The organism is Streptococcus infantis, assembly GCF_015546995.1.
GTDB classification, from domain to species: Bacteria; Bacillota; Bacilli; order Lactobacillales; family Streptococcaceae; genus Streptococcus; species Streptococcus infantis_J.
The window spans coordinates 1-56,648 of record NZ_JADMUH010000009.1 but is presented as its reverse complement, the minus strand read 5'-3'; the positions used below and the strand labels follow the sequence as shown (position 1 = coordinate 56,648).

The 56,648-nt window shown below is 41.4% G+C and carries 60 protein-coding genes and 2 other annotated features (1 of these 62 running past the window's edge); of the genes, 50 read left to right on the top strand and 10 right to left on the bottom strand.

Annotated features, from left to right (window positions below; translation table 11 throughout):
• A protein-coding gene (locus I1J71_RS04740) for a TetR/AcrR family transcriptional regulator (RefSeq protein WP_195183912.1) crosses the window boundary here: on the bottom strand, positions 1 to 45 show its start. The gene continues 495 nt to the left of window position 1, outside the view; only the first 45 of its 540 coding nucleotides appear in the window; its start codon is at positions 43 to 45; its stop codon lies beyond the left edge, outside the window.
• 132 nt (positions 46 to 177) lie between these two features.
• Here I1J71_RS04740 and I1J71_RS04735 point away from each other — a divergent pair, with 132 nt between their 5' ends.
• Positions 178 to 1,080: a cation diffusion facilitator family transporter gene (locus I1J71_RS04735; protein ID WP_195183911.1), complete on the top strand. Its 903-nt coding sequence runs from the start codon at positions 178 to 180 to the stop codon at positions 1,078 to 1,080.
• Positions 1,081 to 1,156: 76 nt separating this feature from the next.
• Positions 1,157 to 2,194, top strand: coding sequence for a zinc-binding dehydrogenase (locus I1J71_RS04730; RefSeq protein WP_195183910.1), 1,038 nt, complete (start codon positions 1,157 to 1,159; stop codon positions 2,192 to 2,194).
• A gap of 215 nt (positions 2,195 to 2,409) precedes the next feature.
• On the opposite strand, the gene I1J71_RS04725 is transcribed toward I1J71_RS04730, so the two are convergent.
• Positions 2,410 to 3,411, bottom strand: coding sequence for a LacI family DNA-binding transcriptional regulator (locus I1J71_RS04725; RefSeq protein ID WP_195183909.1), 1,002 nt, complete (start codon positions 3,409 to 3,411; stop codon positions 2,410 to 2,412).
• Positions 3,412 to 3,579: 168 nt separating this feature from the next.
• On the opposite strand from I1J71_RS04725, the gene I1J71_RS04720 reads away from it, so the two are divergent.
• The 3 genes from I1J71_RS04720 to I1J71_RS04710 all read left to right on the top strand — a co-directional run bounded on the left by I1J71_RS04720 (position 3,580) and on the right by I1J71_RS04710 (position 6,732).
• Positions 3,580 to 4,758, top strand: coding sequence for a galactokinase (locus I1J71_RS04720; RefSeq protein ID WP_195183908.1), 1,179 nt, complete (start codon positions 3,580 to 3,582; stop codon positions 4,756 to 4,758).
• 18 nt (positions 4,759 to 4,776) lie between these two features.
• Positions 4,777 to 6,258, top strand: a complete 1,482-nt coding sequence (locus I1J71_RS04715; RefSeq protein WP_195183907.1) for a UDP-glucose--hexose-1-phosphate uridylyltransferase — start codon at positions 4,777 to 4,779, stop codon at positions 6,256 to 6,258.
• Between the two features lie 69 nt (positions 6,259 to 6,327).
• Complete coding sequence (locus I1J71_RS04710) at positions 6,328 to 6,732, top strand: PaaI family thioesterase (RefSeq protein WP_195183906.1); 405 nt, start codon at positions 6,328 to 6,330, stop codon at positions 6,730 to 6,732.
• A 106-nt stretch (positions 6,733 to 6,838) separates the two neighbouring features.
• Here I1J71_RS04710 and I1J71_RS04705 read toward each other — a convergent pair whose 3' ends face one another.
• From I1J71_RS04705 to I1J71_RS04695, 3 genes are all read right to left on the bottom strand, one after another.
• Positions 6,839 to 7,432: a helix-turn-helix domain-containing protein gene (locus I1J71_RS04705; RefSeq protein ID WP_195183905.1), complete on the bottom strand. Its 594-nt coding sequence runs from the start codon at positions 7,430 to 7,432 to the stop codon at positions 6,839 to 6,841.
• A 170-nt stretch (positions 7,433 to 7,602) separates the two neighbouring features.
• Entirely contained in the window at positions 7,603 to 7,989 is a 387-nt protein-coding gene (locus tag I1J71_RS04700; protein WP_195183904.1) for a bleomycin resistance protein, read from the bottom strand.
• 11 nt (positions 7,990 to 8,000) lie between these two features.
• Entirely contained in the window at positions 8,001 to 8,828 is an 828-nt protein-coding gene (locus I1J71_RS04695) for an exodeoxyribonuclease III (protein WP_195183903.1), read from the bottom strand.
• 262 nt (positions 8,829 to 9,090) lie between these two features.
• On the opposite strand from I1J71_RS04695, the gene I1J71_RS04690 reads away from it, so the two are divergent.
• From I1J71_RS04690 to trpA, 12 genes are all read left to right on the top strand, one after another.
• Positions 9,091 to 10,836, top strand: a complete 1,746-nt coding sequence (locus I1J71_RS04690) for an ABC transporter ATP-binding protein (RefSeq protein ID WP_195183902.1) — start codon at positions 9,091 to 9,093, stop codon at positions 10,834 to 10,836.
• Positions 10,826 to 12,568 carry an ABC transporter ATP-binding protein gene (locus I1J71_RS04685; RefSeq protein WP_195183901.1) on the top strand — a complete coding sequence of 581 codons (1,743 nt, stop codon included), beginning with the start codon at positions 10,826 to 10,828 and terminating at the stop codon, positions 12,566 to 12,568. Before I1J71_RS04690 ends, I1J71_RS04685 begins: the two co-directional genes overlap by 11 nt.
• Positions 12,569 to 12,674: 106 nt before the next feature.
• Positions 12,675 to 13,367, top strand: a complete 693-nt coding sequence (locus tag I1J71_RS04680) for a sugar transferase (RefSeq protein ID WP_195183900.1) — start codon at positions 12,675 to 12,677, stop codon at positions 13,365 to 13,367.
• Between the two features lie 39 nt (positions 13,368 to 13,406).
• Positions 13,407 to 14,633, top strand: coding sequence for a DegT/DnrJ/EryC1/StrS family aminotransferase (locus tag I1J71_RS04675; RefSeq protein WP_195183899.1), 1,227 nt, complete (start codon positions 13,407 to 13,409; stop codon positions 14,631 to 14,633).
• A 60-nt stretch (positions 14,634 to 14,693) separates the two neighbouring features.
• Positions 14,694 to 14,925: a binding site (T-box leader), on the top strand.
• A 185-nt stretch (positions 14,926 to 15,110) separates the two neighbouring features.
• Positions 15,111 to 16,289, top strand: a complete 1,179-nt coding sequence (gene trpB / locus I1J71_RS04670) for a tryptophan synthase subunit beta (RefSeq protein ID WP_004251478.1) — start codon at positions 15,111 to 15,113, stop codon at positions 16,287 to 16,289.
• Positions 16,280 to 16,511: a binding site (T-box leader), on the top strand. It overlaps the preceding gene by 10 nt.
• Positions 16,512 to 16,865: 354 nt before the next feature.
• A complete protein-coding gene (gene trpE / locus I1J71_RS04665; protein ID WP_070677735.1) occupies positions 16,866 to 18,227 on the top strand; it encodes an anthranilate synthase component I in 1,362 nt (453 codons plus the stop codon).
• Positions 18,224 to 18,790: an aminodeoxychorismate/anthranilate synthase component II gene (locus tag I1J71_RS04660; RefSeq protein WP_195183898.1), complete on the top strand. Its 567-nt coding sequence runs from the start codon at positions 18,224 to 18,226 to the stop codon at positions 18,788 to 18,790. The genes trpE and I1J71_RS04660 overlap by 4 nt, the downstream gene beginning before the upstream one ends.
• Before the next feature lie 10 nt (positions 18,791 to 18,800).
• Positions 18,801 to 19,805, top strand: coding sequence for an anthranilate phosphoribosyltransferase (gene trpD, locus I1J71_RS04655; protein WP_195183897.1), 1,005 nt, complete (start codon positions 18,801 to 18,803; stop codon positions 19,803 to 19,805).
• On the top strand, positions 19,802 to 20,569 hold the full coding sequence (gene trpC / locus I1J71_RS04650; protein WP_195183896.1) for an indole-3-glycerol phosphate synthase TrpC: 768 nt from the start codon (positions 19,802 to 19,804) through the stop codon (positions 20,567 to 20,569). Before trpD ends, trpC begins: the two co-directional genes overlap by 4 nt.
• Positions 20,556 to 21,155: a phosphoribosylanthranilate isomerase gene (locus tag I1J71_RS04645; protein ID WP_195183895.1), complete on the top strand. Its 600-nt coding sequence runs from the start codon at positions 20,556 to 20,558 to the stop codon at positions 21,153 to 21,155. Before trpC ends, I1J71_RS04645 begins: the two co-directional genes overlap by 14 nt.
• A complete protein-coding gene (trpB, locus tag I1J71_RS04640; RefSeq protein ID WP_195183894.1) occupies positions 21,133 to 22,356 on the top strand; it encodes a tryptophan synthase subunit beta in 1,224 nt (407 codons plus the stop codon). Before I1J71_RS04645 ends, trpB (I1J71_RS04640) begins: the two co-directional genes overlap by 23 nt.
• Positions 22,349 to 23,131: a tryptophan synthase subunit alpha gene (trpA, locus tag I1J71_RS04635; protein ID WP_049494322.1), complete on the top strand. Its 783-nt coding sequence runs from the start codon at positions 22,349 to 22,351 to the stop codon at positions 23,129 to 23,131. Before trpB (I1J71_RS04640) ends, trpA begins: the two co-directional genes overlap by 8 nt.
• On the opposite strand, the gene I1J71_RS04630 is transcribed toward trpA, so the two are convergent.
• Positions 23,100 to 23,762, bottom strand: a complete 663-nt coding sequence (locus I1J71_RS04630) for a prepilin peptidase (protein WP_195183893.1) — start codon at positions 23,760 to 23,762, stop codon at positions 23,100 to 23,102. The genes trpA and I1J71_RS04630 overlap by 32 nt on opposite strands.
• Before the next feature lie 70 nt (positions 23,763 to 23,832).
• Between I1J71_RS04630 and I1J71_RS04625 the strand changes: the two genes are divergently transcribed.
• From I1J71_RS04625 to I1J71_RS04585, 9 genes are all read left to right on the top strand, one after another.
• Positions 23,833 to 24,288 carry a GNAT family N-acetyltransferase gene (locus tag I1J71_RS04625; RefSeq protein WP_195183920.1) on the top strand — a complete coding sequence of 152 codons (456 nt, stop codon included), beginning with the start codon at positions 23,833 to 23,835 and terminating at the stop codon, positions 24,286 to 24,288.
• 85 nt (positions 24,289 to 24,373) lie between these two features.
• Positions 24,374 to 25,123 carry a tRNA pseudouridine(38-40) synthase TruA gene (truA, locus tag I1J71_RS04620; protein WP_195183892.1) on the top strand — a complete coding sequence of 250 codons (750 nt, stop codon included), beginning with the start codon at positions 24,374 to 24,376 and terminating at the stop codon, positions 25,121 to 25,123.
• The gene (locus I1J71_RS04615) at positions 25,113 to 25,886 is read left to right on the top strand and encodes a bifunctional hydroxymethylpyrimidine kinase/phosphomethylpyrimidine kinase (protein ID WP_195183891.1); all 774 of its coding nucleotides are present in this window, start codon (positions 25,113 to 25,115) and stop codon (positions 25,884 to 25,886) included. The genes truA and I1J71_RS04615 overlap by 11 nt, the downstream gene beginning before the upstream one ends.
• On the top strand, positions 25,864 to 26,331 hold the full coding sequence (locus tag I1J71_RS04610; RefSeq protein WP_195183890.1) for an ECF transporter S component: 468 nt from the start codon (positions 25,864 to 25,866) through the stop codon (positions 26,329 to 26,331). Before I1J71_RS04615 ends, I1J71_RS04610 begins: the two co-directional genes overlap by 23 nt.
• A gap of 51 nt (positions 26,332 to 26,382) precedes the next feature.
• Entirely contained in the window at positions 26,383 to 26,607 is a 225-nt protein-coding gene (locus I1J71_RS04605) for a YqgQ family protein (protein WP_006148960.1), read from the top strand.
• A gap of 5 nt (positions 26,608 to 26,612) precedes the next feature.
• Positions 26,613 to 26,993, top strand: coding sequence for a rhodanese-like domain-containing protein (locus I1J71_RS04600; protein ID WP_004251440.1), 381 nt, complete (start codon positions 26,613 to 26,615; stop codon positions 26,991 to 26,993).
• Between the two features lie 92 nt (positions 26,994 to 27,085).
• On the top strand, positions 27,086 to 27,313 hold the full coding sequence (locus tag I1J71_RS04595) for a DUF4190 domain-containing protein (RefSeq protein WP_195183889.1): 228 nt from the start codon (positions 27,086 to 27,088) through the stop codon (positions 27,311 to 27,313).
• 190 nt (positions 27,314 to 27,503) lie between these two features.
• On the top strand, positions 27,504 to 27,749 hold the full coding sequence (locus I1J71_RS04590) for a hypothetical protein (RefSeq protein ID WP_195183888.1): 246 nt from the start codon (positions 27,504 to 27,506) through the stop codon (positions 27,747 to 27,749).
• Positions 27,750 to 27,933: 184 nt separating this feature from the next.
• Positions 27,934 to 28,167, top strand: coding sequence for a DUF4190 domain-containing protein (locus tag I1J71_RS04585; protein WP_195183887.1), 234 nt, complete (start codon positions 27,934 to 27,936; stop codon positions 28,165 to 28,167).
• 40 nt (positions 28,168 to 28,207) lie between these two features.
• Here I1J71_RS04585 and I1J71_RS04580 read toward each other — a convergent pair whose 3' ends face one another.
• A complete protein-coding gene (locus I1J71_RS04580) occupies positions 28,208 to 28,933 on the bottom strand; it encodes a pseudouridine synthase (RefSeq protein ID WP_195183886.1) in 726 nt (241 codons plus the stop codon).
• 161 nt (positions 28,934 to 29,094) lie between these two features.
• Between I1J71_RS04580 and typA the strand changes: the two genes are divergently transcribed.
• Positions 29,095 to 30,936 (top strand): translational GTPase TypA, encoded by a 1,842-nt coding sequence (typA, locus tag I1J71_RS04575; RefSeq protein ID WP_195183885.1) that lies wholly within the window; start codon positions 29,095 to 29,097, stop codon positions 30,934 to 30,936.
• 19 nt (positions 30,937 to 30,955) lie between these two features.
• The gene (locus tag I1J71_RS04570) at positions 30,956 to 31,204 is read left to right on the top strand and encodes a DUF3165 family protein (RefSeq protein WP_195183884.1); all 249 of its coding nucleotides are present in this window, start codon (positions 30,956 to 30,958) and stop codon (positions 31,202 to 31,204) included.
• A 64-nt stretch (positions 31,205 to 31,268) separates the two neighbouring features.
• Here I1J71_RS04570 and I1J71_RS04565 read toward each other — a convergent pair whose 3' ends face one another.
• Positions 31,269 to 32,237 carry an aromatic acid exporter family protein gene (locus I1J71_RS04565; protein WP_195183883.1) on the bottom strand — a complete coding sequence of 323 codons (969 nt, stop codon included), beginning with the start codon at positions 32,235 to 32,237 and terminating at the stop codon, positions 31,269 to 31,271.
• 229 nt (positions 32,238 to 32,466) lie between these two features.
• Between I1J71_RS04565 and I1J71_RS04560 the strand changes: the two genes are divergently transcribed.
• From I1J71_RS04560 to I1J71_RS04455, 22 genes are all read left to right on the top strand, one after another.
• Entirely contained in the window at positions 32,467 to 33,027 is a 561-nt protein-coding gene (locus tag I1J71_RS04560) for a mechanosensitive ion channel family protein (RefSeq protein ID WP_195183882.1), read from the top strand.
• Between the two features lie 57 nt (positions 33,028 to 33,084).
• Entirely contained in the window at positions 33,085 to 33,990 is a 906-nt protein-coding gene (locus I1J71_RS04555) for a magnesium transporter CorA family protein (protein WP_195183881.1), read from the top strand.
• 16 nt (positions 33,991 to 34,006) lie between these two features.
• Complete coding sequence (locus I1J71_RS04550) at positions 34,007 to 34,534, top strand: YqeG family HAD IIIA-type phosphatase (protein WP_195183880.1); 528 nt, start codon at positions 34,007 to 34,009, stop codon at positions 34,532 to 34,534.
• Positions 34,535 to 34,536: 2 nt separating this feature from the next.
• Positions 34,537 to 35,643: a ribosome biogenesis GTPase YqeH gene (gene yqeH / locus I1J71_RS04545; RefSeq protein WP_195183879.1), complete on the top strand. Its 1,107-nt coding sequence runs from the start codon at positions 34,537 to 34,539 to the stop codon at positions 35,641 to 35,643.
• 213 nt (positions 35,644 to 35,856) lie between these two features.
• Positions 35,857 to 36,168: a ribosome assembly RNA-binding protein YhbY gene (gene yhbY, locus I1J71_RS04540; protein ID WP_195183878.1), complete on the top strand. Its 312-nt coding sequence runs from the start codon at positions 35,857 to 35,859 to the stop codon at positions 36,166 to 36,168.
• Between the two features lie 48 nt (positions 36,169 to 36,216).
• A complete protein-coding gene (locus tag I1J71_RS04535; RefSeq protein WP_000963691.1) occupies positions 36,217 to 36,846 on the top strand; it encodes a nicotinate-nucleotide adenylyltransferase in 630 nt (209 codons plus the stop codon).
• Positions 36,846 to 37,439: a bis(5'-nucleosyl)-tetraphosphatase (symmetrical) YqeK gene (gene yqeK, locus I1J71_RS04530; protein WP_195183877.1), complete on the top strand. Its 594-nt coding sequence runs from the start codon at positions 36,846 to 36,848 to the stop codon at positions 37,437 to 37,439. The genes I1J71_RS04535 and yqeK overlap by 1 nt, the downstream gene beginning before the upstream one ends.
• The gene (gene rsfS, locus I1J71_RS04525; RefSeq protein WP_195183876.1) at positions 37,440 to 37,793 is read left to right on the top strand and encodes a ribosome silencing factor; all 354 of its coding nucleotides are present in this window, start codon (positions 37,440 to 37,442) and stop codon (positions 37,791 to 37,793) included. It abuts the gene before it with no gap.
• 110 nt (positions 37,794 to 37,903) lie between these two features.
• The gene (locus I1J71_RS04520; protein WP_195183875.1) at positions 37,904 to 38,644 is read left to right on the top strand and encodes a class I SAM-dependent DNA methyltransferase; all 741 of its coding nucleotides are present in this window, start codon (positions 37,904 to 37,906) and stop codon (positions 38,642 to 38,644) included.
• 9 nt (positions 38,645 to 38,653) lie between these two features.
• Positions 38,654 to 39,751 carry a nucleotidyltransferase gene (locus I1J71_RS04515; protein WP_195183874.1) on the top strand — a complete coding sequence of 366 codons (1,098 nt, stop codon included), beginning with the start codon at positions 38,654 to 38,656 and terminating at the stop codon, positions 39,749 to 39,751.
• A 217-nt stretch (positions 39,752 to 39,968) separates the two neighbouring features.
• The gene (locus tag I1J71_RS04510; protein WP_195183873.1) at positions 39,969 to 41,582 is read left to right on the top strand and encodes a ribonuclease Y; all 1,614 of its coding nucleotides are present in this window, start codon (positions 39,969 to 39,971) and stop codon (positions 41,580 to 41,582) included.
• Between the two features lie 136 nt (positions 41,583 to 41,718).
• Positions 41,719 to 42,345 carry a guanylate kinase gene (gene gmk / locus I1J71_RS04505; protein WP_000775049.1) on the top strand — a complete coding sequence of 209 codons (627 nt, stop codon included), beginning with the start codon at positions 41,719 to 41,721 and terminating at the stop codon, positions 42,343 to 42,345.
• Between the two features lie 24 nt (positions 42,346 to 42,369).
• Positions 42,370 to 42,684 (top strand): DNA-directed RNA polymerase subunit omega, encoded by a 315-nt coding sequence (rpoZ, locus tag I1J71_RS04500; protein WP_004251389.1) that lies wholly within the window; start codon positions 42,370 to 42,372, stop codon positions 42,682 to 42,684.
• A gap of 84 nt (positions 42,685 to 42,768) precedes the next feature.
• Positions 42,769 to 45,165 (top strand): primosomal protein N', encoded by a 2,397-nt coding sequence (locus I1J71_RS04495; RefSeq protein WP_195183872.1) that lies wholly within the window; start codon positions 42,769 to 42,771, stop codon positions 45,163 to 45,165.
• An 11-nt stretch (positions 45,166 to 45,176) separates the two neighbouring features.
• Positions 45,177 to 46,112 (top strand): methionyl-tRNA formyltransferase, encoded by a 936-nt coding sequence (fmt, locus tag I1J71_RS04490; RefSeq protein WP_195183871.1) that lies wholly within the window; start codon positions 45,177 to 45,179, stop codon positions 46,110 to 46,112.
• Positions 46,105 to 47,418, top strand: a complete 1,314-nt coding sequence (gene rsmB / locus I1J71_RS04485; protein ID WP_195183870.1) for a 16S rRNA (cytosine(967)-C(5))-methyltransferase RsmB — start codon at positions 46,105 to 46,107, stop codon at positions 47,416 to 47,418. The genes fmt and rsmB overlap by 8 nt, the downstream gene beginning before the upstream one ends.
• Before the next feature lie 15 nt (positions 47,419 to 47,433).
• On the top strand, positions 47,434 to 48,171 hold the full coding sequence (locus tag I1J71_RS04480; protein ID WP_036759242.1) for a Stp1/IreP family PP2C-type Ser/Thr phosphatase: 738 nt from the start codon (positions 47,434 to 47,436) through the stop codon (positions 48,169 to 48,171).
• Entirely contained in the window at positions 48,168 to 50,033 is a 1,866-nt protein-coding gene (gene pknB / locus I1J71_RS04475; protein ID WP_195183869.1) for a Stk1 family PASTA domain-containing Ser/Thr kinase, read from the top strand. Before I1J71_RS04480 ends, pknB begins: the two co-directional genes overlap by 4 nt.
• 86 nt (positions 50,034 to 50,119) lie before the next feature.
• A complete protein-coding gene (locus I1J71_RS04470) occupies positions 50,120 to 50,878 on the top strand; it encodes a threonine/serine exporter family protein (protein ID WP_195183868.1) in 759 nt (252 codons plus the stop codon).
• 1 nt (position 50,879) lies between these two features.
• A complete protein-coding gene (locus tag I1J71_RS04465) occupies positions 50,880 to 51,329 on the top strand; it encodes a threonine/serine exporter family protein (protein ID WP_195183867.1) in 450 nt (149 codons plus the stop codon).
• Positions 51,330 to 51,491: 162 nt separating this feature from the next.
• Complete coding sequence (locus I1J71_RS04460; RefSeq protein ID WP_195183866.1) at positions 51,492 to 52,664, top strand: hydroxymethylglutaryl-CoA synthase; 1,173 nt, start codon at positions 51,492 to 51,494, stop codon at positions 52,662 to 52,664.
• Positions 52,664 to 53,938 (top strand): hydroxymethylglutaryl-CoA reductase, degradative, encoded by a 1,275-nt coding sequence (locus tag I1J71_RS04455; RefSeq protein ID WP_195183865.1) that lies wholly within the window; start codon positions 52,664 to 52,666, stop codon positions 53,936 to 53,938. The genes I1J71_RS04460 and I1J71_RS04455 overlap by 1 nt, the downstream gene beginning before the upstream one ends.
• A gap of 36 nt (positions 53,939 to 53,974) precedes the next feature.
• Here the strand turns inward: I1J71_RS04455 and I1J71_RS04450 are convergent, their stop codons facing one another.
• Positions 53,975 to 54,940 (bottom strand): LacI family DNA-binding transcriptional regulator, encoded by a 966-nt coding sequence (locus I1J71_RS04450; RefSeq protein ID WP_195183864.1) that lies wholly within the window; start codon positions 54,938 to 54,940, stop codon positions 53,975 to 53,977.
• Positions 54,921 to 56,375 (bottom strand): sucrose-6-phosphate hydrolase, encoded by a 1,455-nt coding sequence (locus tag I1J71_RS04445; protein ID WP_195183863.1) that lies wholly within the window; start codon positions 56,373 to 56,375, stop codon positions 54,921 to 54,923. The genes I1J71_RS04450 and I1J71_RS04445 overlap by 20 nt, the downstream gene beginning before the upstream one ends.
• Positions 56,376 to 56,648 lie beyond the last annotated feature (273 nt).

Here is a 56,648-nt window from a genome sequence, read left to right as displayed (position 1 = left end):
AATAGCTTTTCGAGTCTTGCTAATACGACGATCTTGAGTAGTCATATGGACACTTTGAACAAACTGTTCAGTATCTTATAAAGTAAACAGTTTGCTCCTATCCTTTCTGTAATGAATGTTAGATAATGATAATGAACAGGATGTTCATGAATCTATTATATCAGAGGAAACAGGATTATGAAGACAAAACATGCAGTTTGGTTAGCTTTTTTCTTGAATTTGAGTTATGCTATTGTCGAGTTTATCGCTGGAGGAGTATTTGGTTCGAGTGCAGTTCTTGCTGATTCCGTTCATGACATGGGAGATGCAATCGCAATTGGGGTATCAGCCTTTCTTGAAACAATCTCCAATCGTGAAGAAGATAGTCATTACACCTTGGGTTACAAACGATTTAGCCTTTTGGGGGCTATGGTAACGGCTGTGATTCTGATGACAGGATCTGTTCTGGTTATCTTGGGAAATATAACGAAACTCTTTCATCAACAACCTGTCAATGATGAGGGTATCCTCTGGCTAGGAATCATAGCAGTCAGCATTAATGTGCTGGCAAGTCTAGTAGTTCGAAAGGGAAAAACTAAGAATGAGTCTATTTTGAGCCTGCACTTTCTGGAGGATACTCTGGGTTGGGTGGCTGTTATCCTAATGGCCATTGTTCTGCGATTTACCGACTGGTATATTCTGGATCCGCTCTTATCTCTTGTCATCTCTATCTTTATTCTGTCAAAAGCTATTCCACGTTTTTGGTCCACGCTTAAGATTTTCCTCGATGCCGTGCCAGAAGGAGTGGATATCAAGCAAGTAAAGAGTGATTTGGAGCAACTGGACCATGTGGCTAGTATCAATCAGCTAAACCTCTGGACCATGGATGGTTTGGAGAAAAATGCCATTGTCCATGTTTGTCTAGAGCATGTCAACCACATGGAGGTTTGTAAAGAATCCATTCGAAGCAAACTTAAAGATTGTGGTTTTCAAAACGTCACCATTGAGGTTGATGCAGACCTAGAAACACACCAAACTCACAAGAGAAATATGGAAGAGCTGGAAGCTAGTCAAAGTCATGGGCATGATCATCACCATTAATGTGCTATAGTATAATTGAGCGAAAGCTTGATAAAAAGTGTATACTTAAGGTAGTTACATACAGAGAGGAAATTTTATGAAATCAGCAGTATATACAAAAGCAGGTCAGGTAGGTATTGAGGAAATCAAGCGTCCAAGTATTCAAGAGGCAGATGATGTTATTATCCGTGTGGTTCGTGCTTGTGTATGTGGTTCAGACCTTTGGAGCTATCGTAATCCAGATATTAAAGCGGGTCACAAAAATAGTGGACATGAAGCAATTGGCATCGTTGAAGAAACTGGAGAGGCCATTACAACAGTCAAGCCCGGTGATTTTGTGATTGTACCATTTACTCATGGCTGTGGGGAATGCGACGCTTGTCGTGCTGGATTTGATGGTTCTTGTGACAATCATATTAGAAATAATCTAGGAGGAAATTTCCAAGCTGAATATCTCCGTTTCCACTACGCTAATTGGGCACTTGTGAAAATTCCTGGTCAACCTTCAGATTATAGCGAAGGCATGCTCAAGTCACTTTTGACACTTGCTGACGTCATGCCGACCGGTTACCATGCAGCGCGTGTGGCTAATGTGCAAAAAGGTGACAAGGTGGTCGTTATCGGGGATGGTGCTGTGGGTCAATGTGCGGTTATCGCAGCCAAAATGCGTGGCGCATCCCAAATTGTCCTTATGAGTCGCCACGAAGACCGTCAACAAATGGCCTTGGAGTCAGGCGCGACAGCAGTCGTAGCTGAGCGAGGAGAAGAAGGAATTGCCAAGGTACGTGAAATTCTTGGCGGTGGAGCAGATGCAGCACTTGAGTGTGTTGGTACTGAGGCTGCTGTTGAGCAAGCACTGGGTGTCCTTCATAATGGCGGTCGCATGGGATTTGTAGGAGTTCCACATTATAAGAATCGTGCACTTGGTTCAACCTTTATGCAAAATATCTCTGTTGCAGGTGGAGCAGCTTCTGCGACAACATACGATAAACAATTCTTGCTCAAAGCTGTCCTTGACGGTGATATCAATCCAGGACGTGTCTTTACTAATAGTTACAGCTTGGATGATATTAATCAGGCTTATAAAGATATGGATGAGCGCAAGACTATCAAGTCTATGATTGTGATGGATTAATACTCTTCGAAAATCTCTTCAAACCACGTCAGCTTCACCTTGCCGTAGATATAGGTAACTGACATCGTCAGTCTTATCTACAACCTCAAAGCAGTGCTTTGAGCAACCTGTGGCTAGCTTCCTAGTTTGCTCTTTGATTTTCATTGAGGATAAAAAGAAAAACCTAATAGGATTTGAGAATCTCTATTAGGTTTTTTTATGTTCAGTTGTTGTACTTAATGCAAGGTACTTTCTCTGAGAGTTAGTTTGGTTCCTAGCATGGTCAGACTTGGGATTTTACGGCCGTGAAGGACTTCTCTGTTCAGGATATCCATTCCTGTGCGTCCCATTTCTTCGGTGTAAACTGTGATACTAGAAAGTGGTGGGAACACTTGCTTGGTTAGAATGGTATCATTAAAGGAAATAATACTGACGCGCTCTGGTATGCTGATGCTGGCTTCTTGAAGGGCGCGAAGGGCACCAATGGCCAAGCTATCACTGGCTGCAAAAAAGGCTTGTGGAAGTTTATCTCCTAATTTCTCGATAGCCTCTTTCATTAAGTCGTATCCAGATTGGGCAGTAAATAGACCTTGAAAAATGAATTTCTCGTTATAAATTCCTTTTTCTTGTGTATAGGATTTAAAGTAACCTAAGCGTTTGTCTGCGATGACTTCTTCTTGGTCAGTAGTCGTTTCAAGACCGGATAAGATACCAATCTTCTTAATCCCGTGGTCTGTAAAGTAATCGACTACCTGTCTAACAGCATTATTAAAATCTGTAATGACACAGGTGTGTCCCAAGGCTATGGTGTCACTATCTAGAAAAACTAGAGGTTTTTGATATTCTTCAAATGATGCAATCTGTGCTTGGCTAAATTTTCCAATACAAAGAATTCCAATGACTTCTTCGCTAAGCGTAAAAGGTTGATCATTGAAATAGCGTAAGATTTCGTAATCTAATTCTTGTGCCCTATTTTCGATTCCTAGTCGAATCTGGTAGTAGTAGAGGTCTTCCAACTCACCTTGTTCGCTGACCCACTGGATAATGGCAATCTTTTGTTTCAGTTTGTGACTTTCGCCTGTTTTGAGATGTTTGGTATAACCTAGTTCTTCGGCGACAGTTAAAATACGATGTCGGGTTTCTTCTGTGACAGATAGACTCTGATCGCGATTGAGGACACGGGATACAGTTGCGATTGAGACAGAGGCTAACTGAGCAATATCTTTGAGTGTAGCCATAATTCCCCTCCTTTTTAGGTTATTATATCATATTTTTCTATCTTTTTACTCATAGTTTAGTAAAATATCGGTAAAAATGTTGACCAAAGCAAAACCCTTGGGTACAATAGAAGAAAACGATTACAAGGTAAACTTTTTTACCTAACAAATTGTCAAAGGAGAATTCATATGACACAACATCTTACTGCTGATGCACTTCGCAAGGACTTTCTTGATGTTTTTGGTCAAGAAGCAGATCAAACCTTCTTCTCACCAGGCCGTATCAACTTGATTGGGGAACATACTGACTACAACGGTGGCCATGTTTTCCCAGCTGCTATTTCACTAGGAACTTATGGAGCAGCACGCAAGCGTGATGACCAAGTTTTGCGTTTCTACTCCGCAAACTTTGAGGACAAAGGCATTATCGAAGTTCCTCTGGCTGACCTTAAGTTTGAGAAGGAGCACAACTGGACTAACTATCCAAAAGGTGTCCTTCATTTCTTGCAAGAAGCTGGGCATGTGATTGATAAAGGTTTTGATTTCTATGTCTATGGGAATATCCCGAATGGTGCTGGTTTGTCATCTTCAGCTTCTTTGGAGCTTTTGACAGGTGTCGTGGCAGAATACCTCTTTGACCTAAAATTGGATCGTCTAGATTTGGTTAAAATCGGAAAATTGACAGAGAATAACTTTATTGGTGTTAACTCTGGTATCATGGACCAATTTGCTATTGGTATGGGGGCAGACCAACGTGCTATTTATCTGGATACAAATAGTTTAGAATATGACTTGGTTCCCCTTGATTTGAAGGACAATGTTGTTGTTATCATGAACACTAACAAACGCCGTGAACTTGCGGATTCTAAGTACAATGAACGTCGTGCTGAATGTGAAAAAGCAGTAGAAGAACTCCAAGTGGCCTTAAATATTCAAACCTTGGGTGAATTGGATGAATGGGCTTTTGATGAATATAGCTACCTCATCAAAGACGAAAATCGCTTGAAACGTGCGCGCCATGCCGTTCTTGAGAATCAACGTACGCTTAAAGCGCAAGCGGCTCTTCAAGCGGGAGATTTGTACAAGTTTGGTCATTTGATGAATGCTTCTCATGTTTCACTTGAGCATGATTACGAAGTAACTGGTTTGGAATTAGATACCCTTGTTCATACAGCTTGGGCTCAAGAAGGTGTTCTTGGTGCTCGTATGACAGGAGCAGGTTTTGGTGGCTGTGCCATTGCCTTGGTTCAAAAGGATGCTGTTGAGTCCTTTAAAGAAGCTGTAGGCAAGCACTATGAAGAAGTAGTTGGCTACGCTCCAAGCTTCTATATCGCTGAAGTGGCAGGTGGAACTCGCATCCTTGAATAGTCAGAAGGAGGTTTTCTAGTGACCTTAGTAGAAAATTTTGTGACCAAAGTCATTGCAGAAAGTACCTTTGAAGAGTTGGATCGTATCTATCTGACCAATCGTGTTTTAGCACTGGTGGGAGATGGGGTTCTTGAAGTTAAGACTGACCAAGATGGCTTGATTGATCTTAAAGATCAGCTTGTCGAGGAAGCCGTTCGCTTGGAATCGATTGAAGATAGTCTGGCTACGCGTGAAATTCTCGGTGCCGACCTCATGGACTTGGTAACGCCGTGTCCGAGCCAGGTTAATCGTGATTTTTGGAATACCTATGCCCAGTCTCCAGAGCAGGCGATTGCAGACTTCTACCAACTCAGTCAGAAGAATGACTACATCAAACTAAAGGCTATTGCAAAAAATATTGCTTATCGTGTACCGTCTGACTATGGTGAACTGGAGATTACCATCAATCTGTCTAAGCCTGAAAAGGATCCAAAGGAGATCGCGGTTGCTAAGTTGGTTAAGTCTAGTAACTATCCTCAATGTCAGCTTTGTATGGAAAATGAAGGCTACCATGGTCGTGTCAACCATCCAGCTAGAAGCAATCATCGTATTATTCGTTTTGACATTTCTGGGCAGGAGTGGGGCTTCCAATATTCGCCTTACGCTTACTTTAATGAGCACTGTATTTTCCTAGACAGCCAACATCGTCCCATGGCCATCAGTCGCCAAAGCTTCGAGCGTTTGTTAGCAATTGTGGAGCAGTTCCCAGGCTATTTTGCAGGCTCGAATGCGGACCTACCAATTGTTGGTGGTTCAATCTTGACCCATGATCATTATCAAGGTGGTCGTCATGTCTTCCCAATGGAAGCGGCTCCTTTACAGAAAAACTTTACCTTTGAAGGTTTTGAATCTGTCAAAGCAGGGATTGTTCAGTGGCCCATGTCAGTCATTCGATTGACCTCAGATTCAAAAGACGATTTAACCAATCTTGCTGAGAAAATCTTACTGGCTTGGCGTCAATACTCCGATCCAAGTATGCAGGTCTTAGCGGAAAGCAATGGAACACCGCATCATACCATCACACCGATAGCCCGTAAACGAGATGGGCAGTTTGAGTTGGATTTGGTCTTGCGGGATAATCAAACCTCTCCAGAGCATCCAGATGGTATCTATCATCCCCACAAGGATGTCCAACATATCAAGAAGGAAAATATCGGCTTGATTGAGGTTATGGGCTTAGCCATCTTGCCACCACGCTTGAAGGAAGAAGTGGAGCAGGTAGCAGCTTATCTAGTCGGAGAAGAAGTATCAGTCGCAACTTATCACCAAGAATGGGCAGATGAGTTGAAAGAAAGTCATCCTGGATTGACTGATAAAGACCAAGCTCTCGAAATTGTCCAAGAATCTGTTGGTAAAATCTTTGCTCGGGTATTGGAAGATGCAGGGGTTTACAAGCAAACAGAAGAAGGACAGGCAGCCTTTATGCGCTTTGTCGAGCAGGTTGGAGTTTTACCTGAATAAGTGCTTCTCCCTTGCACAGAGTCTTGAAAAGTAGTATCATAGTGTCGTTTGAAATATCAGGAGGAAAGTATGAAAGATTTTCACTTTGACGCTATATCTGCCTTTGAAAACTATGAAATTGAGAAAATGAGAGATGGTCACGTTGTAGTGACGACAAAAGTAGTGGACTCTTCACTCAACTACTATGGGAATGCTCATGGAGGCTATCTATTTACCCTTTGTGACCAAATCAGTGGTCTTGTGGTGATTTCGCTTGGCTTAGATGGGGTGACGCTCCAGTCTTCTATCAATTATCTGAAAGCTGGAAATCTAGGGGATATTCTCACCATCAAGGGGGAATGTGTCCATCAAGGACGTACCACTTGTGTCGTCGATGTTGATATCACCAACCAAGATGGCCGAAATGTCTGCAAGGCAACCTTTACCATGTTTGTCACAGGACAACGATCTGAAGATAGACAGGTGAGGATATAAATTAAAATGAGTAGATAGCTACGCCCTAAAAAACCAGAGTGTGTTCACTATCCACAACTCTATAAATTTTAATACATTTAAAAAGCGAGGTCTGATGACTTCGCTTTTATTTGATAGTGAAGAAAGTAAGTAAGAGCCAATAAAATAGCAGAGCAATAACGCCAATTCCAAGGCCAAATAGAATGGGAAGGATGATTCTTTGGTAGGGAGCCTTACCCCTTTCTTCAGCTTCTTCAATCTCGCTAAGGTTACGTCCTTGAACATAGGCGACAATCTGTCGATAGGTGCGAAGATTATGCTGTTTCTTGAATTTTTCAATGCGTAGGGCGTAGAACATAGCGATAGCAAAAATCAAGCAACTAAAAGCGATACCATACCAATCCAAATAAAGAATTAAGGGTATGCTGATGATAGGAAAACCTAATAGCAGTATGCTAAAGATTATTCCATCTTTTTTATAACGTATAAATTCTTGATCGTGAATAATTTGTTTCATAGTTTCCAAATCTCCTTTTACTAGTTTGTCTAATGACACTTCAAAGACCTTGCTCAGCAAGAGTAGGTTTTGAATATCAGGGTAGGTCGCGCCGCGTTCCCAGTTGGAAATGGATTGGCGACTGACAAAAATTATTTCAGCTAAATCATCTTGAGATAAATTTTTCTCTTTACGATAGCGCTGGATTTGTTTTCCGACTTGCATAAAATTTCCTCGCTTTCTGATTTCATTCTACTCAATTATACAAAAAAAGGCTATCAAAGTTCTTTGACATGCTGATTTCATAGGCTTTAGCAAAGGTTTTGGTCACTGGATTTACAGGTCTGTCAATTCATGTTCACCTACTGAAAAAGAGGCTATCAGCCTCCTTTTTCCTATTCACTAAATCTTAAAAAATAGCCATCTGGGTCTAAAACTGCAAATTCATGAGGATAGATATATTGTTCACCAACTCGAAATTCTCTTTTGGTCAATGGACGATGAATAGGATAGTTAGACTTGATTACTTTCTGATAGAGTCGAGGGACATCCTCTATGCCAAAGGAAATGTTGACTCCACGACCAAAGGGGTAGGTCAGTTCAACTAATTCATCCTTTGTTCCCTCCTCTAACATTAGCTGGCAATCTTCAAGCGATAAGAAGAGGAAGTTTTCTTCTGGTCGCTCGTATTGGACAGAGAATCCCAATAAGTCGCAGTAGAAGTGACGCGATTTCTCGATATCCGATACGACAAATTCAGGGATGACAGTTTGATAGTCCATTCGTTTTCTCCTTAGAAATCAATCTCCAAGACAATCGGTGTATGGTCTTGGCGTGCGCCTGAGTCAATCATGTCTGACTTGGTAACCTTGTCTGCTACACGGTTACTTGTGAGCCAGTAGTCGATTCTCCAGCCTGTATTGTTGATTTTTGAAGTTTTGCTACGTTGTGCCCACCAAGTATAGCGTTCTGGCACATCGCCATGGATATGGCGGAAGGTATCTGTAAATCCTTTGGATAAAAGGTTTGTAAATCCTTCACGTTCTTCGTCTGTGAAACCTGGTGAACGACGGTTGCTGGCTGGGTTGGCAAGGTCAATTTCCTTGTGGGCAACGTTATAGTCACCTGTAGCAAGGACAGGTTTTTGCTTGTCTAGTTGAGCCAAGTACTCTGCATATTTGACATCCCAGACTTGACGTTCTTCCAAGCGTTTGAGGCCATCACCAGCGTTTGGTGTGTAAACTTGAGTCACGAAAAATGTATCAAATTCTAGGGTAATGATGCGCCCTTCCGAGTCCATAGTAGAAGGGGCACCGATTTCTGGAAAGCTGATAGTTGGAGTGAGTTCTTTCTTATAGAGGAACATAGTTCCAGCATAGCCTTTACGAGCAGGCTCTTGAGAGGAGCGCCAAGTGTTTTCGTAACCTGGGAAGAGTTCTTCCAGCACCTCGAGGTGTTTTTTAGTAGGCCCTGTAGCTGAAAGCTTGGTTTCTTGGATGGCGATGATATCAGCGTCTTCGGCTACCAAGGTTTGGAGGACGTCTTGTGATAATTTCGCACGCGCAGAGTCACTCGTGAGTGCAGCATTGAGGGAATCAATATTCCATGAGATCAATTTCATAATGTTTACCTTTTCATTCAGATTATAGACAATATTATACCAGAAAAAGAAGCAATTCCCCAGCGTATAGTTTGAAAAATCCAGGTCATTCCTATATAATAAAGAATGATTTATGTAAAAGATTGAAAATAAATGAAATGTTACTCCTTTGAGTATCTTTATCGCTGAATATGACAAAGTTTAAGTTAGTGTCATCACCTATGAATAGGAAAAACCTGAGGTAGTCGCCTCAGGTTTCCATTTGTCATTAGAAAGGAATTTTATGTCCATCATCCAAAAACTCTGGTGGTTTTTTAAATTAGAAAAACGCCGTTACCTAGTTGGAATTGTAGCTTTGGTTTTAGTCTCTGTACTAAACCTTATCCCACCGATGGTCATGGGGCGCGTGATTGATGCCATCACTTCGGGACGATTAACACAGGATGAGCTCCTGCTTCATCTCTTTTATCTCCTGCTGGCAGCTTTCGGGATGTACTACCTGCGTTATGTTTGGCGCATGTATATCCTAGGAACCTCATATCGACTTGGACAAATCATGCGTTCAAGACTATTTGAGCATTTTACAAGAATGTCGCCTGCTTTTTATCAGAATTATCGAACTGGGGATTTGATGGCTCACGCCACCAATGATATCAATGCTCTGACTCGTTTAGCAGGTGGTGGTGTCATGTCCGCGGTGGATGCCTCTATCACGGCCTTGGTGACTCTGCTGACTATGCTCTTTAGTATTTCTTGGCAGATGACCTTGGTTGCCATTCTACCTTTGCCATTTATGGCCTATGCGACTAGTCGTCTGGGGAGAAAGACCCATAAGGCTTTCGGAGAATCACAAGCAGCCTTTTCTGAACTCAACAATAAAGTTCAAGAATCTGTATCAGGTATCAAGGTAACCAAGTCCTTTGGCTATCAGTCTGATGAATTGGCATCTTTCCAGGAAGTCAATAATTTGACCTTCCAAAAGAATCTGCAAACCATGAAATATGATAGTCTCTTTGATCCCATGGTTATACTCTTTGTAGGTTCTTCTTATGCCTTAACTCTCTTAGTCGGTGCCTTTATGGTGCAAGCAGGACAAGTAACCGTTGGTAATCTTGTCACCTTTATCTCTTACTTGGATATGTTGGTCTGGCCCTTGATGGCGATTGGTTTCCTCTTTAATATTACTCAAAGAGGGAAGGTTTCTTATCAACGAATTGAGAGTCTTTTGTCCCAAAAATCACCTGTCAAAGATCCAGAATCTCCACTTGACGGGATTGAAAATGGGCGCTTAGACTACGCTATTGATCGTTTTGCCTTTGAAGACGAAGAGACGCTGAGAGATATCCACTTTAGTCTCGAAAAAGGGCAAACCTTGGGTTTGGTTGGGCAAACTGGTTCAGGGAAAACTGCTTTGATTAAATTGCTCCTACGTGAGTATGATGTTGACCAAGGAGCTATTTATCTAAATGGTCATGATATTCGTGACTATCGACTAGCTGACTTACGTAGTTTGATGGGATACGTTCCACAGGACCAATTTCTCTTTGCTAGTTCAATCTTAGAGAATATTTGTTTTGGAAATCCCGACCTACCTTTCTCAGCAGTAGAAGAAGCGACTCAGTTGGCTCAAGTCTATCAAGACATTCAAGCCATGCCTGAGGGATTTGATACAGTTATCGGTGAAAAGGGAGTTAGTTTGTCTGGTGGTCAAAAGCAACGTCTTGCCATGGCCCGTGCCATGATCTTAAACCCTGATATCTTGATTTTAGATGATTCCTTGTCAGCAGTGGATGCTAAGACAGAGTTCGCAATCATCGATAATCTCAAGGAAACTCGCAAAGATAAAACGACTATCATCACTGCCCATCGTCTCAGTGCAGTTGTTCATGCAGATTTGATTTTGGTCATGCAGGATGGTCGCATCATTGAACGAGGTAGGCATGAAGACTTACTAGCCTTGGATGGTTGGTATGCCCAAACCTACCAGTCTCAACAGTTAGAAATGAAAGGAGAAGAAGATGCGGAATAAACAAGAACAATGGGCTGTATTGAAACGCTTGTTGTCTTATCTTAAGCCTTATGGGCTCCTCACCTTTTTAGCACTTGCTTTTCTCCTTGCGACGACTGTTGTTAAGAGCATTATCCCCTTGGTAGCTTCGCACTTTATCGACCAGTATCTAAACAACCTTAATCAGCTTGCTGTTACAGTTTTGCTCGTCTACTATGGTCTCTATATCCTTCAAACCATTGTTCAATATGTAGGGAATCTCCTCTTTGCGCGTGTATCCTACAGCATCGTTAGAGATATCCGACGTGATGCCTTTGCCAATATGGAGAAGCTAGGCATGTCTTACTTTGATAAAACGCCTGCAGGCTCTATTGTCTCTCGTTTGACAAATGACACCGAGACTATCAGTGATATGTTTTCGGGGATCTTATCTAGCTTTATCTCGGCAGTCTTTATATTCGTGACGACCCTTTATACCATGTTAGTTCTGGACTATCGTCTGACTGCTTTAGTCTTGCTCTTCCTACCTTTGATTTTCCTTTTGGTCAATCTCTACCGTAAAAAATCTGTCAAGGTCATTGAAAAAACCAGAAGTCTACTGTCAGACATTAACAGTAAGCTGGCAGAAAATATCGAAGGAATTCGTATTATTCAAGCATTTAACCAAGAAAAACGCCTGCAAGAAGAGTTTGATGAGATAAACCAGGAACACCTAGTCTACGCTAACCGTTCAGTAGCCTTGGATTCTCTCTTTTTACGCCCAGCTATGAGTTTGTTGAAGCTGTTGGGGTATGCGGTTTTGATGGCTTACTTTGGCTATCGCGGACTTTATCTAGGAATAACGGCAGGAACTATGTATGCCTTTATCCAGTACATCAACCGTCTCTTTGATCCGCTCATCGAGGTAACGCAAAACTTTTCTACTCTTCAGACATCCATGGTGTCAGCAGGTCGTGTTTTTGCACTCATCGATGAGACCAACTATGAACCGGTCCAAGAAAATGGCCAGGCTGAGATTCAAGAAGGGAATATTCGTTTTGAACATGTGTCCTTCTCTTATGATGGAAAACACCAAATTCTCGATGATATTTCCTTTACTGTCAATAAAGGTGAAACCATTGCCTTTGTTGGACATACAGGATCGGGAAAATCTTCTATCATCAATGTTCTGATGCGTTTTTATGAATTTCAGTCTGGTCAAGTTCTCCTAGATGGTGTGGATATTCGAGAGTATAGTCAAGAGGAACTGAGAAAAAACATCGGTTTGGTTCTACAGGACCCCTTCCTCTATCATGGAACCATTAAGTCCAATATCGCCATGTACCAAGATATCAGCGATGACCAAGTCAAGGCTGCAGCAGAATTTGTCGATGCAGATTCCTTCATTCAAGATCTTCCTTTAGGTTATGATGCCCCTGTATCTGAGCGTGGTTCGAGTTTTTCAACTGGTCAACGTCAGCTTCTTGCCTTTGCTAGAACTGTTGCCAGTCAACCTAAAATTCTGATTTTGGATGAAGCGACAGCCAATATCGACTCTGAAACAGAAGCTCTGGTCCAAAATTCCCTAGCTAAGATGAGACAAGGTCGGACAACCATTGCCATCGCCCATCGCCTTTCTACCATTCAAGATGCTAATTGTATCTATGTTCTTGATAAGGGACGTATCATCGAAAGTGGAACCCACGAGGAACTTTTAGCCTTGGGAGGTACTTATCACAAGATGTATAGTTTGCAGGCAGGGGCTCTTTCCTAGGGAAGAATTCCTTTAAAACATAGATTTCTTGCACTGCCTCTTTCATTTTGTGGTATAATGTAGAATGTTAATAAAGATTATATATAAAAAACAGAGGAGAATGTGCATGCTGAAATGGGAGGAGCTACCTCAAGAAATGCAATTGAGCGAGGTAAAACCATACTACCAGCTTGTGTCTAGAAGAAAAGGCTCACTGATTTTCAAGCGTTGTCTAGATTTGTTTCTAGCCGTAGTCTTGTTAATCTTGACCTCCCCCTTATTTCTGATTCTAAGCATCTGGATCAAGCTAGATAGCAAGGGTCCAGTTATTTACAAGCAAGTGCGGGTAACCCAGTACAACCGCCATTTCAAGATTTGGAAATTCCGGACTATGGTAACCGATGCGGACAAGAAAGGTAGTCTGGTAACTTCTGCAAATGACAGTCGTATCACTAAAGTTGGAAATTTCATTCGACGTGTTCGTTTGGATGAATTGCCGCAATTGGTCAATGTCCTCAAAGGAGAGATGTCCTTTGTAGGAACACGCCCAGAAGTACCACGCTACACAGAGCAGTATAGCCCTGAAATGATGGCTACCTTGCTCTTACCTGCGGGGATTACATCGCTTGCCAGCATTAATTATAAGGATGAGGATGCCATCATCAGTCAAATGACTGCAAAAGGTATGACGGTTGACCAGGCTTATGTGGAAAGAGTCCTCCCAGAGAAAATGCACTTTAACCTAGCCTACCTACGTGATTTTAATTTCTTCGGAGACATCAAGATCATGTTCCAGACTGTAGTTGAAGTTTTAAAATAAAGTAGTCACAAGAGTGAATACAGTAAAAGGAGTAAATCAATGACAAAATATAATATTCCATTTTCACCACCCGATATTACCGAAGCTGAAATTGCTGAAGTAGCTGATACCCTTCGTTCTGGTTGGATCACAACAGGTCCAAAGACAAAAGAACTAGAGCGTCGTCTGTCCGTCTATACTCAAACGCCTAAGACAGTCTGCCTCAATTCTGCAACAGCAGCTCTTGAATTGATTTTGCGCGTGCTTGAAGTAGGGCCTGGCGATGAGGTCATCGTTCCAGCTATGACCTATACGGCTTCATGTAGTGTCATCACTCACGTAGGTGCGACACCAGTGATGGTTGATATCCAAGATGATACCTTTGAAATGGACTATGACAAGCTTGAGCAAGCAATTACTGAGAAGACTAAGGTTATCATCCCAGTTGAACTTGCAGGGATTATCTGTGACTATGACCGTTTGTTCCAAGTTGTAGAAAAGAAACGTGACCTCTTTACAGCAACTAGCAAGTGGCAAAAGACCTTTAACCGTATTGTGATTGTCTCTGATAGTGCCCACGCTTTGGGTTCAACCTACAAGGGACAACCAGCCGGTTCAATTGCAGACTTCACATCATTCTCTTTCCACGCGGTTAAGAATTTTACAACTGCTGAGGGAGGAAGTGCGACTTGGAAAGCAAATCCAGCGATTGATGATGAAGAAATGTATAAGGAATTCCAAATCCTATCTCTTCATGGTCAAACCAAAGATGCGCTTGCTAAGATGCAACTGGGTTCTTGGGAATACGATATCGTAACACCAGCCTACAAGTGCAACATGACGGATATTATGGCTTCACTTGGTCTAGTTCAGCTAGATCGTTATCCTGGCTTACTACAACGTCGTAAGGATATCGTGGATCGCTATGACCGTGGATTTGCAGGAACTCGGATTCACCCATTGGCTCATGAGACAGATGCAGTTGAATCTTGTCGTCACCTCTACATCACCCATGTAGATGGAGCAAATCTCGAACAACGCAACCAAATTATTCAAGAATTGGCCAAGGCAGGAATCGCAAGTAATGTTCATTACAAACCGCTTCCGCTTTTGACAGCCTATAAGAATCTTGGTTTCGATATGGCAGATTATCCGCGAGCTTATGCCTTCTTTGTAAACGAGATTACACTACCACTTCACACGAAATTAACGGACGAAGAAGTAGATTATATCATTGAGACTTTTGTCAGAGTTTCTGAAGAAATTCTAGGTGCTTCACAAAAATAATTAAAAAAATTAGTAAAAAATGAATGAAAACGATTGACAAAGAAAAAACAATAACATATAATTAACTCAACAAATCAGAAAAGTAGTTATTTTTGATCTTCAGGGAGCCTGTGGTTACTGTGAACAGGTGGTTGAAAGTAGTGAAATTGGGCTGATTTGAAAAAATGAATTTGAAACAATGAAAATTCGGTAGGCACACCTTACAGTGCAACTTGTTGTTAGACAAGGCAGAGATGTAAAGGGGATATTCTCTTTACAATTGAGGTGGTACCGCGTTACGAACGCCCTCACATGGAAATATATTCCGTGTGTGGGCTTTTTCTATCCGTCATTTTGTATATCTTTTATTAGGGCATGAACTTAGAGTAATATTCAAGTTTTACTTGTTCTTTAAGTAAAGGCTGAAATGGTCCCCCAGACCATTTCACTACCAAAAGCAAACAAAAAGCCGGATTCATACAGAAGGAGGAAAAATTTATGACAACTAAAGGATATTTTGGACAATTTGGTGGTAGTTTTGTACCAGAACCAATTCAGGTTTTACTAGATGAATTAGAAGTGACTTTTGAAAAATACAAGGATGATCCAGAGTTTTTAGCTGAGTTTCGTCATTACTTGAAGGATTATTCAGGTCGCGAAACACCGCTCTATTTTGCAGAAAGTTTGACAGAGCACCTAGGCGGAGCTAAGATTTATCTCAAGCGTGAAGACCTTAACCACTTGGGTTCTCACAAACTGAACAATGTTTTGGGACAAATCCTTCTAGCAAAACGCATGGGTAAAAAGCGTGTCATTGCTGAGACAGGAGCTGGCCAGCACGGTGTTGCGACAGCTGCAGCTGCGGCCAAATTTGGTATGGCATGTGATGTCTATATGGGAGCAGAAGATGTGGAGCGTCAACGTCTCAATGTCTTCCGTATGGAGATGATGGGAGCAACTGTTCATGCAGTTGAAACAGGAACACGTACTCTGAAGGATGCGGTCGATGCAGCCTTTGGAGCATGGATGAATGACCTTGAAGCTTTCTACGTTTTAGGTTCTGCTGTAGGTCCTCACCCTTATCCAACTATTGTTCATGAATTCCAAAAAGTCATCAGTGAAGAATCACGTCGTCAAATCTTGGAAAAAGAAGGACGTCTACCAGACTACGTCATTGCCTGTGTGGGCGGTGGTTCCAATGCTATCGGAGCTTTTTCACAGTATGTAGCTGATGAAGAAGTAAAATTGGTTGGGGTAGAAGCTGCTGGTCATGGACTTGATACAGACAAGCACGCAGCAACTATGACTAAGGGTAGTGTTGGTATCGTTGATGGAATGAAGACCTATGCAGTCTTTAAGGAAGATGGAGAGCTCGCGCCAGTTTACTCTATCTCAGCAGGTTTGGACTATCCAGGGGTTGGTCCAGAACATGCCTTCTTTAAAGACTCTGGTCGAGTAGAATATGTAGCAGCGACAGACGAAGAAGCTGTCCAAGCCTTGCTTTTATTAAGCAAAACAGAAGGAATCATCCCTGCAATTGAAAGCTCACATGCTATAGCTGAAGCAGTCAAACGCGCACCAAAACTAAGTAAAGATGAGATTATCATCATCAATGTCTCTGGTCGTGGAGACAAGGACGTAGCTGCCATTGCAGACTACCTTGAAGCTAAAAAATAAAAGATGGAAAATATACAGAGATTTCTCTCACAGAGAGCTTGTGGTTGCTGAAAACAAGCAGAGAAAGCTGTAAGGTTGGGTCCATCTGAAATGAGAGAAGAAAACATAATTCTCAAGGGAGTGCCCTTTATCGCACAACCTGTTACAGGAGCTATCTGAGACAGGAATGAGAGATAGGAGAAATCCTATAATTGAGGTGGCACCGCGAATTTCGTCCTCACGCAAGTTATTTTGCGTGGGGATTTTTATATATGTATTATAGGTGTGGCTATTCGGTTTTAAATTATGCTTCATCAATAGGTAGATTTCTATAAAATATTTTCGAACGAAGTGAGCATCGAACCGCTATTTCCCGCCATGGTGGTATCCTATAGAAGCAAAGATGCTTCTATAGGACGGAATTTTTGAGAGTAAAATAGTTCGGGGAACTATTTTAGCCTGAGCCTAGAAATGAATGAGCGAGGAGCTCAAAAATTAGGGATGAAATTTCGGAGAAAGTTGCTCCCGTCCGCACTATTTAAGGGAAATAGAAAAAAGATAAAAAATTAAAAATAAGGAACTGAAAGGGAAATTACAATGGAAAGAATCATTCATGGAGATGTTTTATCACCAATCTTGGCTTATATGCGCTTAAACGGACAACACAAGGTCATACTTGAAAGTATCCCAAGAGAAAAGGAAAATGCTCGTTTTTCTATCTTGGCCTATAACCCAGTTTTTGAAATTAAGTTCGAAAATGGAGTCCTTTATCAAAATGGACAAGTGATTGATCGTGATCCCTTGGATTTCCTTTATGAAGTAACTCATAAGAGTCAGCACCATTCAGAACTACCTTTTGGTGGTGGAGCTATTGGCTTTGTTGGCTACGATATGATTTCTCTCTATGAAGAAATTGGCCAGCTCCCTGAGGATACGATTGGGACGCCAGATATGCATTTCTTCGTCTATGAGAGTTATATAGTTTTTGACCATAAGAAAGAAAAAATTCATATCATCGAGGATGCTCTCTACAGTGAACGTAGTAATGAAGAACTAGAAGTGGCTTTAGATCAGGTTTTAGAAGAGTTGAAAATCCCTGCTCCAAATGAATTTGAAGATTTGGACGTTTCTCCACTTCAGTTTAGACCACATATTGCACCTCAGAAATTTGAAGAAATGGTAGAAACAGCTCGCGACTTGATTCGCAATGGAGATATGTTCCAATGTGTGCTTAGCCAGCGCTTCTCCGCAGAGGTAACTGGAAATCCTTTTGACTTCTACAGAAATCTCCGAGTGACCAATCCGTCAAATTACCTCTACTTTTATGATTTTGGAGATTATCAAATTATCGGTGCCAGTCCTGAGAGCTTGGTTTCCGTCAAGAATGGTATAGTGACAACCAATCCAATTGCAGGTACACGTCCTAGAGGTGCCAATGACGAGGAAGATGCGGCACTTGCAAGTGATCTCCTCTCTGATGAAAAGGAAACGGCAGAACACCGAATGTTGGTGGACTTGGGACGAAATGATATCGGTAGAATTGCTGAAACAGCAAGTGTCCAAGTAACTAAGTATATGGAAGTCGAACTTTTCCGCTATGTCATGCATTTGACCAGCGTAGTTAAAGGACGTTTGTTACCAGAACTGACTGCTATGGATGCCTTGAAGGCGACTCTTCCGGCAGGAACAGTATCGGGGGCACCAAAGATTCGGGCCATGAAACGCATCTATGAACTAGAAACAGAGAAGCGAGGCGTATACGCAGGAGCTATCGGTTACTTATCAGCAACTGGAGACATGGATTTTGCCATTGCTATTCGAACCATGATTCTTAAAAATAAAAGAGCCTACGTGCAGGCTGGTGCAGGAATTGTTTATGATTCCATCGCTCAGAACGAATACCAAGAAACGATTAACAAAGCTAAATCTATGACAAGAATGGGAGAACTAAGACCATGATCTTATTGATTGACAACTATGATTCATTTACCTATAACCTAGCTCAATATATCGGGAATTTCGCAGAAGTTCAGGTTTTGAGAAATGATGATCCACATCTTTATGAACATGCTGAAAAGGCAGATGGACTGGTCTTTTCTCCTGGTCCAGGTTGGCCAGCTGATGCTGGGAAAATGGAAGAAATGATTCGTGATTTTGCAGGTAAGAAACCTATTCTAGGGATTTGTTTGGGACACCAAGCCATCGCAGAAGTCTTTGGTGGTAAGTTGGGCTTGGCTCCTAAAGTTATGCACGGTAAGCAAAGCCAGATTCGGTTTGAGACTCCTTCCATTCTCTATCAAGGGATTGAGGACAATCGTCCAGTCATGCGTTACCACAGTATTTTAATTGAAGAGATGCCAGAAGAGTTTGAAGTGACAGCTCGTTCGACAGATGACCAAGCTATTATGGGTATTCAACACAAAAACTTGCCGATTTATGGCTTACAATATCATCCAGAAAGTATAGGAACACCAGATGGCCTATCTTCTATTCAGAATTTTATCGAGAAAGTTGTAAAGTGAGGAACATAAAATGAAAGAAATTATTGAAAAATTAGCGAACTTTGAAGATCTATCAAGTGTTGAAATGACAGATGTTATCGAACGTATCGTGACAGGGCGAGTAACAGAAGCACAAATCGCATCACTCCTTTTAGCACTCAAGATGAAAGGGGAGACACCGGAAGAAAGAACAGCCCTTGCTCAAGTCATGAGAGGACATGCTCAACACATTCCAACAAGCATCCAAGATGCTATGGATAACTGTGGTACAGGTGGAGATAAGTCATTTAGCTTTAACATCTCAACAACTGCAGCCTTTGTTTTGGCAGGTGGGGGAATCCACATGGCCAAACATGGAAATCGCTCTATTTCTTCTAAATCTGGGTCAGCAGATGTCTTGCAAGCTTTGGGAATCAATATTGACCTTAAACCATCACAATTGGGTAAGGTATTTGACCAAACAGGAATCGTCTTTCTCTTTGCCAAAAACATGCACCCAGCCATGAAATACATTATGCCAGCTCGTTTGGAGTTGGGAATTCCAACTATCATGAATTTGACAGGACCGCTCATCCATCCAATGGTTTTGGAAACACAGCTTCTAGGAATCAGTCGTCCTGAACTTCTGGAAAGTACTGCTCAGGTCTTGAAAAACATGGGTCGCAAACGTGCCATTGTAGTAGCTGGTCCAGAAGGATTGGATGAGGCTGGTTTGAATGGAACTACCAGCATTGCCCTTCTTGAAAATGGTGAAATTACTTTATCAACCTTTACTCCAGAAGATTTGGGAATGGAACGCATTGCTATTGAGGACATTCGTGGTGGAAATGCTCATGAGAATGCAGCCATCCTTGTCAGTGTTCTTAATAACGAACCAAGTCCATTCTTGGAAACAACAGTCTTAAATGCAGGTCTCGGTTTCTATGCCAATGGTAAAGCAGACAGTATCAAGGACGGAGTTGAATTGGCACGTCAAGTGATTGCCAGTGGTAAGGCCCTTGAAAAACTCAGACTATTACAGGAGTATCAAAGATGAGTCAGGAATTTTTATCACGTATCCTAGAGCAAAAGGCGCGCGAAGTTGAAAAGATGGAGCGAGAGGAAGTTCAGCCCTTGCGCCAGACCTATCGTTTGGCAGAATTTTTGAAGAATCACCAAGACCGTTTGCAAATCATTGCTGAGGTCAAAAAGGCAAGCCCAAGTCTAGGTGATATCAATCTTGATGTGGATATCGTACAACAGGCCCAGACTTACGAGGCTAACGGCGCGGTTATGATTTCTGTTCTGACAGATGAGGTTTTCTTTAAAGGTCATTTGGATTATCTGAGGGAAATTTCCAGTCAGGTAGAGATTCCGACGCTCAACAAGGACTTTATCATCGATGAAAAGCAAATCATCCGTGCTCGCAATGCAGGTGCGACCGTCATCTTGCTCATCGTAGCGGCCTTATCTGAAAAACGACTGAAGGAGCTTTACGACTACGCGACAGAGCTTGGTCTGGAAGTGTTAGTGGAAACTCATAATTTGGCTGAACTGGAAGTTGCTCACCGCCTTGGAGCTCAAATTATCGGTGTTAACAATCGCAATTTGACAACCTTTGAAGTTGACTTACAGACTAGCGTAGACTTGGCACAATACTTCAAGGATGATTGCTTCTACATTTCCGAATCTGCTATTTTTACAGAGGAGGATGCAAAACGTGTTTCACCATACTTTAACGGAATTTTGGTGGGAACAGCCCTCATGCAAGCAGAAGACGTAGCCCAGAGAATCAAGGAGTTGCAGATTGACAAAGGTTAAGATTTGTGGACTATCTAATATAGAAGCGGTAGAAACGGCTGTGTCAGCTGGAGCAGACTATATCGGTTTTGTCTTTGCACCTAGCAAAAGACAGGTGACCGTAGAACAAGCAGCAGAGTTGACTGAGATTATTCCTGCAAATGTAAAAAAAGTTGGGGTATTTGTTTCACCCAGTCGGGCAGAACTGTTAGGAGCGGTAGACAAAGTTGGTTTGGACTTTGTGCAGGTTCATGGTCAGGTGGCGGATGATTTGTTTGAGGATTTGCCTTGTGGCAGCATTCAGGCTGTTCAGGTTGATGAAGGGGGGCATGTACCCAATTCTCAGGCAGATTATCTACTCTTTGACGCTCCTGTTGCAGGAAGTGGACAAACCTTTGACTGGGGGCAACTGGATACGACAGAACTATCTCAGCCTTTCTTCATCGCAGGTGGGCTAAATGAGGACAATGTAGCAAGAGCAATTCAGCATTTCTCTCCCTTTGCAGTAGATGTATCAAGCGGAGTAGAAACAGACGGACAAAAAGATCATGAAAAGATTAGAAGATTTATAGAGAGGGTAAAGAATGGCATATCAAGAACCAAATAAAGATGGATTTTACGGGAAATTCGGTGGACGTTTTGTCCCAGAAACATTGATGACAGCAGTATTGGAATTGGAAGAGGCTTATCGTGAAAGTCAGGCAGATCCAAGTTTTCAAGAGGAGTTAAACCAACTTTTGCGCCAGTATGTAGGTCGTGAAACTCCTCTTTACTACGCAAAAAACTTGACCCAGCATATTGGCGGAGCCAAGATTTACCTCAAACGTGAAGACCTCAACCATACAGGTGCCCACAAGATTAACAATGCCTTGGGACAAGTTCTTCTGGCTAAACGCATGGGCAAGAAGAAAATTATCGCTGAGACAGGTGCTGGTCAACACGGTGTGGCAACTGCAACAGCTGCAGCTCTCTTCAACATGGAATGTACCATCTACATGGGCGAGGAAGATGTCAAACGCCAAGCCCTCAATGTTTTCCGCATGGAGCTTTTAGGAGCTAAGGTAGAGGCAGTGACAGATGGTTCGCGCGTGCTCAAGGATGCAGTCAATGCAGCCCTTCGTTCTTGGGTGGCAAATATCGATGATACCCACTATATTCTTGGTTCTGCCTTGGGGCCCCATCCTTTCCCAGAAATTGTTCGTGATTTCCAGAGTGTTATCGGTCGAGAAGCCAAACAACAGTACCGTGAATTGACAGGTGAAAATTTACCAGATGCCCTAGTAGCCTGTGTTGGTGGTGGCTCTAATGCCATCGGGCTCTTCCATCCATTTGTGGAAGATGAGTCAGTGGCTATGTATGGAGCTGAAGCAGCAGGACTCGGTGTGGATACAGAGCATCACGCAGCTACCTTGAGCAAGGGTCGTCCAGGTGTTCTTCACGGTTCTCTCATGGATGTGCTCCAAGATGCCCATGGTCAAATCTTAGAAGCTTTCTCAATTTCAGCAGGTTTGGACTATCCTGGTATCGGTCCAGAACATTCTCATTACCATGATATCAAACGTGCGACCTATGTGCCTGTGACAGATGAAGAGGCCTTGGAAGGCTTCCAACTCTTGTCTCGTGTGGAAGGGATTATCCCAGCTTTGGAGTCTAGTCACGCTATCGCTTTTGCTGTGAAATTAGCCAAAGAACTTGGACCAGATAAGTCTATGATTGTCTGTCTATCAGGTCGTGGAGACAAGGATGTGGTTCAAGTTAAAGACCGCTTGGAAGCAGAAGCAGCAAAGAAGGGAGAAGCTCATGCCTAAGACCTTAACCGAAAAATTGACAACTCTTAAAGCAGCAAAAAATGGAATTTTTGTTCCCTATATCATGGCTGGAGACCATGAAAAAGGTTTGGATGGACTTGCTGAAACAATCCACTTTTTAGAAGATTTGGGTGTGTCTGCTATTGAAGTGGGAGTTCCTTTCTCAGACCCAGTTGCAGATGGTCCAGTTATCGAAGAAGCAGGCTTGCGCAGTCTAGCTAGTGGTACTTCTACACAGGCTCTAGTTGAAACTTTGAAGACTATTGAAACAGAAGTTCCACTTGTTATCATGACCTACTTTAACCCCCTCTTTCAGTATGGTATTGAGAAATTTATCAAAGACCTTTCTGATACAGCGGTTAAGGGATTGATTATTCCAGACCTGCCTCATGAGCATGCTAATTTTGTAGAGCCTTTCTTGGCAGGTACAGACATTGCTTTGATTCCACTTGTCAGCTTGACGACAGGAATGGAGCGTCAAAAAGAACTCATTGAGGGAGCTGAAGGTTTTGTCTATGCCGTTGCTATCAATGGGGTCACAGGGAAATCAGGAAATTACCGAGATGACTTGGACAAGCACTTGAATCAACTTCATCAAGTGGCTGACATTCCGGTATTGACCGGATTTGGTGTATCCACACAGGATGATGTAGAACGTTTCAATGAGGTATCGGACGGCGTTATCGTCGGTTCCAAGATTGTTAAGGCTCTACATGAAGGACAAGTAGCAGAAATCGCTGACTTTATCCGAGAAGCAGTAGCTTACCAAAAATAATCATACAAGCAGCCAGCAAGAGGAAAGGCACAAAAGGTAGTCTTTCCTTTTTCTTTAGTAGGAGAAAGGCTAGAATGCCAGTTGTGGAAGCAAATTGAATTAAAATCAGCATCTCGGTTAGGCTAAAAACAAGAGCACAGGAAGCCAGAAAGAGAAAATCCCCTGCACCTATGCGGATATCGATGAAATGAGCAATGATTCCAAGAATCAATAAGAAAGCCATGGCCAGATTCCAACTACAGAAAAACATGAGGAATAAGTGAAAAATCAGCCAGACGAGCAAGGGATATTCTTGATGACGAAGGTCATAAATGCCCAAAGTCAAGCCGGCAGTTATCAAGATGATTTGCCCAAAAGTTAAAAATCCCACAGACTCAGCTAGAAAGAGCAGTCCCAAAGACAACTCAAAGAAGGCATACCAGACAGGATAGCTTGACTTGCAATAGCGACAGCGAAAGCGATTGAATACCTGTGAGAGAAATGGAATCAAATCCAGTGGTCTCAAACGAGTCTGACAAGAATCGCAGTGACTAGCAGGAAAGATAATAGACTGCTCAGGAAAGCGGTCAATGACAAGACCTAGAAAGGAAGCAAAAATAGCTCCAACAAGAAAAAAGTAAAGGTGAATCATACTTATTAATTCGGAAAAAATAAGAGAAAGGGTATAATAGTTGGATAAAGGAGAAATTTTAGGAGCAAATATGAACATTCACTTTGAAAAAGGACTTCAGATAGAAAATGCCCAACTCATTTGTCACTGGTCTAATGCTTTGGGAGAAAGTTTTCAGAAGCAATGGATGGGACCCAAAATTTCTTATCCCTTGATTGTCCGATCCTTACAAAAGCTGGGAGGAATTTTTTCCATTTTTGCTGAAGAAGAGTTTGTAGGCGTCATCCAGAAAATCAAACTAGAAGATAAAAATCTTCATATTGGAAGATTTCTTATAGCTCCTCATAGGCAGGGACAGGGCTTAGGTAGCCAGGCTTTAAGGAAATTTGTTAGTTTGGCCTTTGAAAATGAAGACATAGATACTATTTCTCTAAATGTCTACGAGGCAAATCAAACAGCTTACAATCTTTACCAAAAAGAAGGATTTGAAATCGTTCAAATGGTTGAAGTACCTGTACGAAAATATATAATGAGAAAATCGAGGTAAGGACTAGTCGATATCTAAAACTGTCCCCGTATAATTTTTGGTTTTCAAACTTGTTGCAGAGAAATTTTCTTGATAAAATAGATACATGACTAGATATAAAGCAATCATTTCCTATGATGGCTACGCCTTCGCTGGTTTTCAGCGGCAACCACACGCGCGTAGTGTCCAAGAGGAAATTGAAAAAACTTTAACCAAATTAAATAAAGGGCAGGCCATTACCATCCATGGTGCAGGGCGAACGGATAGTGGTGTTCATGCGCTAGGGCAGGTTATCCACTTTGATCTTCCCTATCAGATGGATGAGGAAAAGCTTCGCTTTGCTCTCGATACTCAAAGTCCTGAAGATATAGATGTCATTTCGATTGAAATTGTGGCTGATGATTTTCATTGCCGTTATGCCAAGCATAGCAAGACCTATGAGTTTATCGTGGATAGAGGGCGTCCTAAAAATCCTATGAGACGTCATTATGCCACCCACTATCCCTATCCACTAGATGTGGAACGCATGCAAAAGGCTGTGAAGAAATTAGAAGGAACCCATGATTTCACCGGTTTTACTGCTGCCGGAACTAGTGTGGAGGACAAGGTAAGAACGATTACGGAAGCCAGTCTTAGGGTTGACGAGACCGGTCAATTTTTGACCTTTACTTTCTCTGGCAATGGCTTCCTCTATAAGCAGATTCGAAATATGGTCGGGACCTTGCTAAAAATTGGTAACAATCGTATGCCAATTGAGCAGATTGACCTGATTTTGGAGAAAAAAGACAGACAGTTGGCAGGCCCGACTGCAGCACCCAATGGTTTGTATTTGAAGGAGATTCGTTATGAAGAATAATCGTATTTTAGCACTTTCAGGAAATGATATTTTTAGTGGTGGTGGACTAGCTGCTGACCTTGCGACCTATACTTTGAATGGTTTGCATGGTTTTGTAGCTATGACTTGTTTAACTGCTTTGACGGAAAATGGTTTTGAGGTCTTCCCGACAGATGAGACTATTTTCCAACAACAGTTGGATAGCCTCAAGAGCGTAGACTTTGGAGGGATTAAGGTTGGTCTCTTACCGACTGTGGGTGTTGCTGAAAAAGCCCTTAACTTTATCAAGGAACGCACAGGAGTTCTAGTGGTATTGGATCCAGTTCTCGTTTGTAAGGAAACGCATGATGTTGCTGTCAGCGAGCTTTGTCAAGAGTTGATTCGCTTTTTCCCTTATGTGACTGTAATTACACCCAATCTACCTGAGGCAGAATTGCTAGTAGGCCAAAAGATTGAAACCTTGGACGATATGAAGGATGCAGCTCAGAAGTTACATGACTTGGGTGCACCAGCAGTGATTATCAAGGGTGGAAATCGTCTTAGTCAGGATAAGGCTGTGGATGTCTTTTATGATGGAGTGAATTTTACCATTTTTGAGAATCCAGTCATAGAAGGACAAAATGCTGGTGCAGGATGTACTTTTGCATCGAGCATTGCAAGTCAATTAGTCAAGGGAGAGGGGCTATTACCTGCGGTTGAGAGTTCCAAAGCCTTTGTTTACCGTGCCATCGCACAAGCAGATCAATATGGAGTAAGACAGTATGAAGCAAACCAAAACAAGTAAAATCGCCCTATTATCAATACTGACTGCCCTATCGGTAGTTTTAGGTTATATTGTCAAAATCCCAACCCAAACAGGAATCTTAACTCTTTTAGATGCTGGTATCTTTTTCACTGCTTTTTATTATGGAAAACGAGAAGGAGCTATTGTGGGAGGTCTAGGAGGTTTCATTATTGACCTGATCTCAGGCTATCCTCATTGGATGTTCTTCAGCTTGCTTTTCCATGGTTTGCAGGGTTACTTTGCAGGTTTTAAAGGAAAATGGAAGTGGCTTGGATTAGTTTTAGCAACTTTTCTCATGGTAGCTGGATATGCATGTGCGACTTCTTGGATGAAAGGTTGGGGTGTAGCTCTGACAGATATTCCTCACAATTTGTTGCAGAATTTTGTTGGAATGATTGTTGGGTATCTTCTCTATCAGAGTATTAAGAAAATTAGTAAGCAGTAAAAAGGAAGTCTTCCCTGGGAACTATTGAAAAAAATCTGATTATTTGCTAAAATGAAAGCTATGAAAACACTCTACGATGTGCAACAATTTCTCAAACAGTTCGGTATTCTTGTCTACATGGGCAAACGTCTTTATGACATTGAATTAATGAAGATTGAACTATCTCGAATCTATGATGCTGGTTTGATGGATAAGCTAGATTATCTAGAAGCGGAGGCTATTCTTCGCAGAGAGCACAAACTAGAATTAGACTATTTAGAAAAAAATGGAGATTAGATATTATGGTAACTTGGGTATTATGGGGACTTGTAGTGGCGATGTTGGCATGGATGGGATACAACTATCTTCGTATTCGCCGTGCAGCAAAAATTGTAGACAATGCAGAGTTTGAATCGTTGATTCGTACAGGTCAGCTAATTGACCTGCGTGAGCCAGCTGACTTCCACAGAAAACATATCCTTGGAGCTCGTAATATTCCTTCAAATCAATTGAAGACAAGTCTTGCAGCTCTTCGCAAGGATAAACCTGTCCTTTTATATGAAAATCAACGTGCGCAACGTGTAACCAATGCAGCACTTTTCTTGAAAAAACAAGGTTTCTCAGAAATTTATATCCTTTCTTACGGATTGGATTCTTGGACAGGGAAGGTTAAGACCAGCTAACAATGTGAAATAAAGTTGTCACATATGTTTAATATAAAGTTTTAGCTTTTTGTGATATAATTAATTTGTATTAAATTTAAGGAGTTTTTATTATGCAAGAAAAGAAAAAAGCCTCACTTGTTTTAGGTATCCTATCTATCGTCCTTGGTTTGTTATCTCCAATCGTAGGTCTTATTTTGGGTATCGTTGGACTTGTTTTGGCTAATTCGCACGAAAAACAATCTGAACTAGTGTATAAAACAGAAAAAATTCTCAATATCGTAGGGATTGTCATTTCTGTACTTAACTGGATTGCAGCCCTCGTAATGATTTTTGGCTAATCAAAAACAAAAAAGCTTTATGTTTAAAGCTTTTTTATTATATCCACTTTTCGTTAAGTGGTTTTTAATGATTTTTAATTCTTTCTGGCTCAGGGACAGGTTTTCATAGTTCTAAAACTTGTTACCTAATAGATAAATCCGGTTTGTATGGTATAATGAATGCGTAATAAGTTTAAGGAGATTTTAGAGCATGCAAGAAAAGAAAAAAGCATCACTTGTTTTGAGTATCCTGTCTATCATATTTGCCTTTGGATTTCCAGTGTTAAGTATTATTTTTGGTATTTTTGGTTTGGCCTTGGCTAATTCACATCAAAAAGAGTCTGGACTAGACTATAAGACAGAAAAAATTCTCTCTATTTTAGGGATTGTGTTAGGGATTGTGATTTCTGCACTTATCTGTATCGTACTTATCTCACAACTTTCGAGAATTCATTAAAACAAAAAAGCTTTAGTTTTAAAGCTTTTTTGTTTTATCTATTTTTCGTTAAGTGGATTTTAATCATTTCTAGTTCTTCTTGTTTCAAAAAATTGGTTAACATAGTACAAAAATGCTACCAAATAAATAAATCCAATTTTTATGGTATTATTAATGAGTATCAAAATTAAGGAGTTTTTATAAAATGAATGCGCAGCAAAAGAAAAAACACTCACTCATTTCAGGTATCCTATCTATTGTCCTCGGATTACTAAATCCATTCGTAGGCCTGTTTTTGGGTATCGTTGGTCTAGTTTTGGCTATCTCACTTCAAAAAGAATCTGAACTAGACTATAAAAAAGAACGAACACTCAATATCGTAGGTATTGTAATTTCTGTTCTTCACTTTATTTTAGGTGTCATGCTATTCATACGCTAAAGAAGATTTTAAAAAACTTTAGTTTTAAAGCTTTTTTGTTTTATCCACTTTTTTCTAAGTAGTTTTTAATGCTTTTCAATTCCTCTTTATTCAAGTGTCGGTATTGACCTTCTGCTAGGTCAGGATCTAATAGAAAATCTCCGAACTGAACTCGTTTGAGGGCAGTGACCTTGACACCAACTGAGAGAAACATTTTCTTGACCTGATGAAATTTCCCTTCAGAGATGGTGATGGTGGCTCGGCTGAGACTAGGACTTGAAGATAGAATCTTAAGCTGAGCAGGTTTACAAATAGTTCCATCAAGAAAGACAATCCCACTTTTGAACTGCTGGATGTGATCTGGTATGAGTAAGCCGTTCACCTCAACTTGATAAGTTTTATCGACATGATATTGAGGGTGGAGAAGTTGAAAACCTAGAGGGCCATTGTTTGTTAAGAGGAGGAGCCCTGTCGTATCTCGATCTAGCCGACCGATAGCATAGAGTTGGTCTGATTGGAGGTGTTGAGGTAGTAAGTCCATAACTGTTGGGAGCTTCTTGTCCTTGCTTGCTGTCACGACACCATTTGGTTTGTGAAGCATGAGATAGGTGTGCTCATATCCTTGGATTTTTCTACCCTGAAAAATCAACTCTTGTAATCCCGTATCAACATTCTGTGCAAGGGAAGTAGCAGGGACTCCATCTACTAAGATTTCTTTTTTTAGGAGAGCCAATTTCATGGTTTTTCGACTGATTTTTTCCTGGGCTAATAAATTATCTAAACGCATACCAGCCTATCTTATCACAAGTCAGGATTTTTGAAAAGAAAAGATAAGCCATGAATTTTCTTTTGAAAACATTTACACTTACTTGAGTTAAGTCATTTGCTTAAAATTGTGGTATAATTGCTCAGTTAGAAAATAAATTTTTGAATATAACAGAGGAAATCATGACAAAATTAAGAGAAGATATCCGTAATATCGCGATTATCGCCCACGTCGACCACGGTAAAACAACCCTCGTTGACGAATTATTAAAACAATCTGAAACTCTTGATGCGCGTACAGAATTAGCTGAGCGTGCAATGGATTCAAACGATATTGAAAAAGAGCGTGGAATTACCATCCTTGCGAAAAATACAGCCGTTGCCTACAACGGAACTCGTATCAACATCATGGATACACCAGGACACGCGGACTTCGGTGGAGAAGTTGAGCGGATCATGAAAATGGTTGACGGTGTTGTTTTGGTCGTAGATGCTTACGAAGGAACAATGCCTCAGACTCGTTTTGTTTTGAAAAAAGCCTTGGAGCAAGATCTTGTTCCGATCGTTGTAGTTAACAAAATCGATAAGCCATCAGCTCGTCCAGCAGAAGTAGTAGATGAAGTTTTGGAACTTTTCATCGAACTTGGTGCAGATGATGATCAGCTTGACTTCCCAGTAGTCTATGCTTCAGCAATCAACGGAACATCTTCATTGTCAGATGATCCAGCCGACCAAGAAAAGACTATGGCGCCAATCTTTGATACCATTATTGACCACATTCCAGCTCCAATCGATAACTCAGATGAGCCACTTCAATTCCAAGTGTCTCTTCTTGACTACAATGACTTCGTTGGTCGTATCGGTATCGGACGTGTCTTCCGTGGTACTGTTAAGGTCGGAGACCAAGTTACTCTTTCTAAACTTGATGGTACAATCAAGAACTTCCGTGTTACAAAACTCTTTGGTTTCTTTGGTTTGGAACGTCGTGAAATCCAAGAAGCTAAGGCTGGTGACTTGATTGCCGTATCAGGTATGGAAGACATCTTCGTTGGGGAAACAATCACTCCAACAGATGCAGTTGAAGCTCTTCCAGTTCTTCATATCGACGAACCTACTCTTCAAATGACATTCTTGGTTAACAACTCACCATTTGCTGGTCGTGAAGGTAAATGGGTGACTTCTCGTAAGGTTGAAGAACGTTTGCAAGCTGAGCTGCAAACAGACGTATCTCTTCGTGTAGATCCAACAGACTCACCAGATAAATGGACAGTTTCAGGACGTGGGGAATTGCACTTGTCAATCCTCATCGAGACTATGCGTCGTGAAGGTTATGAGCTTCAAGTATCTCGTCCAGAAGTTATCGTCAAAGAAATCGATGGTGTGAAGTGTGAGCCATTTGAGCGCGTGCAAATCGATACACCAGAAGAATACCAAGGTTCTGTTATCCAAAGCCTTTCTGAACGTAAGGGTGAAATGTTGGATATGATTGCAACAGGTAATGGTCAAACTCGTTTGGTCTTCCTAGTTCCTGCGCGTGGTTTGATTGGATACTCAACTGAGTTCTTGTCAATGACTCGTGGTTACGGGATTATGAACCATACCTTCGACCAATACTTGCCATTGATTCCGGGTGAAATTGGTGGACGTCACCGTGGTGCCCTTGTTTCGATCGATGCTGGTAAGGCTACAACTTACTCTATCATGTCTATCGAAGAACGTGGTACTATCTTTGTTAACCCAGGTACTGAGGTTTACGAAGGAATGATCATCGGTGAAAACTCTCGTGAAAATGACTTGACTGTTAATATCACGAAAGCAAAACAAATGACTAACGTTCGTTCCGCTACTAAAGACCAAACAGCGGTTATCAAGACTCCTCGTATCTTGACTCTTGAAGAATCACTTGAGTTCTTGAACGACGATGAGTATATGGAAGTAACGCCTGAATCGATTCGTTTGCGTAAACAAATCCTTAACAAGGCAGAGCGCGAAAAAGCAAATAAAAAGAAAAAATCAGCTGAATAAGAGCTAGAAAGAGATAAAGATGGTCTATCTAATCATAGGGATTTTATTACTCTTACTCTATATCTTTGCGACACCTCAAAGTATCAAGGGGACGGTCAATGTTGTAATATTAGTCTTTGGACTTGTTGCCCTCGTAATCTTGTTGCTCTTATCTGCCCTACAGATTTTCCAACTTCCAGTAGAAATCTTTATTACATTGGGAATGCTGGCTCTTACTTACTTTAGTTTGAGAGATATCAGTCTCATGTCGATTCGAAAAAAGCACTAAAATTAATTCGAATTTAAAAATAAGAAAAAACTTCTATTAGCAACTAAGTTGCCGATAGAAGTTTTTATTTGTCACTATTATTGTCAGAATAACGGTTGTAGAAATCTACTTTTATCTGGATAAAATGTTCTAATTCGCGAAAGAGTTGTAGAAGCGTAGCCCGTGTCTCAAACTCTTCTCTAGTTTTAGGGAGAGATCGATTGCGAAACACCTCTAGGTAGCTCTCGATATCATTCAATAAGTTGTAGGCTGGATTTGTTTGACTCAATTGATGAGCTGTTTTTGAAAAGAGCTGAGCGACAATCAAACTCTCACTAGCGGCTAGTTGGCATGTGTTAATCTGTTGAGCCATATTTCTTAAGATACGCGTTTGTCTTTGTCGCATCTCAAAGTAGTGAATATGATAATCTGTCTGGTGAAAGAGATGATCAGAGTGATCGAGGTAAACTAGCTTAAGAGCATCCTCAAGTAGTTGGTCAAGTTCGTTGACTAGTTGAGCCTGATTACGGCCATCTCCTCTTTTCAGATAGTAAGAAAGCCGTAGAAGAACATCCCTGAGTTTTTCTTCAACAAGAGTATGATAATGTTGAATTTCTTTTTCACGTGAAGGCATATAGAGATTGACCAGAAGCGCAAAGCCAGTACCGATTAGGAAGAGTAAGAGCTCATTCAGTAAAAGTGTTGGTGCTGTCGATTCTTGGATTAAGAGATGGCTAACCAGAACACTACTAGGAGTGATTCCAATTTCCCAACCGAGTTTATAGGCAAGAGGCACATATACAGCAAGATAAAGTCCGAAGCTCCAAATATGATAACCAGTTAGTTGAAAGGCAATAACACCAACTAAGAGAGCTAGAAGAGTTGAAAAAAGACGATTGCGGGCTAGTTTGATCGTGCTTCTTCGTGTATCAGAGAGACTCAAAATAGCAATGATACCAGCTGATACAGCTGATGACAAATCAAAAAAGTAGGCTAGTAAACAGGCAAAACAGGTTGCTAGGACTAGTTTTAAAGTACGTTGAGTGATAGACATAGAATACTTCCTTGAGATAAATGCTTTAAAGTTATAGTAGTAGGTATGGTAGAAAGGTCTATTCCAAGAGAGTTATTGAGAAAATAATTTGTTCTCCATGTAGTGGTTTGATTATAGTATAAATATGTTTTGAAATCAAGTGAATCTAATAATAGTATAGGCAGAATGAATATTTACCAAACTGGTTCAGATATTGTTTTATGGTATAATGTTAGGAAAGGAGCTTACTATGCCAACATTTATTCAAAATTATATCGATAAGTTAAATATCAGCAGTATTCTAGAAGAGTTGTTTTCAAAATTAGTCTCTCTAGTCCTTCTTTTTATTGTCTTTTATATCGTTAAAATAATTCTCCATCAAGTTGTGAAAAGAGTCGTTAAACCATCCTTAAAATTTTCCCAGAAAGATGAGGCGCGCCAAAAGACAATTTCTAGATTGATTGAAAATATTTTTAATTACACTCTTTATTTCTTTTTAGTCTACTGCATTTTGTCTATCCTAGGACTTCCTGTATCAAGTTTACTAGCTGGTGCTGGGATTGCCGGGGTTGCAATTGGTATGGGGGCGCAGGGCTTCTTATCAGATGTTATCAATGGTTTCTTTATTCTCTTTGAACGCCAGTTGGATGTAGGAGATGAAGTTGTTTTGACAAATGGTCCTATTACTGTATCGGGGAAAGTAGTTAGTGTTGGAATTCGAACTACTCAACTAAGAGGCGAAGACCAGGCTCTTCACTTTGTCCCCAACCGTAATATCACTGTGGTTAGCAATTTTTCAAGAGAAGAGTAGAACTGAAATTTCCCTTGATTTATGGTATAATGGAGGGAGTTTGACAGAGGAGAAATGATGGTTTTAGATAAACAATTAGGAAATGGTTGTACCTGGATAAATCTTGATATCGAAAAAATTAAAAATCTTGAAGATTTATCTGAAATCTATGGTTTGGATAAGGAAACCATCGAATATGCTCTGGATAGAAATGAACGAGCCCACATGGACTATAACCGTGAAAATGGGACTGTGACCTTTATCTATAATGTTCTGGACCTTGAGAAAGACAAAGAATACTATGAAGCTATTCCTATGACTTTTATCGTTGAAAACAAACGAATGATTACGATCAGTAACCATAAGAATGCTTATGTCATTGATCAAATGTTATCTTATCTGAATAGCCATGAGTCCCTTTCTATTTACAAATTTCTCTTTGCCGGTTTAGAGATTATTAGTAACGCTTATTATCCTGTCATTGAAGAAATGGATAAAAGTAAGGACGAAATTAGTGCCTTGCTACGTCAAACCACAACAAAGAAAAATCTCTTTGCTCTCTCTGACTTGGAGACTGGTATGGTATACTTGACAGCAGCGGCAAAACAAAATCGACTTCTATTGGAACATATCCAAGGTCATGCTCTGTATCGGAGATTTAATGAAGTTGAACGAGAGCAGTTTGACGATGCGATGATCGAAGCCCATCAGTTGGTGTCAATGACAGATTTGATTTCTCAAGTCTTGCAACAACTCTCAGCTTCTTACAACAACATCCTAAACAATAACCTGAATGACAGTTTGACAATTTTGACCATTATCTCAGTATTACTAGCAGTCCTTGCGGTTATTACAGGTTTCTTCGGAATGAATGTTCCTCTACCATTTACAGAAGAGCCAAATGCTTGGATTTATATCTTAATGGCTAGCTTGATTTTATGGGCAGCCTTATCTCAATGGCTGAAGAAAATTACTAGGAAATAAAAGAGAAGGAGCCAGAATGGCGATTGAAAATTACATGCCAGATTTTGCTGTGGAAGCAGTTTATGATTTGACAGTAGAAAGCCTGCAAAAACAGGGAATAAAAGCTGTTTTGGTGGATTTAGATAACACTCTCATTGCTTGGAATAACCCTGACGGGACTCCAGAGATGAAACGATGGTTGCACGACCTTCGTGATGCAGGGATTCGCATTATCGTAGTCTCAAACAATTCTAAGAAACGTGTTCAACGAGCAGTTGAAAAATTTGGAATTGATTATGTTTACTGGGCTTTGAAGCCTTTCACTTTCGGGATTGATCGAGCGATGAAAGAATTCCACTATGAGAAAAACGAAGTGGTCATGGTTGGGGATCAACTCATGACGGATATTCGAGCTGCTCACCGAGCAGGGATTCGTTCGATTTTGGTCAAACCCTTGGTCCAGCATGACTCAATCAAAACACAGATTAACAGAGCTCGTGAGCGCCGTGTTATGAAACAAATCACTGAGAAGTACGGGCCTATCACATATAAAAAAGGAATCTAACTATGGAAGAAATTCTCTGTATTGGTTGTGGAGCAACCATTCAGACGACAGATAAGACCGGTCTAGGCTTTACACCTCAGTCAGCACTCGAAAAAGGTTTGGAAACTGGTGAAGTTTATTGCCAACGTTGTTTCCGTCTTCGTCATTACAATGAAATCACAGATGTGCAACTGACGGATGATGATTTTCTCAAACTCTTGCACGAGGTGGGAGACAGTGATGCCTTAGTAGTGAACGTCATCGATATCTTTGACTTTAATGGCTCTGTTATCCCAGGCTTGCCTCGTTTTGTATCAGGCAACGATGTTCTCTTGGTTGGAAATAAAAAAGACATCCTTCCTAAGTCTGTTAAACCAGGTAAGATTAGTCAATGGCTGATGGAACGTGCCCACGAAGAAGGCCTACGTCCTGTTGACGTCGTTCTGACTTCAGCCCAAAACAAGCATGCTATCAAGGAAGTCATTGATAAAATTGAGCACTATCGTAAGGGTCGTGACGTCTATGTAGTTGGGGTTACCAATGTTGGGAAATCAACTCTTATCAATGCTATTATCCAGGAGATTACGGGTGACCAGAACGTCATCACAACTTCACGTTTCCCAGGGACAACCTTAGATAAGATTGAGATCCCACTTGATGATGGTTCTTATATCTATGATACACCGGGAATTATTCATCGTCATCAGATAGCCCATTACTTGACGGCCAAAAACCTCAAGTATGTCAGTCCTAAAAAGGAAATCAAACCTAAAACCTACCAGCTCAATCCAGAGCAAACTCTATTTTTAGGGGGCTTGGGACGCTTTGACTTCATCGCAGGAAAAAAGCAAGGTTTCACAGCTTTCTTTGACAATGAACTCAAACTTCATCGTACCAAGCTTGAAGGAGCGAGTGACTTTTACGATAAGCACCTTGGAACCCTCCTAACACCACCAAATAGCAAAGAAAAAGAAGACTTTCCAAAACTGGTCCAACATGTCTTTACTATCAAGGATAAGACAGACCTCGTTATCTCAGGACTAGGCTGGCTCCGTGTAACAGGAACTGCCAAAGTCGCCGTCTGGGCACCAGAAGGCGTCGCAGTCGTCACACGAAAAGCAATTATTTAAACACAGAAAGGAAAGAGTTATCTTTATAAAGGCGAGCATTGCGAGCCCCTAGAAGATACTTTTCGCCGTGGTGTTAGTTGGTACAAGTGATTGTACCAACTACGGATAATTTAAGACTTTAGGCTCAAATTTTAGTCATGAAAGTCTGAAGGACTTTGCTGACGTCCGTCACCACTTCAGAAAAGTATAAAAAGAAACTCTTTTAAATGAATTATGTCATTAACATCAAAACAACGTGCCTTCCTCAACAGCCAGGCACATACCCTCAAACCCATCATCCAAATCGGGAAAAATGGACTCAACGACCAAATCAAAACCAGCGTTCGACAAGCACTTGACGCCCGTGAATTGATCAAGGTTACTCTCTTGCAAAACACAGATGAAAACATCCACGGAGTAGCTGAAATCTTGGAAGAAGAAATCGGTGTGGATATAGTCCAAAAGATCGGCCGTATCTTGATTTTGTATAAGCAGTCAAGCAAGAAAGAAAATCGTAAGATTTCTAAAAAAGTTAAAGAAATCTAAAAATATACTCCCAAACTGTTTTTACAGAAGATTAAAGGAGATTAGCCTATGGCAATCGAATTATTAACTCCCTTTACAAAAGTAGAGTTAGAGCCAGAAATCAAGGATAAAAAACGCAAGCAAGTTGGAATCTTAGGGGGGAATTTTAACCCTGTTCACAATGCACATCTTATCGTGGCAGACCAAGTGCGCCAGCAGTTGGGATTGGATCAAGTTCTGCTCATGCCTGAGTATCAACCGCCTCATGTAGACAAAAAGGAAACCATTCCTGAACACCACCGTCTCAAAATGCTTGAGTTGGCAATTGATGGAATCGAAGGTCTAGCTATTGAGACCATCGAGCTGGAGCGTAAAGGTATTTCCTACACCTACGACACCATGAAGCTTCTAACAGAGAAGAATCCAGATACAGATTACTATTTCATTATCGGTGCAGATATGGTAGACTATCTGCCTAAATGGTACCGAATTGATGAGTTGGTGGAACTAGTTCAGTTTGTAGGGGTTCAACGTCCACGTTACAAGGCAGGGACTTCTTATCCAGTCATCTGGGTGGATGTGCCTCTCATGGATATTTCATCCAGCATGGTACGTGATTTCATTGCTCAAGGTCGCACACCTAACTTTCTCTTGCCAAAACCAGTGCTAGACTATATTGAGAAAGAAGGGCTTTACTGATGGCATACCAAGACTATATCAACTGTTCGCGTGAAGAATTGTTGGAAAAAATGGCAGAGCTCCTACCTGAAAAACGTCTAACTCATTGTCTGGGTGTAGAGCGTGCAGCCATAGAATTGGCTCAGCGCTTTGGTGTGGATGTTGAGAAAGCTGGTTTAGCTGCTCTCCTTCATGACTATGCTAAAAAGCTATCAGATCAAGAGTTTCTAGACTTGATTGATCGATATCAACTTGACTCTGATCTTAAAAAATGGGGTAATAATGTCTGGCATGGCATGGTCGGTATCTACAAGATTCAGGAAGATTTAGATTTACAAGATTCTGAAATCCTACGAGCTATTGAAATTCATACAGTTGGAGCTGGTCAGATGACGGACCTTGATAAGGTTATCTACGTCGCAGACTACATCGAGCATAATCGTGCCTTTCCAGGGGTGGACCAGGCGCGTGAGATTGCAAGTTTGTCACTCAATAAGGCGGTAGCCTATGAAACAGCTCGCACTGTGGAGCATTTGGCTCGTCAAGGATTGCCTATTTATCCCCAAACCCTTGAAACCTATAACGCCTATGTGCACTATTTGAAAGAGGACTAAATGAACGAAAAAGAATTATTAGAACTAGTCGTGAAAGCGGCTGATGAGAAACGTGCAGAGGATATTCTCGCACTTGACGTACAAGAATTGACCAGTGTAACAGATTACTTTGTTATCACTAGTTCTATGAATAGCCGTCAATTGGACGCTATCGCCGAAAATATCCGTGAAAAAGTAGCCCAAGCGGGCTTTAAAGGCAGCCATGTTGAAGGTGACGCAACTGGAGGCTGGGTTTTACTTGACCTTGGTGGTGTCGTAGTGCATATCTTCTCAGAAGAAATGCGTGCCCACTATAACCTAGAAAAACTATGGCATGAGGCGGATTCTGTAGACTTATCTGCAACCTTGGCCTAGTAGATGAACTCAGTTGCAGTCAACTGGGTTTATTTGCTTAATTTAGAAGAAAATGGATAGAAAGGTGAGGGCGAGTGGTATTTGCCAGGGACGCTCTTTGTAACTTAATTATGCCTACTTATGAAACCTTTGCGGCTGTTTACGATGCTGTGATGGATGATAGTTTATACGATAAATGGACGGATTTTTCTCTTCGTCATTTGCCTAAGACTAAGGAGAGAAAGAAACTCTTGGAGCTGGCTTGTGGTACAGGCATCCAGTCTGTTCGCTTTTCTCAAGAAGGTTTTGATGTGACTGGGCTAGACTTGAGCGCGGACATGTTGAAGATTGCCGAAAAGAGAGCGACTTCAGCCAAGCAAAAGATTGATTTTATGGAAGGCAATATGTTGGACTTATCCAAGGCTGGTAAATACGACTTTGTGACCTGCTATTCCGATTCTATCTGCTACATGCAGGATGAGGTGGAAGTCGGGGATGTCTTTAAAGAAGTCTATAATGCCCTCAATGAAGATGGGGTCTTCATCTTTGATGTGCATTCGACCTACCAGACAGATGAAGTCTTCTCAGGTTATTCTTATCATGAAAATGCGGAAGATTTTGCCATGCTCTGGGATACCTATGAGGATGCAGCACCACATTCTATCGTGCATGAGTTGACTTTCTTTGTTAAGGAAGCAGACGGTTCCTTTAGTCGTCATGATGAAGTCCATGAAGAGCGTACTTATGAGGTCTTGACTTATGATATTTTACTAGAACAGGCTGGATTCAAATCCTTCAAACTCTTTGCGGACTTTGAAGACAAGGAACCAACAGAAACTAGCACTCGTTGGTTTTTCGTCGCGCAGAAATAGGAGAATATCATGACCATTACAGGTATTATAGCGGAGTTCAATCCTTTTCATAATGGACACAAATACCTGCTGGAACAGGCTAAAGGGTTGAAAGTTGTGACCATGTCTGGGAATTTCATGCAACGAGGCGAGCCGGCTATCGTTGACAAGTGGATACGAGCCCAGATGGCGCTGGAAAATGGTGCTGATTTGGTCGTAGAATTACCCTTTTTAGTCAGTGTACAAGCAGCGGATTTCTTTGGTCAAGGTTCAGTAGATATCTTGGCTCGTTTGGGGATTGATACCCTTGCCTTTGGGACTGAAGAAGTTCTGGATTACCAGAAAATTGCTGATTTATACGCAGAACGTGGTCAAGAGATGGAATTCTTCATGGAAAACTTACCTGATTCTCTTTCTTACCCTCAGAAAACCCAAGCTATGTGGAAGGAGTTTGCAGGTCTTGATTTTTCTGGAGATACGCCCAATCATGTCCTTGCACTAGCATATGCTAAGGCGGTAGCAGGGCGAAAGATCAAACTGCATCCAATTCAACGTCAGGGAGCGGGTTACCATTCTGTGGACAAGGATGTTGACTTTGCATCTGCAACAGCCCTCCGTCAGCATCAATCAGATCAAGATTTTTTAGAACGCTTTATGCCTTCTGTTAATCTCTTTGAAAATGCTAGTAAGGTGAGCTGGGAAGATTATTTTCCCTTGCTCCGCTATCAAATCTTGTCAAATCCAGACTTAACCGCCATCTATCAGGTCAATCAAGAAATGGTTGTGCGCATTAGAGAAGCCATCAAAATAGCAAAATCTATTGAGGAATTGGTTGAGTTAGTGGCTACCAAACGCTACACCAAGGCGCGTGTGCGACGCCTCTTGACCTATATCTTGGTGCAGGCTAGAGAAAGTGACTTGCCAGAAGGTATTCACGTCCTTGGTTTTACCGAAAAAGGCAGACAACACCTTAAAGCTCTCAAGGAGCAGGTCAATCTCGTCAGTCGAATCGGCAAAGAACCCTGGGATGCCATAACCCAAAAGGCAGACCAAATCTATCAACTGGGATACCCGAGTATCGCAGAACAAAATTTTGGCAGAGTGCCAATCAGAATCGAAACAAACTAAGTCTACTGAAAGGTAGGCTTTTTTTTAGTTTTTTGCAAAAAATTTCTTTTAAAAAATAGTTAGGTTTAAGAAGCTTATTTTACTAAGGAAAATGAAGATATTGCTCCTAAAAATAACTAAAACAACTTCCATTTAAGGTTTGTTAAAAATATTTTTTTGTGGTAAAATGTATAAGAATGCATGTCATTCAGATAAACAAATAAATTGAGGTAAAAACATGGAAATTATGGCGATTGTTATAGTTGTTTTTGCCGTCATCATTGGTTTAGTCATTGGATATGTCAGCATCTCAGTCAAGATGAAATCATCACAAGAGGCTGCAGAGTTGATGCTTTTAAATGCTGAACAAGAAGCAACTAATTTACGAGGACAAGCTGAGCGCGAAGCGGATTTATTACTAAATGAAGCCAAGAGCGAAAGCAAATCCCTTAAAAAAGAAGCACTATTGGAGGCTAAAGAAGAAGCCAGAAAATACCGCGAAGAAGTGGACGCTGAATTTAAGTCGGAGCGTCAAGAACTCAAGCAAATCGAAAGTCGTTTGACGGAGAGAGCTACGAGCCTTGACCGTAAAGACGATAATTTGACGAACAAAGAAAAAACACTTGAACAAAAAGAACAAAGTATTTCTGATAGAGTAAAAAACCTTGATGCACGTGAAGAACAACTAGAGGAAATTGAAAAGCAAAAGCAAGCTGAACTAGAGCGTGTCGGAAGTCTGACTCAGTCAGAGGCAAAAGATATTATCTTAGCCCAAACAGAAGAAGACTTGACCAAGGAAATTGCTAGCCGCATTCGTGAGGCGGAGCAAGAAGTCAAGGAACGTTCAGATAAGCTTGCTAAGGATATCCTGTCCCAAGCGATGCAAAGAATTGCTGGTGAGTATGTAGCTGAGTCTACCAACTCGACAGTTCATCTGCCTGATGATACTATGAAAGGTCGTATCATTGGTCGTGAAGGTCGTAACATCCGTACTTTTGAAAGTTTGACAGGGGTCGATGTCATCATTGATGATACGCCAGAAGTAGTAACCTTGTCAGGTTTCGATCCTATCCGACGCGAGATTGCCCGTATGACGATGGAAACCTTGCTTAAGGATGGGCGTATTCACCCAGCTCGTATCGAAGAGTTGGTTGAGAAAAACCGTCAAGAAATTGATAACAGAATTCGTGAATATGGTGAAGCTGCAGCCTACGAAATTGGGGCGCCGAACCTTCACCCTGACTTGATGAAGATCATGGGTCGCCTGCAGTTCCGTACTTCATACGGACAAAATGTCTTGCGTCACTCGATTGAAGTGGCTAAGTTGGCTGGTATCATGGCTAGTGAACTTGGTGAAAATGCAGCTCTTGCCCGTCGTGCAGGATTCCTTCACGATATTGGTAAAGCCATTGACCGAGAAGTAGAAGGTAGCCACGTTGAGATTGGTACAGAATTAGCTCGCAAGTACAAAGAGAATCCAGTTGTGATCAATACCATTGCTAGTCACCACGGAGATGTAGAGCCTGAAAGTGTGATTGCAGTTCTCGTTGCTGCGGCGGATGCCTTGAGTGCAGCCCGTCCAGGAGCTCGTAGTGAATCACTTGAAAGCTACATCAAACGTCTCCATGATTTAGAGGAAATCGCTAATAGCTTTGAAGGAGTTCAAAATAGCTTTGCCCTTCAAGCTGGTCGTGAAATCCGCATCATGGTAAATCCAGGTCAAATCAAGGACGATAAGGTCACAATCTTAGCTCACAAAGTTCGTGAGAAAATTGAAAGCAACCTCGATTACCCAGGAAATATCAAGGTAACCGTGATTCGTGAACTTCGTGCAGTTGATTATGCAAAATAAATAAGAAAGAGCAGTTGAAAAATTACTGCTTTTTTGTTACACTAGATAGAAAGATTGTAGTAAGCAGAAATGCCTTCACAAAGAGAATTCTGAATGAATTTCCAAAGCATTTCACAAACTATCCAAAGGAGACATCATGGCAGACCGTGGCTTACTAATCGTTTTTTCAGGTCCTTCAGGAGTTGGAAAAGGAACGGTTAGACGAGAAATTTTTGAGAGTTCTGAAAACCAATTCCAATATTCTGTATCTATGACAACGCGGGCGCAACGTCCAGGTGAAGTAGATGGAGTTGACTATTTCTTCCGTACGCGTGAAGAATTTGAAGAATTAATTCGTCAAGGACAGATGTTAGAGTATGCAGAGTATGTAGGCAACTACTACGGAACTCCTCTGACCTATGTCAATGAAACCCTTGATAAAGGGATTGACGTTTTCCTTGAAATTGAAGTACAGGGAGCTCTTCAGGTCAAGAAAAAAGTTCCAGATGCAGTCTTTATCTTTTTGACACCACCAGATTTGGAAGAATTGCAAGATCGTCTCGTAGGCCGTGGTACCGATAGCGCAGAAGTGATTGCCCAACGTATCGAAAAAGCCAAAGAAGAAATTGCTTTGATGCGTGAGTACGACTATGCTATTGTCAATGATCATGTTCCTCTTGCCGCAGAACGTGTCAAACGTGTGATTGAAGCAGAACATTTCCGCGTCGATCGTGTCATCGGTCACTACCAGGATATGCTACCAAAGTCTCCAACTATTCGATAAACTATAGAAAACAGGTACAAACAAATGATGCTTAAACCCTCTATTGATACCTTGCTTGACAAGGTACCATCAAAATATTCACTCGTAATCTTGGAAGCAAAACGTGCTCATGAATTAGAAGCAGGAGCAACTCCAACACAAGAATTCAAATCTGAAAAATCTACACTTCGTGCCTTGGAAGAAATTGAATCAGGGAATGTAACCATCCACCCAGATCCAGAAGGAAAACGCGAAGCTGTTCGTCGTCGTATCGAAGAAGAAAGACGATTGAGAGAAGAAGAAGAAAAGAAAATCAAAGAGCAAATCGCGAAAGAAAAAGAAGAAGGTGAAAAAATTTAAGGTTGGGGGGACTCAATCTTATTTTTTCTATTGCAAGAATACTCAATCAATTGAAACGATTTAAGAAGAGAAGGAGGTGAGGATATGGCTATTGCAAAAATCATTGTCGATGTTCCCTTGATGCAGACAGACCAGCCCTATAGCTACAAGATTCCAGAAGAATTTGAGGGGATGCTGGAAGTCGGCATGCGGGTTCATGTACCCTTTGGGAAGGCTAATCGCTTGATTCAAGGGATAGTTCTTGGAATTGAACAAGAAAATGATGCGGAAGTGGCAGACGATGACTTGAAAGAGATTGCTGAGGTGCTGGACTTTTCTCCTGTCTTAACGGAGGAACAACTCTGGCTAGCTGAAGAACTACGTAAGTCAGTTTTTTCATACAAAATTTCTATTCTAAAAGCTATGCTTCCGGGATTTTTGAATTCTAGCTATGATAAGATCCTCTATCCTCTGGAAGGCTTGAGTCAAGAAGACAGAGACCGTTTGTTTGGTTCGCAGGAGTCTTTAGCATTTTCATCTCTAGACTTAGAAAAGCAGGCTGAGATGATGCGATTGACTCGAAAAGGTCTTTTAAAACTAGAGTACCAGGCTGTGGATCAGAAGAAGGTTAAGACACAGTCTTGGGTTGAAGTAAATCCTGACAAATTGGAAAAACTAGAAATCTCAAATCGTGCCAAGAAGAAATTAGAACTGCGAGAATATTTAGTAGCATATCCTGAAACAGTTCCTTTGGCTGATTTGTTAGAACATTACTCACGCGAACAAGTTAACTTCTTTGTGGAACAGGGTGCTTTGACGATCCTTCAAAAAGAAGTGCAACGTTCAGCTGCCTACTTTGAAGGAATTGAATCCAGTCAATCTTTAGAATTAAATCCAGAGCAAAAACAAGCCTGTGAGGCGGTTGTTGGAGCGATTGGAAAGAAACATCCTCCCTTTCTTCTTCAAGGAATTACAGGAAGTGGGAAAACCGAGGTTTACCTGCAGATTATCCAAGGTGCCTTGGATATGGGAAAAACAGCGATTGTTCTTGTACCAGAGATTTCTCTGACACCTCAAATGACGGAGCGCTTTATCGCTCGTTTTGGCGATAAAGTTGCCATTCTTCATTCAGGTTTGTCCAATGGTGAAAAGTACGACGAATGGCGCAAGGTGGAGCGAGGAGAAGCCCAAGTAGTTGTTGGTGCTAGGTCTGCCATTTTTGCACCTTTGAAAAATCTAGGTGTTATCATTATCGATGAAGAGCACGAGGCTAGCTATAAGCAAGACAGCAATCCGCGTTATCATGCTAGAGATGTGGCTCTTTTACGGGCTCAGTACAATCAAGCCGCCCTAGTTCTTGGTTCTGCAACACCGAGTCTAGAAAGCCGTGCGCGTGCTGGCAAGGGTGTTTATCAACATCTCCGCCTGACGCAAAGGGCCAATCCTTTAGCAAGTATCCCTCAAGTTCAACTGATTGACTTCCGTGATTATATCGGGCAGAATGAAACGTCAAACTTTACACCTCCTCTGATTGAGGCTATTCAAGATCGATTAGATAAAAAAGAGCAGGTTGTTCTCATGCTCAATCGTCGTGGTTATTCTAGCTTTGTCATGTGCCGTGAATGTGGGACAGTTGATACCTGTCCCAACTGCGATATTTCCTTGACGCTGCATATGGATACTAAGACTATGAACTGTCATTATTGTGGTTTTACGAAGGAAATTCCACATGTCTGTCCAAACTGTCAGAGTCGTAGCATTCGCTATTATGGAACGGGGACACAGAAGGCTTATGATGAGCTAGCGGAACTCTTTCCAGAGGCACGCATTCTACGCATGGATGTGGATACAACTCGTAAAAAAGGCAGTCACCAAGCTTTACTTGAACAATTTGGCAATGGTGAAGCGGACATATTGCTAGGAACCCAGATGATTGCCAAGGGATTAGATTTTCCAAATGTGACCTTGGTTGGTGTTCTCAATGCGGATACAGCCTTGAACCTGCCTGATTTTCGTTCTTCTGAGAGGACTTTCCAACTCTTGACCCAGGTAGCAGGCCGTGCCGGTCGCGCTGAAAAGGCAGGTCAGGTCTTGATTCAGTCCTATAATCCTAATCATTATGCCATTCGGTTCGCCAAGGATCAGGACTACGAAGGTTTCTATGCCTATGAAATGGGTATCAGACGTCAGTTGGGGTATCCACCTTATTATTTTACTATTGGAATCACCTTATCTCATAAAAAAGAAGAAGAGGTTCTTAGACGTGCTTATCAAGTCATGGAAATTTTGCGGTCAGGTTTATCGGATGCTAGTGTAATTCTAGGTCCGACGCCAAAACCTATCGCTCGTACTCATAACCTCTACCACTACCAAATTTTGATTAAATACCGTTTAGAAGATGAGTTGGCCTCGACCCTTAATCAAGTTTTGGCTCTAACTCAAGAACGTGAAAATAGCGAACTTCGTCTCAGTATTGACCACGAACCGCAACAATTTTTATAGAAGGAGAAAAGATGACAAAACTAATCTTTATGGGGACTCCCGACTTTTCAGCAACTGTTTTGAAGGGACTTTTGTCAGATGATCGCTACGAGATTGTAGCTGTTGTGACGCAACCAGATCGTGCTGTCGGCCGTAAAAAAGTCATCCAGGAAACCCCAGTGAAACAAGCTGCCAAAGAGGCAGGTCTGCCTATCTACCAACCAGAAAAATTATCGGGTAGTCCAGAAATGGAAGCTATCATGAATTTGGGAGCTGACGGGATTGTAACTGCAGCTTTTGGACAATTTCTCCCAAGTAAACTCCTTGATAGCATGAATTTTGCAGTCAACGTTCATGCTTCGCTTCTTCCAAAGCACCGTGGTGGAGCTCCTATCCATTATGCCTTGATTCAAGGTGATGAAGAAGCAGGAGTAACCATTATGGAAATGGTCAAGGAAATGGATGCAGGGGACATGATTTCTCGTCGCAGTATTCCCATTACTGATGAGGACAATGTTGGAACATTGTTTGAAAAATTGGCCATTGTTGGGCGTGATTTGCTTTTGGATACTCTACCTGCTTATATAGCTGGTGAAATTCAGCCAGAGCCGCAAGATCCAAGCCAAGTAACTTTCTCACCAAATATTAAACCAGAGGAAGAAAAATTGGACTGGAACAAGACCAACCGTCAACTTTTCAACCAAATCCGTGGGATGAATCCATGGCCAGTTGCTCATACCTTCCTCAAGGGAGAACGCTTCAAAATCTATGAAGCTCTGCCTGTAGAAGGGAAGGGGAATCCGGGTGAGATACTCTCCATCGGTAAGAAAGAACTGATTGTCGCAACAGCAGAAGGAGCTCTATCTCTCAAACAGGTTCAACCAGCAGGAAAACCTAAGATGGATATTGCTTCCTTCCTCAACGGTGTTGGACGAAGTTTGGCTGTAGGAGAACGATTTGGTGACTAAAGTAGAAACGGCTAGAAACTTAGCCTTAAAGGTGCTAGAGGATGTCTTTGTCAATCAAGCCTACTCCAATATCGCCTTAAATAAACACCTCAAGGGAAGTCAACTGTCAGCAGCTGACAAAGGCTTGGTGACTGAGTTGGTGTATGGAACAGTAACCCGTAAACTCACCTCAGAATGGTATCTGTCCCACTTTATCGAAGATCGAGACAAGCTAGACAGCTGGCTCTATGTTTTGCTTCTCATGAGCGTCTATCAACTCCAATACTTGGATAAGCTTCCTGATCATGCAGTGGTCAATGAAGCGGTAGAAATTGCAAAACTTCGTAAAAAGGGTAGCGAAAAACTGGTCAATGCAGTCCTTCGCCGTATCTTGCGAGAAGGTTTGCCAGATATTGCTAGTATCAAGCGTAAGAACAAGCGTGATTCTATCGCCTACTCTTTGCCAGTGTGGTTAGTTTCTAAGCTCAAGGAAGAGTATGGAGAAGAGCGAGCGCAAGCGATTTTTGAGAGTCTTTTGCAACGCAATAAAGCCAGTATCCGTGTGACAGATTTGAGTCGAAAAGAGGAAATCAAAGCACTGCTTGATGCAAGTGATTCTGCTTTATCAGCTTCTGGTCTGGTTAAAGAGCAGGGGCATTTTGCTGGTCATGACTTGTTTGCTGAAGGTGCAATTACCATTCAGGATGAGTCTAGTCAGTTGGTTGCGCCAACATTGGATTTGCGAGGAGATGAACAGGTTTTGGATGCTTGTGCAGCTCCAGGTGGGAAAACAGCCCATATGGCATCTTATCTAACGACTGGTCAGGTAACAGCTCTGGATCTCTATGACCATAAACTCACTTTGATTCAAGAAAATGCCCAGCGTTTAGGCGTAGCAGACCGTGTTCAAACACGAAAATTGGATGCCCGAAAGGTTCACGATTTTTTTGGCAAGGATCAATTTGATAAGATTCTTGTTGATGCCCCTTGCTCAGGGATTGGTCTATTGCGTCGGAAACCAGATATCAAATACAACAAAGACACTGCTGATTTCGCGTCATTACAGGAAATTCAGTTGGAAATATTAGGTAGTGTTTGTCAAACGCTACGTAAAGGTGGTATAATAACTTATAGTACCTGCACTATTGTCTCTGAGGAGAACTTTCAAGTGGTTCAAGCATTTTTAGAAAGTCATCCAGAGTTCGAGCAGGTTAAACTAGAACACGAATGCAAGGATATCCTAAAAGACGGCTGCATCCTCATTACTCCAGAATTGTACGGAAGTGATGGATTCTTTATCAGCCAATTTCGTAAGATATCCAATTAGGAAGGAACTGACACAATGGAGATTTCATTATTAACAGATGTGGGTCAGAAACGTACAAATAATCAAGACTATGTCAATCTTTTTGTCAACCGTGCCGGTCGTACGATGATTATCTTGGCTGACGGGATGGGAGGACACCGAGCAGGTAATATTGCCAGTGAGATGGCAGTAACGGATTTAGGTGTTGCCTGGGTAGATACTCAGATCGATACCGTGAATGAAGTTCGTGAATGGTTTGCAGAACACCTAGAAATTGAAAATCAAAAGATTTATCAATTGGGGCGTGATGAAGCATATAAAGGAATGGGTACAACTCTAGAAGCCCTTGCAATCATTGATAACCAAGCCATCTATGCTCATATTGGTGATTCTCGTATCGGCTTGGTTCGTGGAGAAGAGTACCACCAATTAACGAGTGATCATTCATTAGTCAATGAGTTACTCAAGGCAGGTCAATTAACACCTGAAGAAGCTGAAGCGCATCCGCAAAAAAATATCATCACCCAGTCTATTGGACAAAAAGATGAGATTCAACCTGATTTAGGGATTGTAAGCTTGGAACCTGGTGACTATATCGTTATGAACAGTGATGGTCTCACGAATATGATTTCAGGAAGTGAAATCTATGACATCGTGACAAGTGATATTTCACTTGAAGACAAGGCGGCAACCTTAGTACGTTTTGCAAACAATGCCGGAGGGCTTGATAACATTACTGTTGCCTTGATTGCGATTGAGGAGGAATCAAAATGATCCAGATCGGCAAGATATTTGCCGGACGATATCGGATTATCAAACAAATTGGCCGTGGTGGGATGGCAGATGTCTACCTGGCCAAAGATTTGATTCTGGATGGGGAAGAGGTAGCGGTGAAGGTTCTGAGGACCAACTACCAAACGGACCCAATCGCTGTTGCACGTTTTCAGCGTGAAGCACGTGCGATGGCGGACCTAGATCATCCTCATATCGTTCGAATTACGGATATCGGTGAAGAAGACGGTCAACAATATCTAGCTATGGAATATGTAGCTGGGCTTGACCTCAAACGTTATATTAAAGAACACCACCCTCTATCAAACGAGGAAGCTGTTCGTATCATGGGGCAAATTCTCTTGGCTATGCGTTTGGCGCATGCAAAGGGGATTATTCACCGTGATTTAAAACCTCAAAATATACTCTTGACTCCTGATGGAACTGCAAAAGTTACTGACTTTGGGATTGCAGTAGCCTTTGCAGAAACCAGTTTGACACAGACCAACTCCATGTTGGGTTCTGTTCACTATCTATCACCTGAGCAGGCGCGTGGTTCTAAGGCGACCATACAGAGTGATATTTATGCAATGGGAATTATCTTTTTCGAAATGTTGACAGGTCATATTCCTTATGATGGAGATAGTGCTGTGACCATTGCACTTCAGCATTTCCAAAAACCACTTCCTTCGGTCATTGCAGAAAACCCATCAGTGCCACAATCCTTGGAAAACGTAGTTATAAAAGCGACAGCTAAAAAGTTGACAGACCGTTATCAAACTGTCTCAGAGATGTATGTTGACTTATTGAGCAGTCTTTCTTATAACCGTCGAAATGAACCAAAACTGGTATTTGAAGATACAAGTAAAGTTGACACAAAAACCTTACCGAAAATTTCACAATCTACTTTAACAGCGATTCCTAAAGTGCAACCAAAGGAAGAAAGTCCTCAGAGTCAAAAGCAAACTCAAAAGGCAACTAGTAAAGAAACTGTTGCAAAACCAGTCAAGAAACGTCGTTTTAAAGCGAGGTATTTGGTGCTTTTAGCTAGCTTTATACTTGTTTTGGCTTCTCTCTTTTGGATAGTATCCAAAACACCAGCAACTGTTGAAATTCCAAATGTTGTAGGACAAACTGTAGCAGAAGCTAAGGAAAATCTTAAAAAAGCTAATTTTGAAATTGGCGAGGAAAAGACTGAAGCTAGTGATACGGTAGAAGAAGGCCGAGTGATTCGAACGGATCCAGATGCTGGTTCGTCTCGTAAAGAAGGTATTAAAGTTAATCTCATTATCTCTTCAGGTCAGCAATCATTTAAGATTGGAAATTATATTGGACGCAAATCTACGGACGTCATTGCAGAGTTGAAAGGGAAAAAAGTTCCTGAAAATCTCATCAAGGTTGTAGAAGAAGAATCAAGTGAAACAGAGGCAGGACTTGTTATGAGACAGAGTCTGCCAGAAGGAACCACTTATGATCTTAGTAAGGCGACAGAGATTACCTTGACAGTAGCCAAGAAGGTAACTAGCGTTCCTATGCCAAGTTATATTGGATCAAGTCTTGAATTTACTAAGAATAACTTGATTCAGATAGTTGGTGTAAAAGAAGCTAATATTGAAGTGGTAGAGGTCTCTACAGCTCCAGATGGAACTGCTGAGGAAACTGTTGTCAGTCAGAGTCCAAAACCAGGTGAAGGTGTAGATTTGAATACAACTCGTATCAAGATTTCTATCTATAAACCGAAAACAACTACAACAACAAATCCATCACAAGGGAACCCTTATCGTGGAGAAACATCTCCACAGATTAGAGAACCACAGACTAATCAAACTACCACAACTTCAGATATCCATCAAGGTGAGAACTAATCAATCTTTGTCACAGTTTTTGTGACAAAGATTTTTTTTCCTTAAAATTTATGATAAAATAAAAGGAGTTTAAAAAGGAGGGGAACATGGACGAATCAAAAAAACTGAATGCAGTCATTGATGTCATTATGTTAGCAGGTACAATTCTGCTTCGCAATGGTTCTGAAATCTATCGTGTCGAAGACACCATGATTCGAATTGCTCATTCACAAGGCATCATGGATTGTAATGTTTTGGCCATGCCTGCAGCTATTTTTTTCTCCATTGAAAATACAAATATCTCTCGAATGAAACGAGTAACCTCCTCTGCCTATAATATTGAGAAGGTGTGTGATGTCAACCAGATTTCACGGCAACTTGTATCGGGACAGCTTGATTTGGAGACAGCCTTTATCCAATTAAAGGAATTGAATGCCAAGGCATCTCCCTACACCAATGTTCAACTGACTGCTGCAGCGACCCTCAGTGCTCCTTTCTTCTCTATTATGTTTGGAGGGAGTGTCTATGATGCGATTGGTGCAGGAGTGGCGACCTTATTTGCCTTTACCTTTTCCTTATACGTAGAAAAATTTATTCGTATCCCCTTTATGACAGCTTTTGCAGGTGCTCTTGTTTTTGGCTTGATTGCACAATTTTGGGCGCGCTATTCTGGTTTACCGTCTACAGCTGATTTGGTCATTGCAGGTGCGGTCATGCCTTTTGTACCGGGAATTGCTCTGACCAATGCTGTTAGAGATATTATGACCAATCACATTAACTCTGGTATGAGCAAGATGTTTGAATCTTTGCTGGTTACCCTTGCTTTAGGGGCAGGCACCTCTGTCGCCCTCCTACTCATAAACTAATATGACTCTAACAACATTTTTATTGCAGGCTCTAGCTAGTCTGCTAGCTATTATCACATTTTTAATCGTTTTAAACGTTCAACGTTCTATGCTCATTCCTGGTGGAGTTTTGGGAATGTCTATCTGGCTACTCTATCTGATACTCAAGGAACCAACCAATGTTATTTTGGCAACCTTTATAGCTGCTGTGATTGGTTCCTGTGTCAGCCAGATTATGAGTATTCTATACAAGACTCCAGCAGTTGTTTTTGCGCTGGCCATATTGGCTCCGCTGGTACCAGGGTATCTATCTTATCGAACGACTTCATTCTTTGTGACAGGCGACTATAGAAACGCCATTGCCAGTGCAATGTTGGTGATGATGTTGGCCCTTGTTATCTCTATAGGAATGGCAAGTGGGACAGTTGTTCTGAAGATGTATTATTATCTCAAAAAGAATCGAGCCAGCTAAGACTCGATTTTTTCGTGGGTAGAGTAGCTGAAAAAACATGGATGCTCCGATGGAAATAAACTTGATTTGGGGAATCAAGTCTTTTTTCGCTCATTTGACCTCAATTGTGATAAAATAGAGGTGAGCGAATTTTTACAATGAATGATAAAAATAGAGGTAAATATGACAATCGGTATTGATAAGATTGGTTTTGCGACCAGTCAATACGTTTTGAAATTACAAGATTTAGCAGAAGCTCGAGGGACTGATCCTGAAAAATTGAGTAAAGGACTCCTTTTAAAAGAATTGAGTATTGCTCCTTTAACAGAGGATATTGTTACCTTGGCTGCCAGTGCAGGAAATTCTATCCTGACTGAAGAAGAGAAGCAAGAGATTGATATGGTTATTGTAGCGACAGAATCTGGAGTCGATCAAAGTAAGGCGGCTGCGGTTTTTGTACACGGTTTGCTTGGAATTCAACCTTTTGCTCGTAGTTTTGAAATCAAAGAAGCTTGCTATGGTGCAACTGCGGCCCTTCACTATGCTAAGTTACACGTAGAAAATTCTCCTAAATCAAAAGTCTTGGTACTTGCTAGTGATATTGCAAAATATGGTGTCGAAACTCCTGGGGAACCAACTCAAGGAGCAGGTTGTGTTGCCATGTTGATTAGTCAAAATCCACGTGTTATGGTCTTCAACAACGATAACGTTGCGCAGACTCGTGATATCATGGACTTTTGGCGTCCAAATTATTCAACGACCCCATTTGTAAATGGAGTTTACTCAACACAGCAGTATTTGGATAGCTTAAAAACGACTTGGGAAGAGTATCAAAAGCGTTATGATTGCGACTTGAATGATTTTGAAGCTATTTGTTTCCATTTGCCATATCCAAAGCTAGCTCTCAAGGGATTGAAAAAAATTCTCGATAAATCTCTACCTCAAGAAAAAAAGGATTTACTTCAAAAACACTTTGATGAGTCCATTATTTACAGCCAAAAGGTTGGGAATATCTATACGGGTTCACTCTTTTTAGGACTCTTGTCTCTTCTTGAAAATTCTGATAGCCTGAAAGCAGGGGACAAGCTTGCTCTCTATAGCTACGGAAGTGGTGCTGTATCTGAGTTCTTCAGTGTGGAATTGGTTGAAGGCTATGAACAGCAATTGCAGAAAAATCGCTTAGAATTGCTAGACCAGCGTCAAGCATTGAGCGTAGCTGATTATGAACGAATCTTCTTTGAGGAAGCAAACTTGGATGAGTCAGGTTCTGCAACCATGTCTGGCTATGAGGGACAGGACTATGCTCTGGTTGAGATTGTAGAACACCAACGTCGCTACAGCAAGGTTGAAAAATAATGAAAAAAAATTGGAATGGATTTGCTAAAAAATCAATTCAAGAGCGCCTTGAGTTCGTTAAGTCTCAGGCGCTTACTTCTATCGAAGCCCAAGAAAGTCTTGAGCAAAATGAAAATCTTAGTATAGCAGTTGCGGACCAACTGAGTGAAAATGTAGTGGGGACCTTCTCACTACCCTACTCAGTAGTGCCAGAAGTACTGGTAAACGGTCAAGAGTACACAGTTCCTTATGTGACCGAAGAGCCATCTGTTGTTGCTGCAGCTAGTTTTGCTAGTAAGATTATCAAACGTGCGGGTGGTTTTACTGCTCAGGTTCATCAACGCCAAATGATTGGTCAGGTAGCTCTTTATCAGGTTCCAGATAGGGATAAAGCATGTCAGGCTATTTTGAGTCAGAAAGCAGAGCTACTCGAACAAGCAAACCAAGCCTATCCATCTATTGTCAAACGTGGTGGTGGAGCCAGAGAGCTAACAGTTGAGAAAATTTCTGGTGACGCTGACTTTTTAGTGGTTTATCTTCATGTGGATACTCAGGAAGCCATGGGAGCCAATATGCTCAATACCATGCTTGAGGCTTTAAAACCTAGCTTAGAGGCTCTGAGTCAAGGACAAAGCTTAATGGGCATTTTATCCAACTACGCCACAGATTCTCTAGTAACTGCAACTTGTCGCATCGCCTTTCGTTATTTGAGTCGCCAGAAGGATGAAGCGCGTGAACTAGCAGAAAAAATGGTTTTAGCCAGCCAGTTTGCTCAAGCAGATCCTTATCGAGCGGCTACCCACAATAAGGGAATATTTAATGGAATCGATGCTCTCTTGATTGCGACAGGAAATGATTGGCGTGCCATCGAAGCGGGAGCGCATGCCTATGCCAGTCATGATGGTGCTTATCGAGGTCTCAGTCGTTGGACGATGGATTTGGAAACAGAAGAGCTAATAGGAGAGCTGACTATGCCGATGCCAGTTGCTACCAAGGGTGGATCAATTGGTCTTAATCCTCGTGTAGTTCTCAGCCATGAGGTGCTAGGTCATCCATCAGCTAAGGAATTGGCTCAAATTATCGTGTCAATTGGTCTTGCACAAAATTTTGCAGCTCTTAAAGCTCTTGTCAGCACAGGAATTCAGCATGGACACATGAAACTTCAAGCGAAGTCACTAGCCCTCCTTGCAGGAGCCACAGAGGCTGAAGTGCCTAAGTTGGTAGAAAGCTTGATTGCTGAAAAAACCTTTAACTTAGAAAAAGCCCAAATACTCTTGAAAAAATTTAGATTATAAGAAAAAACTCAGACTGATTCAGTCCGAGTTTTTTGTTTAAATACTTTTTCCTGGTAAGAGACTAACTGGCAAGAAATAACCAGTAGTAGCAACCTCTTTGCCTTCAATTTTTTGTAAGAGCAAATCAACTGTTAGGCGAGCAATTTCTTCCAAGGGTTGTTTAATAGTAGTGAGGTGAGGGTAGTAATTCTCGATAAAATAAGTTCCATCGTAGCCAATAACCTTAAGTTGTTCTGGAACAGAAATACCAAGTTCCTGAGCAATCTTCATCACCAAGATGGCTGTCAAATCATCCGATGCGAAAATCGCATCTGGTTTTTGTTTGGTCAGGATATTTTTAATTTCCATTTCCTTACGAAGGGGCGAAAAGTCACTGGAAACATTGATAATAGGAGCTTTTGGTAAGATAGAAGCAAAACCAGCATGACGAAGTCCAGTTGGTGAATTGGAATTGTCATTTCCTGTAATCATGATAATAGATTTGGCTCCAGTTTTAGCCAAGGTCTGAGCGGCTAGGACACCACCAGCATAGTTGTCAGAAGAAACAACAGGAATATCTGGTGATAGGTTACGGTCAAATGAAATGATTGGAGCCGTCACGCGATTGTAATCCTCAATCCCAAGGTTGTGACTTCCCGAAATGATACCGTCCACCTGGTTGGCTTCTAACATTTCGATGTATTCGCGTTCTTTTTCCGAATCGTGTTCACTATTACAGATGATGGTCTTGTAGCCTTTTTTGAAGAGTTCGTGTTCTAATTTGTCAATCAATTCAGCATAGAAAACATGGCTGATTTTAGGGAAAATCAAACCGATTAACTTGGCTGATTTTCCTTGAAGACTTCGAGCTAGGTTGTTGGGTTTATAGCCCAGCTCACGCATAGCATCATTAACCTTTTGAATGGTTTTTTCTGACAGATAACCCTTTTTGTTGATGACACGTGAAACAGTAGTAGGGCTGACGCCAGCTAATTTTGCGACATCAGTTAGTTTTGCGACCATATTCTAATTCGTAGTACGTTCCAGTTGGGTTTCCAGATTTGATAAGGATTCCATTTTGATCTTCGAGAGGGAAGACACGACCAGAAAATACTTTTTCTCCTTTATTGATGAACATTTCAAAGACTGAGTTGTCGATGAAGATATTAACAGTAGTTGCTTGATTAGTAACTGAGCAAGAGCGAGTAGTTCCAAATTCTTGAGCATATTGCTCACCTGCTTGACTACGATCAACGGTTACTTGACCATTGACAAGGTCAAAGTTGATAGTGAGTCCCTTGCCATCTTTATCAGCAAAAAGGACAATTTCGCTTTGGCTATTGGCTTCTAAGTTAAGCTCAAGTTCGTAGGTGTTTTTGGTTTCAGAACGATTTGAAAATTCCTCTTTTGAAGCTCGGAGGTCCTGAATAGCTGCTACAGGGTACTGATAGAGTTTGCCATCCTTGATTGTAAGTTCCTTGACTAATGAGAAGGTTCCTTGATGATCGAAACGGTCAGATGGATAAGAAACATCTGGTAACCCAAGCCAGCTGACTGCCAGGGCACGTCCATCAGGAGCGTTAAAGGCTTGAGTAGCATAGGCTTCAAATCCATAATCAAGATTGTGAAGTTCAGACACATCTACCATACGAGCATTGTCTGAATCAAAGGAAGCGCCAATTTTATACATATTTGGATAGATATTGTCATAGTCAAGAACCCTTTTATCCAAACCTTGTGGGCAGTAAAGAAGGACAGGTTGTTCTCCGACAAAGACAAGATTTGGGCACTCCATCATATAGGCAGTGCGATCGTTAGCGAAGTCAAGGTCGCCAACTGCTTGCCAGTTTGTGTAGTCGTTGTCAACAGCCTTGTAGAGACGGACGAAGCCTTTTTTATCCAAGTCCTGTCCACCGACGATAGCATAGTATTGACCTTTAAAGTTAAAAATTTGTGGATCACGGAAGTGGTCAGTAGCATCAGCAGGCTGATCAATCAAGATCTTATCAATTTTCGTAATCTTGCCATCCTTACCCATCAAAGCCCCAATCTGGTATGGGTGACGGATCCAGTTTTTATCACGGACATTTCCTGTATAAAATAGGAACAAGTTATCGCCAAACTGCATAGCAGATCCAGAGTAAGCACCGTGGCTATCCAGAGGAGTATCAGGTAATATTTTTACACCTGTTTCAGTAAAGTGAACCAAGTCGTCGCTTTCAAGCTGAACCCAAGATTTCAAACCGTGAGCTGCACCAAAGGGGAAATTTTGGTAAAAAACAACCCATTTGCCATCAAAATAAGAAAAGCCATTTGGATCATTAAGGAGTCCTTCTTTTGGCTCAATGTGATAGCTGACGTGCCATGGGGATTGTGCCATCTTTTCTTGGATTTCTTTTCTTTCTTCTTGTGTCCAATCTTCATAGCGTCTATAACGACGCTCGGTAGTCCATTCCATTTATATTCCCTCCATAAATTCTACTATCTTTATAGTAAACGTTTCCTTATAAAAAAGCAAGTCTTTTATCATAAAATTAAGAAAAAAATGTCAAACGATTGACAGTAAATAGAAGCTGAATTTTATGAAAATCATTGAAAACATGAAAGTTTTTGAAAACTTTTTTAGCAAAAACCTTTTAATAATAGGTATTTATCGAAGAAATACTATTCAAAAATATCAAAAACAGTCAAAAAACAAAAATACAAATAAATTTTTCTGCAAAACGCTTGA

Excerpts from the sequence above, each read along its gene's own strand:
- I1J71_RS04460 (WP_195183866.1), top strand. The coding sequence starts at position 51,492 with ATGACAATCGGTATTGATAAGATTGGTTTTGCGACCAGTCAATACGTT.
- I1J71_RS04675 (WP_195183899.1), top strand. The coding sequence starts at position 13,407 with ATGACAAAATATAATATTCCATTTTCACCACCCGATATTACCGAAGCT.
- I1J71_RS04710 (WP_195183906.1), top strand. The coding sequence starts at position 6,328 with ATGAAAGATTTTCACTTTGACGCTATATCTGCCTTTGAAAACTATGAA.
- I1J71_RS04700 (WP_195183904.1), bottom strand. The coding sequence starts at position 7,989 with ATGGACTATCAAACTGTCATCCCTGAATTTGTCGTATCGGATATCGAG.
- I1J71_RS04450 (WP_195183864.1), bottom strand. The coding sequence starts at position 54,940 with ATGGTCGCAAAACTAACTGATGTCGCAAAATTAGCTGGCGTCAGCCCT.
- I1J71_RS04605 (WP_006148960.1), top strand. The coding sequence starts at position 26,383 with ATGAAAGCTATGAAAACACTCTACGATGTGCAACAATTTCTCAAACAG.
- I1J71_RS04470 (WP_195183868.1), top strand. The coding sequence starts at position 50,120 with ATGGACGAATCAAAAAAACTGAATGCAGTCATTGATGTCATTATGTTA.
- gmk (WP_000775049.1), top strand. The coding sequence starts at position 41,719 with ATGGCAGACCGTGGCTTACTAATCGTTTTTTCAGGTCCTTCAGGAGTT.
- I1J71_RS04680 (WP_195183900.1), top strand. The coding sequence starts at position 12,675 with ATGCTGAAATGGGAGGAGCTACCTCAAGAAATGCAATTGAGCGAGGTA.
- I1J71_RS04690 (WP_195183902.1), top strand. The coding sequence starts at position 9,091 with ATGTCCATCATCCAAAAACTCTGGTGGTTTTTTAAATTAGAAAAACGC.
- trpD (WP_195183897.1), top strand. The coding sequence starts at position 18,801 with ATGAAAGAAATTATTGAAAAATTAGCGAACTTTGAAGATCTATCAAGT.
- I1J71_RS04585 (WP_195183887.1), top strand. The coding sequence starts at position 27,934 with ATGAATGCGCAGCAAAAGAAAAAACACTCACTCATTTCAGGTATCCTA.
- I1J71_RS04660 (WP_195183898.1), top strand. The coding sequence starts at position 18,224 with ATGATCTTATTGATTGACAACTATGATTCATTTACCTATAACCTAGCT.
- I1J71_RS04535 (WP_000963691.1), top strand. The coding sequence starts at position 36,217 with ATGGCAATCGAATTATTAACTCCCTTTACAAAAGTAGAGTTAGAGCCA.
- I1J71_RS04565 (WP_195183883.1), bottom strand. The coding sequence starts at position 32,237 with ATGTCTATCACTCAACGTACTTTAAAACTAGTCCTAGCAACCTGTTTT.
- yqeK (WP_195183877.1), top strand. The coding sequence starts at position 36,846 with ATGGCATACCAAGACTATATCAACTGTTCGCGTGAAGAATTGTTGGAA.
- I1J71_RS04480 (WP_036759242.1), top strand. The coding sequence starts at position 47,434 with ATGGAGATTTCATTATTAACAGATGTGGGTCAGAAACGTACAAATAAT.
- I1J71_RS04615 (WP_195183891.1), top strand. The coding sequence starts at position 25,113 with ATGAAGAATAATCGTATTTTAGCACTTTCAGGAAATGATATTTTTAGT.
- I1J71_RS04510 (WP_195183873.1), top strand. The coding sequence starts at position 39,969 with ATGGAAATTATGGCGATTGTTATAGTTGTTTTTGCCGTCATCATTGGT.
- I1J71_RS04445 (WP_195183863.1), bottom strand. The coding sequence starts at position 56,375 with ATGGAATGGACTACCGAGCGTCGTTATAGACGCTATGAAGATTGGACA.
- typA (WP_195183885.1), top strand. The coding sequence starts at position 29,095 with ATGACAAAATTAAGAGAAGATATCCGTAATATCGCGATTATCGCCCAC.
- I1J71_RS04685 (WP_195183901.1), top strand. The coding sequence starts at position 10,826 with ATGCGGAATAAACAAGAACAATGGGCTGTATTGAAACGCTTGTTGTCT.
- I1J71_RS04550 (WP_195183880.1), top strand. The coding sequence starts at position 34,007 with ATGGCGATTGAAAATTACATGCCAGATTTTGCTGTGGAAGCAGTTTAT.
- trpB (WP_195183894.1), top strand. The coding sequence starts at position 21,133 with ATGGCATATCAAGAACCAAATAAAGATGGATTTTACGGGAAATTCGGT.
- I1J71_RS04495 (WP_195183872.1), top strand. The coding sequence starts at position 42,769 with ATGGCTATTGCAAAAATCATTGTCGATGTTCCCTTGATGCAGACAGAC.
- I1J71_RS04455 (WP_195183865.1), top strand. The coding sequence starts at position 52,664 with ATGAAAAAAAATTGGAATGGATTTGCTAAAAAATCAATTCAAGAGCGC.
- trpC (WP_195183896.1), top strand. The coding sequence starts at position 19,802 with ATGAGTCAGGAATTTTTATCACGTATCCTAGAGCAAAAGGCGCGCGAA.
- trpB (WP_004251478.1), top strand. The coding sequence starts at position 15,111 with ATGACAACTAAAGGATATTTTGGACAATTTGGTGGTAGTTTTGTACCA.
- I1J71_RS04595 (WP_195183889.1), top strand. The coding sequence starts at position 27,086 with ATGCAAGAAAAGAAAAAAGCCTCACTTGTTTTAGGTATCCTATCTATC.
- I1J71_RS04570 (WP_195183884.1), top strand. The coding sequence starts at position 30,956 with ATGGTCTATCTAATCATAGGGATTTTATTACTCTTACTCTATATCTTT.
- I1J71_RS04600 (WP_004251440.1), top strand. The coding sequence starts at position 26,613 with ATGGTAACTTGGGTATTATGGGGACTTGTAGTGGCGATGTTGGCATGG.
- yhbY (WP_195183878.1), top strand. The coding sequence starts at position 35,857 with ATGTCATTAACATCAAAACAACGTGCCTTCCTCAACAGCCAGGCACAT.
- I1J71_RS04465 (WP_195183867.1), top strand. The coding sequence starts at position 50,880 with ATGACTCTAACAACATTTTTATTGCAGGCTCTAGCTAGTCTGCTAGCT.
- I1J71_RS04560 (WP_195183882.1), top strand. The coding sequence starts at position 32,467 with ATGCCAACATTTATTCAAAATTATATCGATAAGTTAAATATCAGCAGT.
- I1J71_RS04520 (WP_195183875.1), top strand. The coding sequence starts at position 37,904 with ATGCCTACTTATGAAACCTTTGCGGCTGTTTACGATGCTGTGATGGAT.
- trpA (WP_049494322.1), top strand. The coding sequence starts at position 22,349 with ATGCCTAAGACCTTAACCGAAAAATTGACAACTCTTAAAGCAGCAAAA.
- I1J71_RS04695 (WP_195183903.1), bottom strand. The coding sequence starts at position 8,828 with ATGAAATTGATCTCATGGAATATTGATTCCCTCAATGCTGCACTCACG.
- rpoZ (WP_004251389.1), top strand. The coding sequence starts at position 42,370 with ATGATGCTTAAACCCTCTATTGATACCTTGCTTGACAAGGTACCATCA.
- I1J71_RS04590 (WP_195183888.1), top strand. The coding sequence starts at position 27,504 with ATGCAAGAAAAGAAAAAAGCATCACTTGTTTTGAGTATCCTGTCTATC.
- truA (WP_195183892.1), top strand. The coding sequence starts at position 24,374 with ATGACTAGATATAAAGCAATCATTTCCTATGATGGCTACGCCTTCGCT.
- fmt (WP_195183871.1), top strand. The coding sequence starts at position 45,177 with ATGACAAAACTAATCTTTATGGGGACTCCCGACTTTTCAGCAACTGTT.
- I1J71_RS04625 (WP_195183920.1), top strand. The coding sequence starts at position 23,833 with ATGAACATTCACTTTGAAAAAGGACTTCAGATAGAAAATGCCCAACTC.
- I1J71_RS04610 (WP_195183890.1), top strand. The coding sequence starts at position 25,864 with ATGAAGCAAACCAAAACAAGTAAAATCGCCCTATTATCAATACTGACT.
- I1J71_RS04705 (WP_195183905.1), bottom strand. The coding sequence starts at position 7,432 with ATGCAAGTCGGAAAACAAATCCAGCGCTATCGTAAAGAGAAAAATTTA.
- I1J71_RS04580 (WP_195183886.1), bottom strand. The coding sequence starts at position 28,933 with ATGCGTTTAGATAATTTATTAGCCCAGGAAAAAATCAGTCGAAAAACC.
- I1J71_RS04730 (WP_195183910.1), top strand. The coding sequence starts at position 1,157 with ATGAAATCAGCAGTATATACAAAAGCAGGTCAGGTAGGTATTGAGGAA.
- I1J71_RS04725 (WP_195183909.1), bottom strand. The coding sequence starts at position 3,411 with ATGGCTACACTCAAAGATATTGCTCAGTTAGCCTCTGTCTCAATCGCA.
- I1J71_RS04515 (WP_195183874.1), top strand. The coding sequence starts at position 38,654 with ATGACCATTACAGGTATTATAGCGGAGTTCAATCCTTTTCATAATGGA.
- I1J71_RS04555 (WP_195183881.1), top strand. The coding sequence starts at position 33,085 with ATGGTTTTAGATAAACAATTAGGAAATGGTTGTACCTGGATAAATCTT.
- I1J71_RS04735 (WP_195183911.1), top strand. The coding sequence starts at position 178 with ATGAAGACAAAACATGCAGTTTGGTTAGCTTTTTTCTTGAATTTGAGT.
- I1J71_RS04720 (WP_195183908.1), top strand. The coding sequence starts at position 3,580 with ATGACACAACATCTTACTGCTGATGCACTTCGCAAGGACTTTCTTGAT.
- rsfS (WP_195183876.1), top strand. The coding sequence starts at position 37,440 with ATGAACGAAAAAGAATTATTAGAACTAGTCGTGAAAGCGGCTGATGAG.
- pknB (WP_195183869.1), top strand. The coding sequence starts at position 48,168 with ATGATCCAGATCGGCAAGATATTTGCCGGACGATATCGGATTATCAAA.
- I1J71_RS04630 (WP_195183893.1), bottom strand. The coding sequence starts at position 23,762 with ATGATTCACCTTTACTTTTTTCTTGTTGGAGCTATTTTTGCTTCCTTT.
- yqeH (WP_195183879.1), top strand. The coding sequence starts at position 34,537 with ATGGAAGAAATTCTCTGTATTGGTTGTGGAGCAACCATTCAGACGACA.
- trpE (WP_070677735.1), top strand. The coding sequence starts at position 16,866 with ATGGAAAGAATCATTCATGGAGATGTTTTATCACCAATCTTGGCTTAT.